The organism is Pseudomonas sp. 21 (assembly GCF_000955805.1).
Lineage (GTDB): Bacteria > Pseudomonadota > Gammaproteobacteria > Pseudomonadales > Pseudomonadaceae > Pseudomonas.
The window spans coordinates 565,573-621,188 of the sequence record NZ_JYOA01000003.1; the positions used below are offsets into that span (position 1 = coordinate 565,573).

The window sequence follows — 55,616 nt, forward strand, 5'->3', positions numbered from 1 at the left end:
TCGCGCCCATGGGGCGCTCCTACAGGGGCGCCGGGCCAAAGAAAAGCCCCTTCTCACTCCCGCAAGAAGGGGCCTGCGCCGGGCGGCGAAAGATCAGGCGGTCAGGCGAAGGCCTGCAGCGCGCCCATCTTTCCGCGGCAGTAAATCATCGGGGTGATCTGCTGGTCCGGCACGATCAGGTTCTTCACCGCACCGACCAGGATGGCGTGGTCACCGCCTTCGTATTCGCGCCACAGCTCGCACTCGATGATGGCGGTGGCATTTTCCAGCAGCGGGTTGCCGCGCTCGCTCAGGGTCCACTCGATGCCCTGGGCCTTGTCCTTGCCTTTGCTGGCGAAGGCGTAGGCCTCGCCTTTCTGGTCGGCGGACAGCAGGTGGATGGCGAAGTGCTTGCGGCGGATCAGCACCGGGTAGGAATCGGAGCTGTAGTTGGGGCAGAACAGCACCAGCGCCGGGTCCATCGACAGGGAGCTGAAGGCGCTCGCGGTGAGGCCGACCACCTGGCCATCGTCGTCCATCGTGGTGATGACGGTGACGCCGGACGGGAAGGAGCCCATGACTTGTTTGTAGGCAGCGTGGTCGATCATTGCGAGTACCTGTCTGGTGAGCCGGCCATCGGGGGTGGTCGTTTCGTCTGATGGTATACCGTAATACTTCTAAAGCAAGTCCTTTCTTTTCCCGATGGATGGCCGGAGCGATCCCGGTCGTCAGCTGGAGGCTGCGTAATACGTGGCTTTCGCCGATAAGCCGAGTCTCCGGCAGAGAGGCCGGTGGCGGCCATTCGACCAACGGTTACGTAGAAAACTCTTGCTTGGTATTTGGAATACCATAATATTTCTGCCGTCACCGTAGCGCCGTTTCTGCCCGATCCAGGGCGCCGGATGACCCGACCTTACAAAGACAATAAGCAAGGCAAAAACGATGTCCGATACTCCGCTGATCGAGAACCATACCGTCGATTACGTGCCGCCGGCCGAGCGTCATGGCCGCCCCCGCGACCTGTTCACGCTGTGGTTCAGCACCAACATCGCACCGCTGCCGGTGGTCACTGGCGCAATGGCGGTCCAGGTATTCCATCTCGACCTGCTCTGGGGGTTGATCGCCATTGTCCTGGGCCACATGTTCGGCGGCGTGTTCCTCGCCCTGGCCTCGGCGCAGGGCCCGCAGATGGGCATCCCGCAGATGGTCCAGAGCCGGGGCCAGTTCGGCCGTTACGGCGCCTTGCTGATCGTGTTCTTCACCGCGCTGATCTACATCGGCTTCTTCATTTCCAACATCGTCCTGGCCGGTAAGTCGATCCAGGGCCTGGTGCCGGCGACGCCGACGCCTGTGGCGATCATCCTCGGCGCCCTCAGCGCCACGGCCATCGGCGTGATCGGCTACCGCTTCATCCATACCCTCAACCGCATCGGCACCTGGGTGATGGGCGGCGCGCTGCTGCTGGGCTTCGTCATCATGCTGGGCGGCGACCTGCCGGCGAACTTCCTCTCCCGCGGCGCCTTCAACCTGTCCGGCTTCCTGGCCACCCTGTGCCTGGGCATCATCTGGCAGATCAGCTTCGCGCCCTACACCTCGGACTACTCGCGCTACCTGCCGGCCAGCGTCGGCATCGGCAAGCCGTTCCTGGCCACCTTCGCCGGCGCGGTGGCGGGTACCAGCCTGTCGTTCAGCTTCGGCGCTGTCGCCGTTCTGGCCACCCCGGAAGGCACCGATGCGATGGTCGCGGTCAAGCAGGCCACCGGTCTGTTCGGCCCGGTGCTGATGCTGCTGTTCCTGCTCAACATCATCAGCCATAACGCGCTGAACCTTTATGGCGCGGTGCTCTCCATCGTCACCTCGATCCAGACCTTCGCCGGCAACTGGACGCCCAGCGTGCGAGTGCGTGTGGTGCTGTCCTCGGTGGTGCTGGCGGGCAGCTGCCTGATGGCGCTGGGCGCCTCGGCCAATTTCATCTCGCAGTTCATCGGCCTGATCCTGGCGATGCTGATCGTGCTGGTGCCCTGGGCCTCGATCAACCTGATCGACTTCTACCTGATCAAGCGTGGCCGCTACGACATCCACTCGATCTTCCGCCGTGATGGCGGCGTGTACGGGCGCTTCAACCCGCATGCGATCGTGGCGTACTTCATCGGCATCATCGTGCAACTGCCGTTCGCCAACACGTCGTTGTTCGTCGGTCCGTACGCCAACTACATCGACGGGGTGGACCTGTCCTGGCTGGTCGGCCTGCTGGTGACCGTTCCGCTGTACTACTGCCTGGCCACCCGCGGCCAGGCCCGCGAAGTTGGCCAGCCGGTGGCGCTGGGGATCGCGGAGTAAGGTTTTCGACCTGGGTTTTACACTCTCTGCCCCGCCGGGTTTCGGCGGGGCTTTTTTTTGCCTGTGCGGCGCAGAGCATTAGCTTGTAGTTGCTTGGGAAATGGAGTTCCCGCGCCGCTGATGTGTGTGCCGAGAGAGCAGGTTTCGCCCCCTCGGGCGAGTCCCTTTTGTCAAACGTCGGATAGCCGCCCTCACAAAAGGAACCAAAAAGTCTTGCCCCGGACATCCGGTTTTTCGCTTAGGCGAAAAATGCCCTCGTTGAAGCGAAGTTTCAGGGGCCCGCGCTGACGGGCCATCCTTGGCCCGACAGCGCTCTCGCGGCATCCATGCCGCTCAACCCCTGAAACTCCGCTTCAACGAGGCCTCCTGAACGGGGCGTTCGGAGTACGCGGGTCTTTCTCTGGAAGTCATCAAAGGAGCCAGAGCTGTGGGGCGCCCATAGCAGGAGCGAGCTTGCTCGCGAATCGCATGGCACAGCTCGCTGTAGGAGCGGGCCATGCCCGCGATCCGTCGCCAGGGCCGACGGCTCCTGTCCGGGTCTTACCCTTCGAATCCCTCGACGATGACGATATCCGCCTTCGCCACGCCCTGCCGGTGCGCGCAGGCCTCCTGGTATTCCGCCGAGCGGTAGCAGGCCACCGCCTGCTCATAGGAATCGAACTCGATCACCACGCTACGCTGAGGGGTAGGGCGCCCCTCCAGTGCCTCGGAGCGTCCGCCGCGGGCGAGGAACCTGCCGCCATACCTGGCGAAAGCCGCCGGCGCGCGCCGGGTGTATTCGCCGTATTGCTCCGGGTCGGTGATGTCGACGTGAGCGATCCAGTAAGCCTTCATGTTCACCTCTGCTTGCTGCGGTTTCGGATAAGAAATGTATTATGGTATACCAGATTTTTTCATCCACGATCCAGCCGGGTACCGCACCATGCCGTTCGACCGCATCGAAGACATCATCGAAGACTACCGCCAGGGCAAGATGGTGCTCCTGGTCGACGACGAAGACCGTGAAAACGAAGGCGACCTGCTGCTCGCCGCCGAGCGCTGCACGCCCGAGGCGATCAACTTCATGGCCCGCGAGGCGCGCGGGCTGATCTGCCTGACGCTGACCGACGAGCACTGCGCCCGCCTGGGCCTGGAGCAGATGGTGCCGGCCAACGGCAGTGCCTATTCCACTGCCTTCACCGTGTCCATCGAGGCGGCCACCGGGGTGTCCACCGGCATCTCGGCCGCGGATCGCTCGCACACCGTGATCACCGCCGTGAAGCCGGGCGCCCGTGCCGAGGACCTGGTGCAGCCCGGCCACATCTTCCCCCTGCGCGCCCGCGAAGGCGGCGTGCTGACCCGCGCCGGCCACACCGAGGCGGGCTGTGATCTCGCGCGCCTGGCTGGGCTTACGCCCGCCTCGGTGATCGTCGAGGTGATGAACGACGACGGCAGCATGGCCCGCCGGCCGGACCTGGAAGCCTTCGCCAAGCGCCACGGCATCCGCATCGGCACCATCGCCGACCTGATCCACTATCGCCTGAGCAACGAACACACTGTCGCGCGCATCGGCGAGAGCGAACTGCCCACGGTGCACGGCACCTTCCGCCTGGTCACCTACGAGGACCGCATCGAAGGTGGCGTACACATGGCCATGGTCATGGGCGACATCAAGCGTGACGAGCCGACCCTGGTGCGCGTGCATGTGATCGACCCGCTGCGCGACCTGGTCGGCGCTGAGTACACCGGGCCGAAGAACTGGACCCTCTGGGCCGCGCTGCAGAAGGTGGCGGAAGTGGGCCACGGTGTGGTCGTGGTGCTGGCCAACAACGAATCCTCCCAGGCGCTGCTGGCCCGCGTGCCGCAGCTGACGCAGGCGCCGCGGCAGTTCACCCGCTCGCAGTCGCGCATCTATTCGGAGGTCGGCACTGGCGCGCAGATCCTCCAGGACATCGGCGTCGGCAAGATTCGCCACCTCGGTGCGCCGCTGAAGTATGCCGGTCTCACCGGCTACGACCTGGAAGTGGTCGAGACACTGCCCTTCGAAGGTTGATCCGTTCGTCCGCTCGCCGTGCTGGCGTTTCGCCAGAAATTTTCAGCACGGCCGCGGCACCAGAAGAACTCCTTTTCAATCAATTACCTGCGCAACACGAGGAACGACGGGGACTCCACGCAAGCTCCGCCGCGACGATGGCCGGTGTCGCCGAGGACTTGCGGAAAGTTTGGAATACCATAATATGACATTCCGTAGGCCTTATCTTTTCTGCCCGTCAGCGTGCCACTCCATCGGAACCTGACGACGCTACGGCCACCTGCTCCAGACAGGCGATCCACGAAGGTCGCCGTGAACAATCACAACAACGAGGGCAAGCAAGATGGTGTTCAAGAAACGTGCAGTCGCGGTCCTGGCCGCAGCATTCCTCGGCGCAACCGGCACCGCTGCCTTCGGCGCCGACAGCCTCAGCTTCGTCAGCTGGGGTGGCACCACCCAGGATGCGCAGAAGCAGGCCTGGGCCGAACCCTTCAGCCAGGCCACCGGTATCCCCGTGGTGCAGGACGGCCCCACCGACTACGGCAAGCTCAAGGCCATGGTGGAAAGCGGCAACGTCCAGTGGGACGTGGTCGACGTCGAGGCCGACTTCGCCCTGCGCGCCGCCGCCGAAGGGCTGCTGGAGCCCCTGGACTTCAACACCATCAAGCGCGACCGCATCGACCCGCGTTTCGTCTCCGACCACGGCGTCGGCTCGTTCTACTTCTCCTTCGTCCTGGGCTACAACCAGGGCAAGGTCGGCGGCAAGCAGCCGCAGGACTGGACCGCGCTGTTCGACACCGCCACCTACCCGGGCAAGCGTGCGCTGTACAAATGGCCGAGCCCCGGCGTACTGGAACTGGCCCTGCTGGCCGACGGCGTGGCCAAGGACAAGCTTTACCCGCTGGACCTGGACCGCGCCTTCAAGAAGCTCGACACCATCAAGAAGGACATCGTCTGGTGGGGTGGCGGCGCGCAGTCGCAGCAACTGCTGGCCTCCGGCGAAGCGACCCTCGGCCAGTTCTGGAACGGCCGCATCTACGCCCTGCAGCAGGACGGCGCGCCGGTGGGCGTGAGCTGGAAGCAGAACCTGGTCATGGCCGATTTCCTCGTGGTGCCCAAGGGCGCCAAGAACAAGGACGCGGCGATGAAGTTCCTGGCCAACTCCAGCAGTGCCAAGGGCCAGGCGGATTTCGCCAACCTCACCGCCTACGCCCCGGTGAACCTGGACAGCGTCGGCCAGCTCAAGCCTGACCTGGCGCCGAACCTGCCCACCGCCTACGCGCAGGAACAGATCACCCTCGACTACGCCTACTGGGCGAAGAACGGCCCGGCGATCGCCGCACGGTGGAACGAATGGCTGGTCAAGTGAAAATGGCTGTGATGCAGCCGGGCCAGGCCGCCGGAGGCGCACCCCGCGCCGCCGGCTCGCAGGCCCCGAAGGCAGAACCCATGCGACAGGATGAAATGCTCACCCACCGCTGGCGCGGCTTCCGCAACCTGCTGCCGGCGCTGCTGTTCCTCGGCCTGTTCTTCCTCGCCCCGCTGATCGGGCTGCTTCTGCGCGGTGTGCTGGAACCGACCCCGGGCCTGGACAACTACGCCCAGCTGTTCGCCAACTCGGCTTACTCGCGGGTGCTGTTCAACACCTTCGCGGTCGGCGCGCTGGTCACCGTGATCAGCCTGCTGCTGGGCTTCCCGCTGGCCTGGGCGATCACCCTGGTGCCGCGCGGCTGGGGACGCATGCTGCTGAACATCGTGCTGCTGTCGATGTGGACCAGCCTGCTGGCGCGTACCTACTCCTGGCTGGTGCTGCTGCAGGCCTCGGGGGTGATCAACAAGACCCTGATGGCGCTGGGCATCATCGACCAGCCGCTGGAGCTGGTGCACAACCTCACCGGCGTGGTGATCGGCATGAGCTACATCATGATCCCGTTCATCGTGTTGCCGCTGCAGGCGACCATGGCGGCCATCGACCCGATGGTGCTGCAGGCCGGCTCGATCTGCGGCGCCAGCCCCTGGACCAACTTCTTCCGGGTGTTCATCCCGCTATGCCGGCCAGGGTTGTTCTCCGGCGGCCTGATGGTCTTCGTCATGTCCCTGGGCTACTACGTCACCCCGGCGCTGCTGGGCGGGGCGCAGAACATGATGCTGCCGGAGTTCATCGTCCAGCAGGTGCAATCCTTCCTCAACTGGGGCCTGGCCAGCGCCGCCGCCGCGCTGCTGATCGCCATCACCCTGGTGCTGTTCTACCTCTACCTGAAGCTGCAGCCGGAGTCCCCGGTGGCTTCCAGTAGCGCGAGGTAAGCCATGCTGCTCTCACCCAATGCCATGAGCCGGCGCATGCGTGTCGGCCTCTACCTCACGACCGGCACCATCGCGGCCTTCCTGCTGCTACCCATCGTGTTCATCGTGCTGCTGTCCTTCGGCTCCTCCCAGTGGCTGGTGTTCCCGCCGCCGGGCTGGACGCTGAAGTGGTACGGCCAGTTCTTCTCCAACCCCGAATGGATGAGCGCCGCGCTGGCCAGCCTGAAAGTGGCGATCCTCACCACGATCTGCTCCGTCGCCCTGGGCCTGCCCACCGCGTTCGCCCTGGTGCGCGGCAAGTTCCCCGGCCGCGAGCTGCTCTACGGGCTGTTCACCCTGCCGATGATCGTGCCGCTGGTGATCATCGCGGTGGCGGTCTACGCGCTGTTCCTCAAGCTCGGCTACACCGGCACGCTGTTCTCCTTCGTGGTCAGCCATGTGATCGTCGCGCTGCCGTTCACCATCATCTCGATCATCAACTCGCTGAAGCTGTTCGACCAGTCCATCGAGGACGCCGCGGTGATCTGCGGCGCATCGCGCCTGCAGGCGGTGATGAAGGTGACCTTCCCGGCGATCCGCCCCGGCATGGTCGCCGGCGCGCTGTTCGCCTTCCTGGTCTCCTGGGATGAGGTGGTGCTGAGCGTGATGATGGCCAGCCCGACCCTGCAGACCCTGCCCGTGAAAATGTGGACCACCCTGCGCCAGGACCTGACCCCGGTGATCGCCGTCGCCTCGACGCTGCTGATCGGCCTGTCCGTGCTGGTAATGGTGATCGCCGCCGCCCTGCGCCGGCGCAACGAAATCCGCGCCTGAGCGCCGAGGTAAATGCCATGAGTGCCGTGATCCAAGAATCCCGCGAGCAGAAGACCCTGGTCAGCCTGCGCAACCTGAACAAGTTCTATGGCGACTTCACCGCCGTGGACAACATTTCCCTCGACATCCAGGACGGCGAATTCCTCACCTTCCTGGGCTCCAGCGGCTCGGGCAAGAGCACCACGCTGTCCATGCTGGCCGGCTTCGAGACGCCCAGCAGCGGCGAGATCCTGGTCGGAGGCCAGTCGCTGGTGAACGTGCCGCCGCACAAGCGCGATATCGGCATGGTGTTCCAGCGCTACTCGCTGTTCCCGCACCTGTCGGTGCGCGACAACATCGGTTTCCCGCTGGACATCCGCAAGCAGAAGGGCGCCGAGCGTGACCGTCGTGTCGACGCCATGCTCAAGCTGGTGCAGCTGGACAAGTTCGCCCACCGCCGCCCGGCGCAGCTCTCCGGCGGCCAGCAGCAGCGCGTCGCCATCGCCCGCGCGCTGGTCTACGAACCGCGCATCCTGCTGATGGACGAGCCCCTCGGCGCGCTGGACAAGAAACTGCGCGAAGACCTGCAGGACGAGCTGCGTCACCTGCACCGTCGCCTGGGCATCACCATCGTCTACGTCACCCATGACCAGGAAGAAGCCATGCGCCTGTCCCAGCGCATCGCCATCTTCAGCCACGGCAAGATCGTCGGCCTGGGCAGTGGCTACAACCTCTACCAGAACCCGCCGAATGCCTTCGTGGCCTCCTTCCTCGGCAACTCCAACTTCCTCCGCGCCCGTGCCCACGGCAACGCTGCGGCGGAGTTCGAAGGCCGAGCGCTGGCCATCCGCCCGACCGCGCACCTGCGCGAAGGCCAGGACATCCTGCTGATGGTGCGCCCGGAGAAGGCCCAGGTGCTGAGCCCGACCCAGGCCGCCGCCACGCCGCTGGCCGCGGGTTGGAACGAGATTCCGGCGAAGGTGGCCGAGACCGTGTTCCTCGGCGAGAGCCTGACCTGCAGTGTGGTCACCGCCAGCGGCGCTCAGCTGACCCTCAAGGAGCTCTCCGGCAACACTCAGCCGCTGGCCCCCGGCAGCGAAGTCCGCGTGCGCTGGGCCGCCGCCGATGCCTGCGTGTACGACCAGTGGAACGAGAGCGACCTGACCAAGGGCGCGCACTGATCTGATTCATCCCTTGAACCCCCGGTCTCCCGCGTGGAACCGGGGGATTTTTTGCCTGGCGCTTTTGCGGGTAACGATGGCGTCCGGATTGACCGCCGGCCCTGCCGACGGATCGCGTGCATGGCACGCTCCTACAAGTTGGCGTTGAAGCTTTTGTAGGAGCGGGCCACGCCCGCGAACCGCGCGGGTGCGCGCGGTCAGCTTCCGGATGCTGTTCCAGCAGGAGCGAATAGCCAGACGCTTCATCCGTTTTGGCGGGAGTTATGACATTCGGAGCAACCCCGGCCCTGCCGACGGATCGCGTGCATGGCACGCTCCTTCAGGTTGGCGTTGAAGCTTTTGTAGGAGCGGGCCATGCCCGCGAACCGCGCGGGTGCGCGCGGTCAGCTTCCGGATGCTGTTCCAGCAGGAGTGAATAGCCAGGCGCTTCACCCGTTTTGGCGGGAGTTATGACACTCGGAGCAACCACCGGCCCTGCCGACGGATCGCGTGCACGCACGCTCCTACAGGTTGGCGTTGAAGCTTTTGTAGGAGCGGGCCACGCCCGCGAACCGCGCGGGTGCGCGCGGTTAGATCCAGATGGCGTTCCAGAAGGGATAATCGCCCACTCGCGTTGCCAGTCCCGCACGAAGCGGGTTCGCCACCAGATACCGAGCCGCCTTGCGCAGATCATCTTCATGACGCAGGGCCCGATCATGGAAACCTGCTGTCCATAATGCGCCGCGCCTGCCCGTCGCTCGGTTGGCCAGGCGTGCGCTGGCAGACTTGAGGCGGTTCACCGTGGCTTCCAGGTTGGGCTCAGTCCCAAGTTGGAGAAGCCAGTGCGCATGATCAGGCATCAGCACCCAGGCCAGCATGCTGCAGCCGTGCAGCAGCGCTCGATCTTCGAAGCAACGAGCCGCCGCGCAGCCGGCCGCGAAGTGAGTGAAGATCGGTTGGCGTCGCAGCGTCGTGGTGGTGATCAGATAGATGGCGTGGGGCAGGGCGACACGACCTTTGCGCAACGCAACGCGGCCGGGAGAGGTAAGGGCCATGGTCGATCCTCTTTGTGAGTGGATCGACTATCAAGTTCACTGCTGCTCTCGACGAGAGGAAATACCCGGAAGCCATCCGGTTGATTCGGTGTCCCCTGTAGGAGCGGGCCATGCCCGCGACCGCGCGAATACGCGCGGTCAACCCCGGATGGCATTCCAGACAGGGAATCGCCAACGCGCTTACCCGTTTTGGCGGGGCACAGCGTCTGGATCAACCGCCGGCCCTGCCGACGGATCGCGTGCATGGCACGCTCCTACATGGAAGCGTTGAGCTAGCGGATGAAGTGCACCTTCCCGGTGTCGTCATTGCCCATGTAGATGCCATACACGCCGGCCTGGCGTTCCTCGATGTAGCGCTCGAGGATCTGTCGGATCGCCGGGTAGTAGATGCAGTCCCAGGGGATCTCCTCCGGCGCGAAGAACTTCACCTGCAGCGTCTCGGGGCCGTGCTCGCCGGTTTCCTCGATCACGCTGGCGCGGAAGATGATGTAGACCTCGCTGATGATCGGCACGCTGAAGATGGAGTAGGGCGAGACGATGTCGGCGCGCACACCGGTTTCTTCCCAGACTTCGCGCAGGGCCGCCTGCTCGGTAGTCTCGCCGTTCTCCATGAAGCCGGCCGGCAGCGTCCAGGTGCCGGGGCGCGGCGGGATGCCGCGCTGGCAGAGCAGGTACTTGCCGTCGCGCTCGATGATGCAGCCGGCAATGACCTTGGGGTTCTCGTAGTGGATGTAGCCGCAGCCCGCGCAGGTGAGGCGCTCATGGGTGTCCCCCGGCGGGCACTGGCGGCTGAGGCCGCCACTGCCGCAAGCGGGGCAGAAGCGCGGGGCGGGCATGGCGTCAGCGGCCTATGCGCGGCTCTTTGAGCGCGATGGGGGTGGCGATGTCGCGCACGCTGCCGGCGCCATCCTGCTTGGAGCGCAGGTAGTCCAGGGCGACCTTGGCGGCGGCGCGCACGTGATCGACCGAGGCCTGGTGAGCCGCGACCGGGTCGCCGCTCTTGATCGCCTCGACCATGCGTTCCATCTCCTGGTTGCTGGCGGCGCGGCGGTTCTCCTGGGACACGGAGGTGGCCCGCAGGTAGCTGATGCGTGCCTGCAGCTGGCGCAACTGGGTGGCGGCGGTGCGGTTGCCCGAGCCTTCGAGCAGCACGTCGTAGAAGCCCTGTACCGATTCGATCACCTGCTGCAGCTCGCCGTCCTCCAGCGCCTGGCGGTTTTCTTCCAGCGCACGCTCCAGGTTGCGGATGTCGCGGGCCTTGGCGTTGAGGGTGAAGAGCTGGACGATCAGGCCTTCGAGCACGCAGCGCAGCTCGTAGATGTCGACCGCGTCTTCCAGGGTGATGATGGCAACGCGCGGACCCTTGGCATCGGCGAACTCCACCAGGCCCTCGGACTCCAGGTGGCGCAGCGCCTCGCGCACGGAGGTGCGGCTGACGCCCAGGCGATCGCACAGATCGCGCTCCACCAGGCGGTCGCCCGGCAGCAGCTGGAAGTTGAGGATGGCGCCGCGCAGCTTGTCGAGGACGATTTCGCGCAGGGTGACGGGGTTGCGATTGACCTTGAAGCTATCGTCGAGTGGCAAGCGTTTCATGGGGTCCGCTCTGTGTTCTGGCTGTCCATAGGAAGAACGATGGAGCACCCTTGAGTGCTCCATCGTCAAGTCGGGCCAGCAATCAACCACGTTCCTCGGCGTCGGCCTCGGCGAAGGCTTCGCGGGCGAGGCGGAAACTGTCCACCGCCGCGGGAACCCCGCAATAGATGCCGACCTGCAGGAGGATCTCGCGGATCTGCTCGCGGGATAACCCGTTACGCAGAGCACCGCGCACGTGCAGCTTGAGTTCGTGGGGGCGGTTGAGTGCCGAAATCATCGCCAAGTTTATCATGCTGCGTTCCTTGAGCGATAAGCCGTCCCGGCCCCAGACGTGGCCCCAGCAGTACTCGGTGACCATCTCCTGGAGCGGGCGGGTGAAGTCGTCGGCGTTCTGGATCGACTTGTTCACGTAGGCCTCGCCCAGCACCTGGGTGCGGATGGCCAGGCCCTTTTCGTATTTCTCGTTGCTCATCTCATGCTCCTCGCTTTCCCTGTAGGAGCGGGCCATGCGCGCGATCGCGGGNNNGGCCCGCTCCTACAAGGTGCAATCCCGTCCGCCGGCGGGGGCGGATAAATAAAAAAGGCCGCTGCCGAGGGTGATGGCGAGCGGCCCTGGAAAGCTTCAGCCGGCTATCTCGGGCAGCGCGCCGAGCTTGCCGCGGTGGTAGACCATTGGGGTGACCTCCTGCTCCGGCAGGATCAGGTTCTTCACCGCGCCGACGATGATCGCGTGGTCGCCGCCGTCGTATTCGCGCCACAGCTCGCATTCGATGATCGCGGTGGCCTTGGTCAGCAGCGGGTTGCCCAGCTCGCTCAGGCGCCACTCGATGCCCTTGGCCTTCTCCTTGCCCTTCTTGGCGAAGGCGTAGGCCTCCGCCTGCTGGTCGGAGCACAGCAGGTGGATGGCGAACTGCTTGCTGTCCCGCAGGATCGGGTAGGTGTCCGAGCCGTAGTTGGGGCAGAACAGCACCAGCGCCGGGTCGATGGACAGCGCGCTGAACGCGCTGGCGGTGATGCCGACGATCTCGCCATCGGCATCCAGGGTGGTGACCACGGTGACGCCGGACGGGAAGGAGCCCATCACTTCTTTGTAGATGCCAGGTTCGATCATCTCGTCGCTCCTCTCAGCGCATCACGAAGGGATCGGGCATGGGCGCCTGCGAGAGGTTGATCCACACCGTCTTCAGCTCGGTGTAGGCCAGCACCGAATCGATGCCGCTCTCGCGGCCGTAGCCGCTGTTGTGGAAACCGCCGATGGGCGCCATGGCGGACACCGCGCGGTAGGTGTTGACCCAGATGATCCCGCTGCGAATGCCCCGGGCCATGCGGTGGGCGCGACCCAGGTCGCGGGTCCAGATGCCGGCGGCGAGGCCGAACTGGGAGTCGTTGGCCATCGCCAGCGCTTCGGCCTCGTCCTTGAAACGAATGACCGAGGCGACGGGACCGAAGACTTCTTCCTGCATGATCTTCATCGAGTGGCTGTCGCACTCGAACAGGGTCGGCTCGTAGAACCAGCCCTCGGAGTCGATCGACGGACGCTTGCCCCCCAGGCGCAGGCGGGCGCCTTCGGCGAGGGCGTCGGCGACCAGGCCTTCGACCACGGCGAGCTGCTGAGCGGTGGCCATGGGGCCCATCTCGCTCTGCTCGTCCTGCGGGTTGCCGATGCGGATGCGCTGGGCGCGCTCCACCAGGCGGGCGACGAACTCGTCGTAGATCTCGTCCTGTACCAGCAGGCGCGAGCCGGCGACGCAGCTCTGCCCGGAGGCGGCGTAGATGCCGGCCACGGCGCCGTTGATGGCGCTGTCCAGGTCGGCGTCGGCGAAGATGATGTTGGGCGACTTGCCGCCCAGTTCCAGCGACAGCTTGGCGAAGTTCTCCGCGCTGCTGCGCACCACGTGGCGCGCGGTGGCGGCGCCGCCGGTGAAGGCGATCTTGCGCACCAGTGGGTGGCGGGTCAGCGCCGCGCCGGTGCTCGGGCCGAAGCCGGTGACCACGTTGACCACGCCGGCCGGGAAGCCCGCCTCGGTGGCCAGGCGGGCCAGCTCCAGAATGGTCGCCGAGGCGTGTTCCGACGGCTTGAGGACGATGGTGTTGCCGGCGGCGAGGGCCGGGGCCAGCTTGATCGCGGTCAGGTACAGCGGGCTGTTCCACGGGATGATCCCGGCGACCACGCCCAGCGGTTCGTGCACGGTGTAGGCGAACAGGTCGGGCTTATCCAGCGGCAGGGTCCCGCCTTCGAGCTTGTCGGCAAGGCCGGCCGTGTAATGGAAGAACTCCGGCAGGTAGCCGACCTGGCCGCGGGTCTCGCGGATCAGCTTGCCGTTGTCGCGGCTTTCCAGCTGCGCCAGGTGTTCCTTGTTCTCGGCGATCAGGTCGCCCAGGCGACGCAGCAGCTTGCCCCGCGCGGTGGCGGTGAGGCCGCGCCACGCCGGGTCGTGGAAGGCTCGTTGTGCCGCTTGTACGGCGCGCTCGACATCGGCTTCGTCGGCATCGGGCAGCTCGGCCCAGGCTTGCGCACGGGCGGGGTCGAGGCTCTCGAAGGTCTTGCCGGAGACGGCGTCGACCCACTGGCCATCGATGAACATCTGGAAGCGTGCGAGGGTCATGCGACATTCCCCTGTACGTGATTCTTGGAAACCTGCGCCTGTTGCAGGAAGTCGAGCAGCATCTGGTTGACCAGCCGCGGCGACTCCACCGGCATCATGTGGCGCTGCTCGTCGAGCACCGTCACCCTGGCACCCGGAATGCGTTCGGCCAGTTCCGTGGCCATCTTCGGCGTCGAGCCCGGGTCCAGCTCGCCGGTGGCGACCAGGGTCGGCACCTTGATGCTGCCCAGGTCGTCGACCCGGTACATGTCCTGCGTGGCGAACAGCGTGTAAGTAGTCAGATAGCCCTGCGGATCGTTGCTGGCAAGGGTCTGGCGGATCGCGGCGATCTGCGCCGGGTTGGCGGCCTGGTACTCGCGGCTGAACCAGCGCGACAGGGCGGCCTCGGCGTTGGCGTCCGGGCCGTGCTCGGCGGCCTGGCGGGTCCGCTCGATCACGCCGGCGCGCTGTTCGGCGCTGCGGTTGAACACGCTGTTCAATACCACAAGGCCGTCCAGGCGCTCGGGGTAGTGCAGGGCGAAGGCCCGCGCCACCAGACCGCCCATGGAGAAACCGATGACCATCGCGCTGGTCACGCCCAGGTGGTCGAGCAGCTCGCGCAACTGGTCGGCATAACCGACCAGCCCACAGTCCGGCTGCGGCAGCTGACTCGCGCCATGGCCCAGCATGTCATAGGCGATGACCTGGAAATGCGGGGCCAGACCGACGATCTGGCCGCCCCACATTTCCTTGTTCAGGCCGACGCCGTGGATCAGTACCACGGGGTGGCCCTGGCCGGTCGCCAGGTAACTGGTGCCGGCCGGTGTGCGTTCAGCGGTGAGCCGAATCATGGAGCGCTCCTGCACGGTGTGGATCACTGAGCCTGTTCGGCGGCCAGTTCTTCCAGGTCGATGTAACGGTTGCCGATGCGCGGGTGCAGACGGCCACCGTCGGCGGCGCCCAGGACCACGACGATCTCGTCGGCACGCGGGGCGTCTTCGATCTGCATTTCCAGGGTGATGTAGTGCGAACGCAGGCCTTCGTCGTCCTTGTGCATCATCGGGATCTGGATCGAGGTGCCGGGGCCGCCGCGCTTGTTGGTGAAGCTCAGGTAGCTCTTGGCGTCGACCGCCTTGCGGTAGTGGTTGCCGAAACGCAGGGTGTGGATGACCGCGGAAGCGTGCTCGATCTCGCCATCGGCGCCGACCACGGCGGCCTTGCCGTAGGCCTGGATCTTGTCAGCGCCACCGATGGCGGCAGTCAGGCGCTCGACCATCAGCGCGCCCAGCTCGGAGCAGTGGGCCTTGATCTCGGGCTTGAGGTCTTCGACGAAGCCGCGACCGGCCCACGGGTTCTTGATCACCACGGCCAGGCCGACCATGGTCACCGGCGTGTCGGTGGCCTTGCCGGCTTCGATGAAGGTCTGCTCGCTGTAGGTGACGATCTTGCGAATCTCGAAACTCATGGGTCGCTCCAGTTGTGACTTCGGCTGGGTGGGGGAAGGGATTCGGTATCATGGTATACCATAATACAGTTTGCGCAAGGCGTATTTGCCGTCGGGCCGGAGCGCCCGGAGCCAGCAGTGGCGGGGGGTGTGTGGGAGTGCGGGGAGGACAGGCGACAGGCGGTCGCGGGGAAAAACCGTCGTTTCGGCGGCTTCGGTAGCGCGGTATCCTTGCTGCCATCAGCCGGCGCGCTTGGCGCCGGAGCCTTGTTGGAGAGTCTTCGAGCATGAAACAGGAAATCGCCACCGTGACCGTCAGCGCCGAGCACTGGGGGCGCGAGGCCGAAGCGGTGGATAACGCCCGCGTGACGGTGACCCTCAGCGCGCCGGAGGAGGGTGTGATCGAGGTCAGTTTCAAGGGCCAGCTGGACGCGCCGGAGGAGCCGACCCACGTCTGTGTGACGCTGGAGAACGGGCTTTCCTATTACGGTGAGATCCAGGGCGGCGAGGCGAGCGAGGAGGGTGGGTCGATTCGCTTCGAGGGCGAGTTGATCGATCTGGAAGGGTTCTGAGCCCTTCGTCTACCCGCTCAGCGCGGACGCTCGGCTCATTGTAGGAGCGGGCCATGCCCGCGATCCGTCGGCAGGGGCGACGTCTGTGTCGACTCCTACAATGCAGGTTCTTGCTGCTTCTGCGTGGGATTATTCTGCGTCGCTTCGGCGTGCGCGCCGACCTCTGGTTTCGCCCCCTCGGGCGAGTCCCTTTTGTCAAACGTCGGATAGCCGCCCTCACAAAAGGAACCAAAAAGTCTTGCCCCGGACATCCGGTTTTTCGCTTAGGCGAAAAATTCTCTCCTGAACGGGGCGGCTCGGAGTGCGCGGATGTTTCGCTGGAAATCTTTTTAGCACCAACTCCAGTTCCAAGGCTGCAGTGACCGAATACTTGTTGCGTTATCCGAGCACTCAATAAAAAACCGGCCCCCTGGGCCGGTTTTTCATTGCCTGTGCATAACCTTCACTGCTGCTGCGGGACCATTCCCTCGATGCGCTTGGCGAAGGCATTGGCCAGCGGGCCATCGGCGAGCAGCAGCAGGTAGTCGTGCTCGGACTTGGCCGCCGGGGCGATCTGGTATTTCAGGGTGCCCGAGGCCACCTGGCCGACCACCGGTACGGTCAGGGTGCCGACGCACTCCAGCACGCCGCTGTCCGGGTCCTTGTCGATGATGGCCACGTCCTTCAACTCGGCCTTGCTCAGCGCGTCGGACTGGGCGGAAAGTGCGCCGGACAGGAAGATCTTCACCAGCTGGTTCTTCACGTCGTCCGAGCCGCAGACCTTGGCCTCGTTGCCTCCGCAGGCGCTCAGCAGCGCGGCGGCGGCCAGGACGGCCGACAATTTCAATACGTTCATCTATCCACCCTGTGGCGTTCCATGATGGCCATTGGATAGGAAAAGGCAGGAAAAATTCCCTGCCGCACCATCCCGTTTCGCTACCCAGTTGGCGAAACGGGAGAGGGACTGCCGGTCTTCAGACCACGAAGCGCGCCACCATCCCGTTCAGGTCCACGGCCAGGCGCGACAGTTCCTGGCTCGCCGCGCTGGTCTGGGTGGCGCCGGCCGAGGTCTGGGTTGCCAGGTCGCGGATGTTCAGCAGGTTGCGGTCCACCTCGCGGGCGACCTGGGCCTGTTCCTCGGTGGCGCTGGCGATCACCAGGTTGCGCTCGTTGATCAGCGACATGCGCTCCAGGATCACCTGCAACGAGGCGCCTGCCTCGCCGGTGCGGCTGACGGTGCGCTCGGCGTGGGCGGTGCTGCTGAGCAGGGCGGCGACGGTGCGATCGCTGCCGTTCTGGATGGCCGACACCAGCTCCTCGATCTCGCGGGTCGAGCTCTGGGTGCGTTGGGCCAGCGAGCGCACCTCGTCGGCGACCACTGCGAAGCCGCGGCCGGCCTCGCCGGCGCGAGCGGCTTCGATGGCCGCGTTGAGCGCCAGCAGGTTGGTCTGCTCGGCGACGCTGCGGATCACCTCCAGCACCTTGCCGATGTCCTGCGCCTGGTTCGCCAGCGCTTCTGCCTGCTGCGACGCCTGGCCTACTTCGCCGGCCAGGGTGCCGATGGCGTTGGAGGTTTCGTCCACCCGCTCGCTGCCGCTGCGGGCGGCGTCGATGGCCTCGCGGGAGGCGGCGGAAGTGGACGCCGCGTTGCTGGCCACTTCTTCCACTGCGCTGGTCATCTGGTTGACGGCGGTGGCGGCCATTTCGATCTGGTCGCTCTGCTGCTGCAGCGCGCGGCTGCTTTCCTCCATCACGCTATGCATCTCCTCGGCGGCGGAAGCCAGCTGGCTGGCCGAGTTGCCGATGCCGCGAATGGTCTCGCGCAGGCTGTTCTGCATGTCCGCCAGGGCATTGAGCAACTGCGCCGGCTCGTCACGACCCTCGACCGTGAAGCGCTGGCTGAGGTCGCCACTGGCGATGGTCCGGGCCACGCGCACCGCCTGGTTGAGTGGCACGACGATGCTGCGGGTGAGTTGCCAGGCGAGCAGCAGGGTCAGGCCGACGCTCAGCAACAGCACCGTGCCGACCACCAGCCGGCCACCCTGGTATTGCTCCACTGCGCGGTCGGCGGCAGCGGCGGCACCGTTGCGGTTGAGGTCGATCAGGGCGGTCAGGCGCTTGTTCAGCTCCGCGCCCTGCTGGGCGATGTTGCCGTTGAGGATGTGCAGCGCGCCTTCGTTGTCATCCTGGCGGATCTTCTCCAGCAACTGGTCGACGTACCCGAGGTAGCCGTCCAGCGCCTGGCGCAGCTCATCGGTGCGCTGTTGCTCCTCGGCGCTGAGGATCAGTCGGCGGTAGTCGGCGAGCACCTTGTCCTTGTCCTGCCGCGCCTCGGCGATCAGGCCCAGGCTGCGCTCGCGGGCGGCGCTGTCGTGGTTGACCAGCAGGCGCATGGATTCCAGGCGGATGCGGGCGATGTCGCCCGACAGCTGGTTCATCTGGTTGATGCTCAGCAGCCAGTTGCTGTCGATTTCTTCGGAAGCGCCGCGCAGGGTCGAGAGCTTGTACAGCGAGAACAGCCCAAGGAACACCAGGAGCAGGCCCATGACGGCGAAACCCAGGGACGCGCGGCGGCCAATTGTCATGCTTCTGAACATCGTGAATTTCCCTTTTCTTCATCCATTGTGTTGGGGCCTGTGGCCCTGCCATGCACGGTGATGGCGCAGTGATATTACTGGGCGCCATTTTTTCGCAGCAGTGGCAAAACAGGACTAGCAGACGAAAAACCTGTCCGCTTTGGGGAGGGGATCATTCAGACGAGCGTGATCCAGGCCAGCACGGCGTAGCGCCCGACCTTGGCGACGGTGACCAGCAGCAGGAAGCGCCACAAGGGTTCGCGCATGACGCCGGCGATCAGCGTCAGCGGGTCGCCAATCACCGGCGCCCAGCTCAGCAGCAACGACCAACTGCCGAAGCGCCGGTAGTGGCGCTGGGCTTTTGCCAGCGCCGCATCGCTCACCGGAAACCAGCGGCTGCCGTGCCAGCGCTCTATTCCACGCCCTAGCAACCAGTTCACCAGGGAACCGAGCACGTTGCCCAGGCTCGCCGCCAGCAGCAGCGACCACAGGGGGTACTGACCGCCCAGCAGCAGGCCGACCAGCACGGCCTCCGATTGCAGCGGCAGCAGGGTGGCGGCGACGAAGGCGGAGAGGAAGAGACCGGCGTGGGCGGCGAGGGCTAGGCTGAACATCGGCTGAGGGGGAAAGGCAACAGTGGGCGGTCAGAATGACAGGAACCGTCGTACTAAAAATTTGGAATAAAGAGACGAGCTTCGGGCGTCTCCAGATACTATATGTCCTATCTTGCTGAGGACTTGGTAGGAATTTACATTCGCGCGATGCTGCGCCCGAATGAAATGTCCGTCGGCATGCCACACATCTTCTGGGGAACGCTGTGAAGAACTGGACTCTACGCCAACGCATCCTGGCCAGCTTTGCCGTCGTCATCGCGATCATGCTGTTGATGGTGGTGATTTCCTACACCCGCCTGCTGCGCGTCGAGGCCAGCACCAAACGGGTCAATGAAGATGCCATGCCTGGCACCTATGCCCTGACCCAGGTGCGTTCGACCTGGACCGACAGCATCCTGATGACCCAGGTGCTGGTCGGCCTCTCCGATGGCCAGACGCTGGACGAGAAGCATCGCCAGGAGTTCAGCGCCAACCACGACACCCTGCTGGAGCGCATCGGCCAGTACGAGCGCACGGTAAGCGATCCGCGCGACAAGGAGATGCTCGGCCACTTCAAGCAGCAGGTCAGCCAGTACGATGCCCTGCTTGCCCAGGTGCTGCAGCTGTCTTCCACCGACAGGGAAGGGGCACGCAAGCTGCTGCTGGATCGCCTGGAGCCGCTGTGGGAAGACGGTCGCAAGACGCTCACCCAGCTCATCACCCTGAACAAGGAAATTGCCGATGCGGCAGCGTCGACCATCGTCGATGAGGTCGCCACCGCCAAGGCGATCATGCTCATCTCGCTGCTGCTGGCCATCGCCGCCGCAGCGGTGTGCGGGCTGCTGCTGATGCGCGCCATCACCGAACCGGTGCGCCAGGTAGTAAAAGGCCTGCAAGTGATGGGCAGCGGTGACTTCACCACGCGCCTGGCCATGGAGCGCAACGACGAATTCGCGGTGATCGAGACCGGCTTCAACGGCATGGCCGAGGAGCTCAAGGGCCTGGTATCGCAGGCGCAGCGCTCGGCCATCCAGGTGACCACCTCGGTGACCGAGATCGCCGCCACCTCCAAGCAGCAACAGGCCACCGCCACCGAAACCGCCGCCACCACCACCGAGATCGGCGCCACCTCGCGGGAAATCGCCGCTACCTCCCGCGACCTGGTGCGCACCATGACCGAGGTGTCCTCGGCCGCCGAGCAGACTTCCACCCTGGCCGGCTCCGGCCAGCTCGGCCTGGCGCGCATGGAAGAGACCATGCACCACGTGATGGGCGCCGCCGAGCTGGTCAACGCCAAGCTGGCGATCCTCAACGAGCGCGCCGGCAACATCAACCAGGTGGTCACCACCATCGTCAAGGTGGCCGACCAGACCAACCTGTTGTCGCTCAACGCCGCCATCGAGGCAGAGAAGGCCGGCGAGTACGGCCGCGGCTTCGCCGTGGTCGCCACCGAGGTGCGCCGCCTGGCCGACCAGACTGCCGTGGCCACCTACGACATCGAGCAGATGGTCCGCGAGATCCAGTCCGCCGTGTCCGCCGGCGTGATGGGCATGGACAAGTTCTCCGAGGAAGTGCGGCGCGGCATTTCCGAAGTCGGCCAGGTCGGCGAGCAGCTCTCGCAGATCATCCAGCAAGTGCAGGCGCTGGCGCCGCGCGTGCAGATGGTCAACGAAGGCATGCAGGCCCAGGCCACCGGCGCCGAGCAGATCAACCAGGCGCTGGTGCAGCTCGGCGAGGCCACCGGGCAGACGGTGGAATCCCTGCGCCAGGCCAGCTTCGCCATCGACGAGCTGAACCTCGTGGCCAACGGACTGCGCAATGGCGTCTCCCGCTTCAAGGTCTGACACCGCCGCGGCGGGCAGGCTGTACCTGCAGTTCCGCCTGGGTGCGGACCGCTATGCGCTGGACGTCCACGACGTCATCGAGGTGCTGCCCGTGCCGGCGCTCAAGCGTGTGCCGGAAGCGCCGGCCTGGGTTGCCGGGCTGTTCCCTCACCGTGGCGAGCTGCTGCCGGTGCTGGACATGAGCCAGCTGGCCTTCGGGCACAGCGCGCCGCGCCGTACCAGCACGCGCCTGGTGCTGGTGCGTTACCGCGCCGCAGACGAGGGCCCGGAGCAGCGGCTCGGGCTGATCCTCGAACAGGCCACCCACACCCTGCGCCGCGATCCCGGGGCGTTCCGCGACTACCCGCTGGACAACGGCAACGCCCGCTACCTCGGCCCCGTGCTGGAGGATGAGCAAGGCCTGCTGCAGCGGGTGGGCGTCGATCAACTGCTCAGCGACGAAGCTCGCGCGCGCCTGCTCTGCGATTCAGGGGGCGCGCCGGCATGACCGATCCGCGCTTCGCCCAGTTGCTCAAGGAACGCATCGGCCTGGATGCCGAGTCGGTCGGCGACGCCGTGATCGAGCGCGCCGTGCGCCAGCGCTGCAACAAGGTCAGCGGCGGCAACGCCGAGCATTATTGGATGCTGCTGCAAGGCTCCGCCGAGGAAGTGCAGGCGCTGATCGAGGCGGTGATAGTCCCGGAAACCTGGTTCTTCCGTTACCCCGAATCCTTCGGCGCGCTGGGGGACCTCGCCTCCCGTCGCGTGCTGGAACTGGCCGGCACCCGGCCGCTGCGTATCCTCAGCCTGCCGTGCTCCACCGGCGAGGAACCGTACTCCATCGTCATGGCCCTGCTGGACGCGGGACTCGCGCCGGCCGCCTTCCAGGTCGAAGCGCTGGACGTCAGTCGCGCGGTGCTGGAGCGGGCGGAGGAGGGGCGCTACGGGCGCAACTCATTCCGTGGCTCTGACCTGGCATTCCGCGACCGTTATTTCAGCGCCGACGGCAACGACTACCAACTGGCCGAGGCGGTGCGGCGCAAGGTCCGCTTCCGTGTCGGCAACCTGCTCGCAGCGGGCCTGCTGGCCGGCGAAGCGCCCTATGACTACGTGTTCTGCCGTAACCTGCTGATCTATTTCGACCGCCCGACCCAGGAGCAGGTGGTGGACGTGCTGCGCCGGCTGGCGCGGCCCGACGGTGTGCTGTTCATCGGCCCGGCCGAGGCCAGCCTGATGTCGCGTATCGGCCTGCGTCCGCTGGGTGTGCCGCAGTCCTTCGCCTTCCCATTGCAGGATGCCGAGCCGGCGCCTCGCGCGGCGCCGTTGAACTGGACGGCGCCCCCGCCGATTCCCCGCCCGGCTCCGCCCAAGCCCGCGCCGGCACGCCCGCGGCTGATAGCCAGGCCTGAGCAAACGCTGGCCGCGCCCGCCGATGACGCGCTGGCGGAGATCGCCCGGCTGGCCAATTCCGGCCAGGCCGATTCGGCGCGCCAGCGCTGCGAGGCGCTGTTGGCCAGTCAGGGGCCGAACGCTGAAGCCTTCTACTGGCTCGGCCTGCTGGCCGACGCCCAGGGGCAGGGCAGCGAAGCCCAGGCGTACTACCGCAAGGCCCTGTATCTGAAACCCGATCACCAGGAAAGCCTGCAACACCTGGCCGCGCTGCTTGCGGCCCAGGGGGATGCAGCCGGCGCCCGCCGTTTGCAGGAGCGCGCCGCGCGAGGAGTGAAGCGCAATGGTTGAACGCAACTCTTCATCCATCGGCAGCTCCGTCTTCGACAGTGACCTGCCGACGGTGGACGATTGCTGGAACCGCATCGGCGTGCGCGGCGACCGCAGCTGCCCGAAGCTGGCCGAGTACATCCATTGCCGCAATTGCCCGGTGCACGCCGCCGCTGCCATCAGCTTGCTGGACCGCTACGCGCTGGGCAGCGAGGACGCGGAACTGGCTCCTGTCGAAGCCGCCGAAGCGGCAGTCGAGGAAGGCCGCCCGCACCTGATCTTCCGCCTGGGCGAGGAATGGCTGGGCTTGCCCACCCGCGCCCTGGCCGAGGTCGCTCCGGCCTGCGTGGTGCATTCCCTGCCGCACCAGCGCTCGCCTGCGCTGCTGGGCGTGGCCAACGTGCGCGGCACGCTGGTGGCGTGCATTTCCCTGGGCGAACTGCTCGGCCTCGATAGCCGCGCGGCCGCCCGTGATGAGGCCCGCATCGTGCCGCGCATGCTGATCCTCGCGGCGGTCGGCGGGCCGATCATCTCGCCGGTGGACGAAGTCGACGGCATCCATGAGCTGGACGAGCACGCCATTGTCGAAGCCTTGTCCCAGAGCCACGCCGCCAACGATCGGTTCACCCGTGGGGTGATGCAGTGGCGCCAACGCAGCATTCGCCTGCTCGACCAGGAAGCCCTGCTCGACGCCGCCACCCGGAGCCTTGCATGACCCCGGACCAGATGAAGGACGCGTCGATGCTGGAGCTGTTCCGCCTGGAGGCGGAAGCCCAGACGCAGGTGCTGGTGCACGGGCTGATGGCGCTGGAGCGCAACCCGACCCAGGCCGATCAGCTCGAAGCCTGCATGCGCGCCGCGCACTCGCTCAAGGGCGCCGCGCGCATCGTCGGCCTCGATGCCGGCGTGCAGGTCGCCCACGTGATGGAGGACTGCCTGGTCGGCGCCCAGGAGGGCCGCCTGCTGCTGACCTCCGGGCATATCGACGCGCTGCTGGCCGGCACCGATATCCTCCTGCACATCGCCGACGCCCAGCCCGAGCGCGCCGAACAGGCCCAGCAGGGCGTGCCGGCCATGGTCGAGCGCCTGCAGGCGCTGGTGTCCGGAAAGACCCCGGCGCAGCCGGCTCCGCCTGCTCCAGCGCCCACTGAACCCGCTCCGGTAGCTGGAGAAGCGCCCGCGCCGGCTCCCGCCGTTCCCGCTGAGCGGCCACAGCGTCGTCGTTCCAGCGACAGCGATGAAGCGGGCGAGCGCGTGCTGCGGGTGACCGCCGAGCGTCTGAACCAGCTGCTCGACTACTCCAGCAAGTCGCTGGTGGAGTCCCAGCGCCTGAAGCCGCTGCTCGATTCGCTGCAGCGCCTCAAGCGCATCCAGGCCAGCGCCAGCCGTGTCCTCGACGGCGCCCGCGATGCCGCCAGCACGGCCAACCTCGACGCCGAGGCGCAGGCCTATCTGGCCGACGCGCGGCGACTGGTCGGTGAGTGCCAGCAACTGCTCAGCGAGCAGATCGCCGAGCTGGACGAATTCAGTTTCAAGGCCGGCCAGCGCGCCCAGTCGCTCTACGACACCGCGCTGTCCTGCCGAATGCGGCCGTTCTCCGACGTGCTCTCCGGGCAGGCGCGGATGGTCCGCGACCTCGGCCGCTCGCTGGGCAAGACCGTGCGCCTGGACATCCAGGGCGCCACCACCCAGGTCGACCGCGACGTGCTGGAGAAGCTCGAAGCACCGCTCACCCACCTGCTGCGCAACGCCGTCGACCACGGTATCGAATCCGCCGAAGTGCGCGCCCGTAACGGCAAGCCGGAGGAGGGGAGGATCCAGCTGCTGGCCCGCCATCACGCCGGCATGCTGGTGCTGGAGCTGCAGGATGACGGCGGCGGCGTCGATCTCGACCGCCTGCGCTCGGCCATCGTGCGCCGCCAGCTGTCCACCGAGGAAACCGTGGCGCGCCTCACCGAGGAGGAGCTGCTGAGCTTCCTGTTCCTGCCCGGCTTCAGCATGCGCGAGCAGGTCACCGAGGTGTCCGGCCGTGGTGTTGGCCTGGACGCCGTGCAGCACATGGTGCGCCAGCTGCGCGGCGGCATCCGCATGGAACAGGTCAGCGGGCAGGGTGCGCGTTTCCACCTGGAAGTGCCGCTGACGCTGTCCGTGGTGCGCAGCCTGGTCGTCAGCATCGGCGGTGAGGCCTACGCCTTCCCGCTGGCGCACATCGAGCGCATGCGCCGCCTGGCGCCGGACGAGATCGTCCAACTGGAAGGCCGCCAGCAGTTCTGGCACGAGGGCCGGCATGTCGGCCTGGTGTCCGCCAGCCAGCTGTTGCAGCGGCCCGACGGCGAAGCCACGCCGGACGAGATTCCGGTGGTGGTGATCCGCGATCGGGAAAGCGCCTACGGCGTGGCGGTGGAGAAATTCATCGGCGAGCGCACCCTGGTGGTGGTGCCGCTGGATGCCCGGCTGGGCAAGGTGCAGGACGTCTCCGCCGGCGCGCTGCTGGACGACGGCACGCCGGTGCTGATCCTCGACGTCGAGGACATGCTGCGCTCGGTGGAGAAGCTCCTGGCCACCGGCCGCCTGGAACGCATCGACCCCACCGGCCGCCTCTCCGGTCCGGCGCGCAAGCGCGTGCTGGTGGTGGACGACTCGCTCACCGTGCGCGAGCTGGAGCGCAAGCTGCTGCTCGGGCGCGGCTACGACGTCGCCGTGGCGGTGGATGGCATGGACGGCTGGAATGCGCTGCGCTCGGAGCATTTCGACCTGGTCATCACCGATATCGACATGCCGCGCATGGACGGCATCGAACTGGTCACCCTGATCCGCCGCGACACCCGCCTGCAGTCGCTGCCGGTGATGGTGGTGTCCTACAAGGATCGCGAAGAAGACCGGCGGCGCGGGCTCGATGCCGGCGCCGACTATTATCTGGCCAAGGCCAGCTTCCATGACGAGGCCCTGCTGGATGCGGTGGTCGACCTGATCGGAGGAGCCCACGGGTGAAGATAGGGATAGTCAACGACATGCCCCTGGCGGTGGAGGCGATGCGTCGGGCGCTGGCCTTTGAGCCGGCGCACCGCATCGTCTGGGTCGCCGCCAATGGCGCCGAAGCGCTGGAGATGTGCGCGGCGCACAAGCCCGACGTGATCCTCATGGACCTGCTGATGCCGGTGATGGATGGCGTCGAGGCGACGCGCCGGATCATGGCCCAGAGCCCCTGCGCGATCATCGTCGTCACGGTGGACCTGGAGCGCAACATGAGCCGCGTGTTCGACGCCATGGGCAATGGCGCGGTGGACGCGGTGAATACACCGGTGATGGGCGCCGGCGACCCCGCCGAAGCGGCCCGCCCGCTGCTGCGCAAACTGCAGAACCTGGCCTGGCTCAATGCCCCGCGGGACAGCCGGCCAGCCATCAGCGCAGTGCCGGCGCGCAAGGGCAGCGGCGCGCGCAAGCTGGTTGCCATCGGCTCCTCGGCCGGCGGCCCGGCGGCGCTGGCCGATCTGTTCGCCCGCCTGCCGGCGGACTTCCCCGCCGCCATCGTGGTCGTCCAGCACGTCGACGAAGTCTTCGCCGCCGGCATGGCCGAATGGCTCTCGACCCAATCCAGGATTCCCGTGCGCCTGGCGCGCAACGGCGAGCCGCCGCAGCCGGGCTGCGTGCTGCTGGCCGGCACCAACCACCACATCCGCCTGCTCAAGGGCGGCGAGCTGGCCTATACCGCCGAGCCCAGCAGCCACATTTACCGGCCTTCCATCGACGTGTTCTTCGACAGCGTGGTCGAGTACTGGGTCGGCGATGCCGTTGGCGTGCTGCTCACCGGCATGGGCCGGGACGGCGCCGAGGGCCTCAAACACATGCGCGAACGAGGTTACCTGACCCTGGCTCAGGATCAGGAAAGCAGTGCCGTGTACGGCATGCCCAAGGCCGCCGCGGCCATCGGCGCCGCGGTGGAGATTCGCGCACTGGGCGACATCGCCCGACGACTCGCTGAGGTCTGCGCCTGAGCGCAGCCTACGGAGCAGATTGCATGAACCCTTTGACGAGTGACTACCCCGTGAACACCCCAGGCGATACCGCAGTGATGGTGCTGCTGGTGGACGACCAGCCAATGATCGGTGAAGCCGTGCGCCGCGCGCTGGCGGACGACCCCAGCATCGACTTCCACTTCTGCTCCGATCCGCACCAGGCCATCGCCCTGGCGATCCAGATCAAGCCCACGGTGATCCTCCAGGACCTGGTGATGCCCGGCGCCGACGGCCTCTCGCTGGTGCGCGACTACCGCGCCAACCCGGCGACCCGCGACCTGCCGATCATCGTCCTGTCGACCAAGGAAGACCCGGCGGTGAAGAGCGCGGCGTTCAGCGCCGGCGCCAACGATTACCTGGTCAAGTTGCCCGACGCCATCGAGCTGATCGCGCGGGTGCGCTACCACTCGCGCTCCTACCTCGCCCTGCAGCAGCGCGACGAGGCCTACCGAGCCCTGCGCGAGAGCCAGCAGCAGTTGCTGGAAACCAACCTGGTGCTGCAGCGGCTGATGAATTCCGACGGCCTTACCGGGCTGTCCAACCGCCGGCACTTCGACGAATACCTGGAAATGGAGTGGCGCCGCGCCCTGCGCGAGCAGACCCAGCTGTCGATCCTGCTGATCGACGTGGATCACTTCAAGGCCTACAACGATACCTTCGGCCACGTGCAGGGCGACGAGGCGCTGCGCCAGGTGGCCGGGGCGATCCGCGCCAGCGCCAGCCGCCCCTCGGACCTGCCGGCGCGCTATGGCGGCGAGGAGTTCGTCATGGTCCTGCCCAACACCTCGCCCGGCGGCGCGCGCCTGCTGGCGGAGAAGCTGCGGCGCCTGGTGCAGGACCTGAACATCCGCCACGAGCTGCCCACGCCGGGAGCGTCGCTGACCATCAGCATCGGCGTGGCGACCCTGATTCCCCAGGCCGGGCAGGCCTGCCGCCAGCTCATCGAACTGGCCGACCAGGCGCTCTACAACGCCAAGCACGGCGGGCGCAACCAGGTGGCCATCGCCGGCTGAGTGGGCGGGGAGGGCGCGGAAACGGTGGGCGTGCTTTGTCGTAAAGCCTGAAAAGGCGGCGAAAATTCACGTATACTTGCCGGCTTTTCTACGCCCTTTACCCGTGAGAGATGCCCGCCATGGAAATCCAACCGATCCTCAACAGCATCAAGGACCTCTCCGACCGTACCCATTCGATTCGGGGGTATCTTTGACTACGATCTGAAACATGATCGTCTGATCGAAGTTAACCGCGAGCTGGAAGACCCGGCGGTCTGGAACAAGCCCGAATACGCCCAGAACCTGGGCCGCGAGCGCGCCATGCTGGCGCAGATCGTCGAGACCCTCGACGAGCTCACCGGCGGTCTGGCCGACTCCCGCGACCTGCTCGACATGGCGGTCGAGGAGAACGACGAAGGTGCCGTCGGCGACGTTGAAGCCGAAGTCCAGCGCCTGCGCGAAATCCTCGAGAAGCTCGAGTTCCGCCGCATGTTCAGCGGCGAGATGGACCCCAACAACGCCTACCTGGACATCCAGGCCGGCTCCGGCGGCACCGAAGCCCAGGACTGGGCCAACATGCTGCTGCGCATGTACCTGCGCTGGGCGGACAAGAACGGCTTCAGCGCCGAGATCGTCGAGCTGTCCGAAGGCGAAGTCGCCGGCATCAAGGGCGCCACCGTGCACATCAAGGGCGAGTACGCCTTTGGTTGGCTGCGCACCGAGATCGGCGTGCACCGCCTGGTGCGCAAGAGCCCGTTCGACTCCGGCAACCGTCGCCACACCTCGTTCACCGCGGTGTTCGTGTCGCCGGAAATCGACGACAACATCGAGATCGAGATCAACCCGGCCGACCTGCGCATCGACACCTACCGCTCCTCCGGCGCCGGCGGTCAGCACGTGAACACCACCGACTCCGCGGTGCGTATCACCCACGTGCCGACCAACACCGTGGTGGCGTGCCAGAACGAACGCTCCCAGCACGCCAACAAGGACACCGCCATGAAGATGCTGCGGGCCCGGTTGTACGAGCAGGAGATGCAGAAGCGCACCGCCGCCTCGCAGGCACTGGAAGACACCAAGTCCGACATCGGCTGGGGTCACCAGATCCGCTCCTACGTGCTCGACCAGTCGCGCATCAAGGACCTGCGGACCGGCGTGGAACGCAGTGATTGCGACAAGGTGCTCGACGGCGATCTCAACGAGTACCTCGAGGCCAGCCTCAAGCAAGGGCTCTGACGCAGAGCTCTACTGTAGGAGCGAGCTTGCTCGCGAACCAGCCAGCCGCTCCTGCACAAGTAACCCATTTGATCTAGACGCCAGGCAGATAGACGACCATGAGCGACCAACAACTCGACGCTACCGAACTGCAACAGGAAGAAAACAAGCTGATCGCCCAGCGCAAGGAAAAGCTTGCCGCCGTGCGTGAGGCCAAGGCCATCGCCTTCCCCAATGACTTCCGCCGCGAGAACTACTTCGCGGACCTGCAGAAACAGTACGAAACCGCGACCAAGGAAGAGCTGGAAGCAGCCGCCATCCCGGTCAAGGTTGCCGGTCGCATCATGCTCAACCGCGGCTCCTTCATCGTCCTGCAGGACAGCAGCGGCCGCCTGCAGGCCTACGTGAACCGCAAGACGCTGCCCGAAGAGACCCTGGCCGAGATCAAGACCTGGGACCTGGGCGACATCATCGGCGCCGAAGGCACCCTGGCCCGTTCCGGCAAGGGCGACCTGTACGTCGAGATGACCAGCGTGCGCCTGCTGACCAAGTCGCTGCGCCCGCTGCCGGACAAGCACCACGGCCTCACCGACACCGAGCAGCGCTACCGCCAGCGCTACGTGGACCTGATCGTCAACGAGGAAACCCGCCACACGTTCCGCGTGCGTTCCCAGGTCATCGCCCACATCCGTCGCTTCCTGTCCGATCGCGGCTTCCTCGAAGTGGAAACCCCGATGCTGCAGACCATCCCCGGCGGCGCGGCGGCCAAGCCCTTCGAAACCCACCACAACGCGCTGGACATGGCCATGTTCCTGCGTATCGCCCCGGAGCTGTACCTCAAGCGCCTGGTGGTCGGTGGCTTCGAGAAGGTCTTCGAGATCAACCGCAACTTCCGTAACGAAGGCGTCTCGACCCGGCACAACCCCGAGTTCACCATGCTCGAGTTCTACCAGGCCTACGCCGACTACGAAGACAACATGGACCTGACCGAAGAGCTGTTCCGCGAGCTGGCCCAGGCCGTGCTCGGCAGCACCGACGTGCCCTACGGCGACAAGGTCTTCCACTTCGGCGAGCCGTTCGCCCGCCTGTCCGTGTTCGACGCCATCCTCAAGTACAACCCGGAACTCACCGCGGCCGACCTGACCGACCTCGAGAAGGCCCGCGCCATCGCCAAGAAGGCCGGCGCCAAGGTCCTCGGCCACGAAGGCCTGGGCAAGCTGCAGGTGATGATTTTCGAAGAGCTGGTCGAGCACAAGCTGGAGCAGCCGCACTTCATCACCCAGTACCCGTTCGAAGTGTCCCCGCTGGCCCGCCGCAACGACAACGATCCGAGCGTCACCGACCGCTTCGAGCTGTTCATCGGTGGCCGCGAGATCGCCAACGCCTACTCCGAGCTCAACGACGCCGAAGACCAGGCCGAGCGCTTCATGCTGCAGGTCAAGGAGAAGGACGCCGGTGACGACGAGGCGATGCACTACGACGCCGACTTCGTCAACGCGCTGGAATACGGCATGCCGCCCACCGCCGGTGAAGGCATCGGCATCGACCGCCTGGTGATGCTGCTGACCAACTCGCCGTCGATCCGCGACGTCATCCTCTTCCCGCACATGCGCCCGCAGGCGTAAGCGCAGGAACAGGAGAAGAAGGCCGCCCTCGGGCGGCCTTTTTCGTTTCCGTAGCTCTTCGTAGGAGCGAGCTTGCTCGCGAACGGTTTCCCCGGAAACATCTGAGCGGAGCGGTTCGCGAGCAAGCTCGCTCCTACACAGACATCGGAATCTGGCGGTATACCATCCGACGAAATGCACCCGCTTGCCGTGGCTCGGCCACTCGGTGGCACGTCTCACTCCCAGGCCTGATTCCCAGCCGCCTGCTCTGCCTCGCGGCCCGCTTCGTGCGCCGGTGTCGCAGCTGCAAGGCGGCAATTGTTTTCCCACAGAAAAGCTCGAACAATGCGCCATCAGGCCGCGCCGCCGGAGGTAATGCCAGTGACCCAAGTGTCCCCGCGAGACAGCGCAGCGCAAGTCGCCAGCGCCATCGCAGAAAGTGTCAAATACCAGGGCCGCAAGGCCAGCCGCCAGGGCAGCGAGCAGCGCCGCCAGGCGATCCTCGACGCCGCCCTGCGGATCATCGTGCGCGACGGCGTCCGCGCCGTGCGCCACCGCGCCGTGGCCGCGGAGGCCGGTGTGCCGCTATCGGCCACCACCTACTACTTCAAGGACATCCAGGATCTCATCACCGACACCTTCGCGCTCTTCGTCGAACGCAGCGCCGAGGCCCTGTCCACCTTCTGGACCAGCGTCGAAGGCGACCTCCAGGCCATGGCCGCCGGCCTCGGCCAGGACGACCCGCAGGCGCGCCGCGAGCTGACCGCCAATATCGTCGAGCTGGCGATCCAGTACGTCATGGTCCAGCTCAACGAGCGCCGCGAGCATCTGCTGGCCGAGCAGGCGTTCCGCCAGGAGGCGCTGCTCAACCCCAGCCTCAGTGATCTGGCACAGCGTCACCGGCGGATTCTGTCTCAGGGCGTAGTGCATTTCTTCGAAGTGCTCGGCTCCAGACAGCCCGAGCAGGATGCCCGGGTGTTGACGGCCATCATCCTGCAGATGGAGTATCAGGGCCTGCTGGACGGGGCCGACCGCCTGCAGATCGAGGAAATGCGTGCCATCCTTAGCCGCTATCTCGATCTGGTGATGGGCCTGTAGCCCCGGCTGCTGAATTCCAACCCCGCCATCCGGCGGGGTTTTTCGCTCCGGACGCCTTTGCCCATCGCATGCAAAGGCATCCGGACCTAAGGAGGGCGTGATGAAAGTCTGGCGTGCACTGCTGCTGTTGAGCATCTGCCTGCTCAGTGGCTGTCTGGTGACGTTCAAGGACCCGATTCCGGCCAACGAGCCCGCGCCGGCTCACCTGCTGGGCCAATGGTCGCGTGTGGACGAGTACGGCGAGGAGCAGTTCCTCGAGGTCACCCGTTCCGGCTCCAACCTCTACCGCGCTCTCAGTTACGTCGACAGCAAGGACAACACCGACAGCGTCGAGGACTTCGGCTTCACCGTCGCCCACCACGGCAAGCGCTGGTACCTGTCGGCCGGTTTGCCGAAAAGCATGGGTGGCAACTTCGCCCTGGCCGGCTTCGAGATCACCGACAAGGACGAACTGGTGATCTATAACCTGGATGTCGAGCACATCCTGCAGGACATGACGGAAGGCGCGCTCAAGGGCGAGAAGGTCGATACCGAACAGGGTGCCGGAGCCCTGGTGACCAGCCAGTTGCCCCAGGTGATCGCCTACCTCAACGATCCGGCCAACTCCGATGTATTCGTCGAAGCGCTGCGCTTTTCGCGCGTGACCCCGGGAGAACAGCAATGACCCCACGGCGCAAGAAGTCCACGGCCAGCGAATACCAGCAGATCATCCGTGGCCTGTCCGACCGCATCGTCGAGGCACAGACGCCGATCCGCGTGCTCGACGCCATCAAGTGGGACGACGGCATCCGCGACGACTTCCTCAAGGGCCGTGGCAAGCACGCGCCCAAGGTCGACCGCGCCTACTACGACAGCCGCCCGTTGTCTTTCGACAGCAGCGCGAAGAAGCAGGAATTCCAGAACATCGAGCGCGACATCACCCGGCACCTGGGGCAGTTCAACCCGGTCGGGCAGATCATGCGGCGCATGTGCAAGGAATACCGCATGGTCATCCGCATGCTCGAAGCGCGCGGCACCCAGGACTTCGGCCTGATCTCCCAGGAGCTCTACGGCTCGGCCTCCGATGCCTTCCATGCCGGCGACCCGACCCTGGCGGACCTCGGCCTGATGCTCTCGGACTACCTGAACAACATCGCCGACCGTGGCGACCTCAAGGACGAACCCAAGACCCTCACCGCCAGCGACGCGGTGAAGATGCTGCAGGAACGCCTGAACCAGGTGTTCGACGGCAAGGAAGACACCATCCGCGTCTTCGAGTCCGACGGCATCGTCGCCGACGCCGCGGCCGGCGCCGATTACATCAAGGTGCGCGCCGACGCCATGTTCAACGAGCGCGACGTGCGCGCGCTGGAAGTCCATGAAGGCCTGGTGCACGTCGGCACCACGCTCAACGGCCTCAACCAGCCGATCTGCACCTTCCTCGCCAAGGGCCCGCCGTCCTCCACCGTGACCCAGGAAGGCCTGGCGATCCTGATGGAAGTGATCGCCTTCGCCTCCTACCCGACGCGCCTGCGCAAACTCACCAACCGCACTCGCGCCATCCACATGGCCGAAGAGGGCGCGGATTTCCTCGAGGTGTTCCACTTCTACCGCGAGCAGAACTACAGCGTGGAGAGCAGCTACCAGAACGCCAGCCGGGTGTTCCGTGGCTCGACCCCGAGCGGCCTGCCGTTCACCAAGGACCTGTCGTACCTCAAGGGCTTCATCCTGATCTACAACTACATCCAGCTCGCCGTGCGCAAGGGCAAACTGGAGCAGATCCCGCTGCTGTTCTGCGGCAAGGCCACCCTGGAAGACATGCGCACCCTGCGCCAACTGGTGGACGAGGGCCTGGTGGTGCCGCCCAAGTACCTGCCGCCGCAGTTCCGCGATCTCAACGCACTGTCGGCGTGGATGTGCTTCTCGAACTTCCTCAACCACCTCAGCCTCGACCGCATCGAGGCGGATTACGCCAATATCCTCTGACCAGCAGGTCTCCCTGTAGGAGCGGGCCGTGCCCGCGATCGCGCGCATGGCGCGCTCCTACAGGTCAGCTCCCAAGGATGACCCGTCGATGATCCGTTGCATCAAGGCCGCCAGCCTCACACTGCTCCTCACCCTCGGCGGCTGCAGTTCGCTGCTGTTCTACCCCAGCGACGACGTCGCCATCACCCCGGCCCGCGCCAAGCTCGACTACCGCGACGTGACGCTGAGCACCGCCGACGGCGTAAAGCTCGCCGGCTGGTGGCTGCCGGTGAAGGCAGGCGTACCGGTCAAGGGCACCGTGCTGCACCTGCACGGCAATGGCGGCAACATGGCCTGGCACCTGGGCGGCGCCTACTGGCTGCCGGAGCAGGGCTACCAGGTGCTGATGGTGGATTACCGCGGCTACGGACACTCCGAGGGCGAGCCGAGCCTGCCGGCGATCTACCAGGACATCGACGCCGCCTTCGCCTGGCTGGACAAGGCGCCCGAAGTGCAGGGCAAGCCGGTGATCCTGCTCGGCCAGAGCCTGGGCGGCGCCATGGCCGTGCACTACCTGGGCCTGCACCCGGAGCGGCAGAAGCAATTGCACGCGGTGGTGCTCGATGGCGTGCCGGCCAGTTACCGCGACGTGGCGCGATACACCCTCTCCACCAGTTGGCTGACCTGGCCGCTACAGGTCCCGCTGTCCTGGCTGGTGCCCGATGGCGACAGCGCGATCCGCTCCATGCCGCGACTTTCTGGCGCACCCGTGCTGCTCTTCCACAGCATCGACGATACCATTGTGCCCCTGGACAACGGCCTGAGCCTCTACAAGGCCAAGCAGCCGCCGAAGGTCTTCCAGCTGACGCGCGGCAACCATGTGGAAACCTTCGGCGAACCCGTGTGGCGCGAAGTGATGCTGCGCTTCCTCGACGACCCGCAGCACTTCACCGGTCTGCGTCGCCTGGCTGAAGTCCCGAACTATCCCTCTCCGGCGAAGCCACAGGAATCGCAGGCGGACCCGAAACAACAAGGCAACCCATGAACGAGCGCAACCCGATCTCCTACATCCTCACCGTCATCGCCACCATCTTCGTCTCGGTCGGCACGCTCTGGTACTACGGCTACCTGCACTTCGCCAAACCCGAGGACGCGCTGGAACTGACCCAGTTCACCATGCTGAAGAGCATCCCCGGCCAGGACACCAAGCTCTCCCTGGACCCGGCCGACCAGCAGGCGCAGTGCATCGACGGCGTGCTGGTGATGTTCGACATGACCCAGAAGGGCCTGACCGGCGTGCTGGTCGATGGTCGCAAGCGCGCCGTGCGCTGCATGGGCGAGCAGACCCCGCAAGAGGTCAAGTGACGGCGAGCCCGCCGTCGCAGGGCAAGGGAGCAAGCAACATGGGCCATCCCGAAATCCGTGTCTGGCAGGGCGATATCACCCGTCTCGACGTCGATGCCATCGTCAACGCCGCCAACAGCTCGCTGCTGGGCGGCGGTGGCGTCGACGGCGCCATCCACCGGGCCGCCGGCCCGGACCTGGTCCACGCCTGCCGCCCGCTGGGTGGCTGCAAGACCGGCCAGGCGAAGATCACCCCCGGCTTCCGCCTGCCGGCGCACTACGTCATCCACACCGTCGGGCCCGTCTGGCGCGGCGGTGAGCACGGCGAGCCCGAGCTGCTCGCCCAGTGCTACCGCAACAGCCTGCAACTGGCCGAAGACAACGGCCTCGCCAGCATCGCCTTTCCCGCCATCAGTACCGGTATCTACGGTTATCCCGTCGAAGCCGCGGCGCAGGTCGCCGTGGACGAACTGCGTCGTCCGCGCGGTGAAGGCAGTTCGCTGAAGGAAGTGGTGCTGGTTCCGTTCTCGGTGGAGATGGCGGAGCTCTATCGGCGCCTGTTGGGCTGATCGCCCAGCGGCCTCCTGTAGGAGCGAGCTTGCTCGCGAACCCAGGTTCGCCTCCGCGCCGCCGCCATCCCCTCGCCGCCGCCCTCTCCCTTTGATGGAGGGTGAGGGGCTTGGTGCGTCAATCTGTTCGCGAGCAAGCTCGCTCCTACGAAGAGCCGCTCCCCAGGAGCGAGCTGTCACGAACCGGTCAGTCGGTCGCGCTCATCGCCGAGCGCGGCTGCACCGGGTTGGCGTCATTGGAAATGGTCACCTCGACGCGACGGTTCATGGCGCGGCCGGCCGGGGTCGCGTTGCTCGACACCGGGTACTCCTTGCCGTAACCGCGAGAAACGACGCGATCGGACGTGACGCCCTGGCTCAGCAGTGCCAGGCGAATGGCGTCGGCGCGGCGCTCGGAAAGCCCCTGGTTGTAGGAGGACGAGCCGCTGCTGTCGGTGTAGCCCTCGACAATGACCTTGCGCTCGGGATTCTGCTGCAGGTAGCCGGCGAGGTTTTGCACATTGCTCATGGCGCCGGGCTTCAACTCGGCGCGGTCGAGATCGAACAACACGTCACCGAAGGACACCATGGTCCCGCGCGAGGTCTGCTTGGCGTTCAGCTCGCCCTTGAGCTTGTTCAGCTGTGCGGTGCGCGCATCCAGGCGGGCCTGGGCGCGCTGGGCCGAGGTGTTCTTCATCTGGTCCTCGGCGTTGCGCAGCGCCACCGTCTGATTGGCCAGCTCGATGCGTTGCTGGGTCAGGTAGGCCATCTGGTCGACGTCCTTCTGGTCGGCGCCGTCGCGGTAGGCCTTGTCGGTCTTGGCCAGCCAGTCACCGGCGTCCTTGGTTTCCAGCGCGGCCTGCTGGGTGGCCTGGGGTTCGGCCTGCAAGGCCTGGAAGTCGCCACGGGCTTTCTCCAGGTTGGCGTTGGGCGGCGTCGAGCACGCGGCCAGGGCCAGGGCGAGGGTCGAGATGGCGGGCAGTACGATGAGCTTGTTCATGTCGGAATTCCTTATATGGCCGGACGTAGGGGCGGGATCACTGGGCCTGCTGCAGGCCTTCCTGACGCAACTCCATCACGCCTTGCTGGGCGTCCTTGACGTTGTTCTGCGCCTTCACGGCCTGCGACTTGCGTTCGGCCACGCGGGCGTCCCATTCGGCCTGCTGCGCCAGGCGCTTGGCCTGGTCGTATTCCTTGTCGTTCAGGGCGATGCGCGCCTGGGCGAGTTTGTCCTGGGCATTCTTGGTTTCGACCGGGGCGAATTCCGGTCCACCGGAGCTGACGGCGGCGTTCACTGCCGACTCGGTGACGGCCATCTGTTCGCTGGGCGGGTTGCCGGCGCAACCGGCCAGCAGCACGGCGCCGCCAAGGGCGAGCAGGCTGAGGCGCAGGGAGGCGCGGGTGGAGACGGTTCGAGCGCTCTGAGATTTCAGTTCCATTGGGTGAATCCTCTGACGTTTGGTAAGGGGTTCCCTCGGCGATTCGAGTGCCGGTGGATGCCTGCCACGTGGGTCTGCGGCTTCGTGGGCATCTGATTAGGGGACTAAGGGTCTTGTCAGGGGGTTCAAAAAAAATGCCCGCCGTAGTGGCGGGCATCGGTGGCGATCCACTGGGATCAGCCGCGATGACGCAGCAATCTCAGGCCGTTGAATACCACCAGCAGGCTGGCGCCCATGTCGGCGAAGACCGCCATCCACAGGGTCCCTTCGCCGGCCAGGGTGAGGGCGAGGAACACCGCCTTGATGCCCAGCGCGAGGGTGATGTTCTGGATCAGTACGCGGTGGGTCTGGCGCGACAGGCGAATGAAGGACGGCAGCTTGCGCAGGTCGTCGTCCATCAGCGCGACACCGGCGGTTTCGATGGCCGTGTCGGTACCCGCCGCGCCCATGGCGAAGCCGATGTCGGCGCGGGCCAGGGCCGGGGCGTCGTTGATGCCGTCGCCGACCATGCCGACCCGCTTGCCGCCTTCCTGGCGTTGCTTGACCTCGCGCAGCTTGTCTTCGGGCAGCAGGTTGCCCAGCGCCTGGTCGATGCCCACCTGGGCGCCGATGGCGTTGGCGGTGTGCGGGTTGTCACCGGTCAGCATCAGCGTCTTCACGCCCAGTTCGTGCAACTGGGCGACCGCTTCACGGCTGGTTTCCTTGACGCCATCGGCCACGGCGAAGAGTGCCAGCGGGCCTTGGGCATCGAGCAGCACGATGACCGTCTTGCCCTGTTGTTCGAGGGCGTCGAGGCGGGCCTCCAGCTCTTTCGAGCACAGCTCCAGTTCCTCCACCAGGCGGTGGTTGCCCAGGTGGTAGGTTTGCCCGTCTATTTCGCCTTTCACGCCGCGGCCGGGCAGGGCGGTCAGTTCACCGACGCTGTACAGCGCGATGTTGTCCGCCTCGGCGGCCCGGGCCACGGCGTGCGAGACCGGGTGATCCGAACGCGCCGCGAGGCTGGCGGCGAGTGCGCGCACATCGCCGGCGGCGGTTTCCCGCAGGGCGGTGAAGTCGGTCTGGCGCGGGCGGCCTTCGGTGAGGGTGCCGGTCTTGTCCAGGGCGATCCACTCCAGCGAGCGGCCCATCTCCAGGAACACCCCGCCCTTGATCAGGATGCCCAGGCGTGCCGCTGCCGACAGTCCGCTGACGATGGTCACCGGCGTGGAGATCACCAGGGCGCAGGGGCAGGCGATCACCAGCAGCACCAGCGCGCGATAGACCCAGTCCAGCCAGGCGCCGCCGAAGAACAGCGGTGGCAGCAGCGCGGTGGCGATGGCGATGAGAAACACCGCCGGGGTGTAGAGGCGCGAGAACTGGTCGACGAAGCGCTGGGTCGGCGCGCGCGATCCCTGGGCCTCTTCCACGGCGTGGATGATGCGCGCCAGGGTGCTGTCGTCGGCCGCGCGGGTGACGCGGTATTCCAGCGCGCTTTCACCGTTGATGGTGCCGGCGAACAGGGTGTCGCCCACCTGCTTTTCCACCGGCAGGCTCTCGCCGGTGATGGGCGCCTGGTTGACGCTGGAGCGGCCGTCGAGCACCTCGCCGTCCAGGGCGATGCGCTCGCCGGGGCGCACCCGCACCCGCGCGCCGAGGGCAACGGATTTGGCGGAGACTTCCTGCCACTGACCGTCCACCTGCACCGTGGCCTGCTCCGGAGCCAGTTGCAGCAGCCCGCGAATGGCGTTGCGCGCGCGATCCAGCGACTTGGCCTCGATCAGCTCGGCGATGGCGAACAGCACGGCGACCATGGCCGCTTCCGGCCACTGGCCGATCAGCATGGCGCCGGTCACGGCGATGCTCATCAGGGCGTTGATGTTGAGGTTGCGGTTCTTCAGGGCGATCCAGCCCTTGCGGTAGGTCGGCAGGCCCGCGCCAAGGATGGCGGCAATGGCCAGCGCCGCCACCAGCCACTGCGGGCCGATGGCGAACCACTCGAAGAACTCCGCACCTGCCGCCGCGACACCGGCCAGCGCCAGCGGCCACCAGGGCTTCTGCTGGGCGGGTTGTGCGGACGCGGGGGCGTTTTCGTCCACGGGCTCGGCCTGCATGCCGAGGGACGCCACCAGCTTCTGCAGCGGTTCGATGCTGTCGAAGCGGTGCTGCACGCGCAGCAGACGCTGCATCAGGTTGAAGTCCAGGTCTTCCACCGCTGGCACGCGGCCCAGTGCATCGCGCAGCAGGCGTTCCTCGGTGGGGCAATCCATGGCTTCGATGCGCAGGCTGGTCCAGCGCAATTCGCCGGCCGCGGCGCCTGCCACGGCGCTTGCCGCTTGTGCGGGGTCGATGGGCTCATGCTGATGATCGTGATCGTGATCGTGATCGTGATCGTGGGCATGGCCGTGATCATGCGGAGCAGGTCCGGCGGCCGGGGCGCGCAGCAGCGCGCCTTTGTCGCAGCCGCAGCAGCCGGCGGCTTCCTGTTCGCGGTGCTGATCCTGGATTGGAGCGGGGCCGTGGATGATCGGGCCCTGGCGATTGGCAGTCATGTCGTCCGTTCCTGTTTGACGAGTTGCCGCTGATTGCACACCCTGTAGCAACTACAGAGTCAAGCGTCCGTTGGCGAGGAGTCGCACATGAAGATCGGTGAACTGGCAAAACTGACCGGCTGCCCGGTGGAAACCATCCGCTACTACGAGCGCGAAGGCCTGCTGCCCGCGCCGTCGCGCAGCGAAGGCAACTACCGGCAGTACGACGCCAGCCATGTCGAGCGGCTGTCGTTCATTCGCCATTGCCGTTCGCTGGACATGACCCAGGAGGAAATCCGCATCCTCCTCGGCCTGCGCGACCGTCCCGAATCCGACTGCGGTACTGCCAACCGGCTGATCGACGAGCATCTGCACCACGTCGAGGTGCGCATCGCCGAACTGCAGTCCCTCAGCCAGCAATTGCGCGACCTGCGCGCGCAGTGCCAGGGCGAGGGCAGCAGCGTGGATTGCGGCATCCTGCGCGAGCTGGAGCAGCCGGCGGAGCCTTCGGTGATTCCCGATGCGTGCGCCGAGGCGGGGCATTTGCATGTGCCCGGCGTCCATGGGCGGCATTGACCGCACCCTGTAGGAGCGTCCCATGGGCGCGATCGCGGGCATGGCCCGCTCCTGCTTGAGGTCTGGTGCGAGGATCTGCCCTCTCCCTAACCCTCTCCCTGAAGGGAGAGGGGACTAGTTGGGTGCAGGTTGAAACCCCTGCGTCAGCCGGCACAAGCGGCTCCCTCTCCCTTCAGGGAGAGGGCGGGGGAGAGGGAAGCCCCGGGCACGGCTTTTCAGAAGAACACAGCCGCCCTGCAGTTGAAATGAAGTTCCCCGGCATCTGCCGGGGCATGCTGGGTTTCAGGAGTGCTCCGCCTCCGTCAGCTCATGCAGGTACTTGCGCGACAGTGCCAGGAAACGCGGCGTCGGGCCGGTGTCCTCATAGATCGGGTCGCCCTGTTCGTCGTGGGCCACCACCTTGTTGCCCTGCACGTAGGGGAAGCTCGCCTCCAGCTCCTCCAGCGCCGCATTGACCAGTTCCCCCAGCAGCTCCTCGACGCTGCGCTTGGGGTACATGTCGTGCAGCGCGGCCAGACGCGCGGCGGTCTCGATGTCCAGCGGAATGCTGTACTGGTGGTTGGTCATGCGCCCCCTGGCGTTCTTTTCCCAATGGCGTACCAGCTCGCGGATTTTCATGTTCACCTCTAGGGTCGTTACGTGGCGGTCGGCCCTCGTGAGGTCGCCGCAGGTTTTCCCGTCGATGGGGATAACTTTCAGCCTAGACGTTGTCCGAGCAGGATTGCGGGCGTTCGTCGCGCCCTTGCCAGCCAGCGCACCGGGCGGCACTGTGAAGCGCCAAGCGACGCCTTTTTCAATCAAGGACTCTCATACCAAGGAGACCGCGATGCCGGATATCGATGCGCGCCTGCGCGAGGACGTTCACCTGCTCGGCGAGTTGCTCGGGCAGACCATCCGCGCCCAGTACGGGCAGGGCTTCCTCGACAAGATCGAACTGATCCGCACCGGCGCCAAGGCCGCCCGGCGCGGCTCCGCCGAAGGCGCCAAGCAGCTCACCGCGACCCTCGATGGCCTGGGCGAGGACGAACTGCTGCCGGTGGCGCGCGCCTTCAACCAGTTCCTCAACCTGGCCAACATCGCCGAGCAGTACCACCGCATCCGCCGGCGCACGGCCAAGGAGCCGGAGCCCTTCGAGGGCCGCGTGCTGGCCGAACTGCTGGGGCGCCTGCGCAACGCCGGCCTGGGCGCCGAGGGGCTGGCGCGCCAGGTGGCGGACCTGGAAATCGAACTGGTGCTCACCGCGCACCCCACCGAGGTGGCGCGCCGCACGCTGATCCAGAAATACGACGCCATCGCTGCGCAACTGGCCGCCGGTGACCACACCGACCTGCTGCCCGAGGAGCGCCGCGCGGTGCAGGAAAAACTCCAGCGCCTGATCGCCGAGGCCTGGCACACCGACGAGATCCGCCGTACCCGCCCGACCCCGGTGGACGAGGCGAAATGGGGCTTCGCGGTGATCGAACATTCCCTCTGGCATGCCTTGCCGGACTTCCTCCGCCACGTTGATCGCACCCTGCAGGAAACCCTTGGCGAGCGCCTGCCGCTGAGCGCCGCGCCGATCCGCTTCGCTTCCTGGATGGGGGGCGACCGCGACGGCAACCCCAACGTCACCGCCGCCATCACCCGCGAGGTGCTGCTGCTGGCGCGCTGGATGGCGGCCGATCTCTATCTGCGCGATGTGGACAGCCTGGCCGCCGAACTCTCCATGCAGCAGGCCAGCGACGAGCTGCGCGCTGAAGTCGGCGACCTCGCCGAGCCTTACCGCGCGCTGCTCAAGCAACTGCGTGAACGCCTGCGCGCCACCCGCGCCTGGGCCGAACGCGCCATCCATACCAGCGAGGAGCCGGGCGCCGAGGTATTGCAGGACAACCGCGAACTGCTGGAGCCGCTGCAGCTCTGCTATCGCTCGCTGCAGGCCTGCGGCATGGGCGTGATCGCCGATGGCGACCTGCTCGACACCCTGCGTCGCGCCGCCACTTTCGGGCTGTTCCTGGCGCGGCTGGATGTGCGCCAGGACTCCACGCGCCACGCCAACGCCATGGCCGAGATCACCGAGTACCTGGGGCTGGGCGACTACTCCGAGTGGGACGAAAGCGTGCGCCAGGAATTCCTCCTGGAAGAACTCGGCAGTCGCCGCCCGCTGCTGCCGGCCAATTACCAGGCCTCGGCGGAGACCGCCGAAGTCCTCGCCACCTGCCGTGTGGTGGCGCAGGCGCCGGCTGCCTCGCTGGGCTCCTACGTCATCTCCATGGCCGGGCAGCCGTCCGACGTGCTCGCGGTCCAGTTGCTGCTCAAGGAATGCGGGCTGGAGCGGCCGATGCGCGTCGTGCCGCTGTTCGAGACCCTGGATGACCTGGACAACGCCGGCCCCTGCATCGACCGCCTGCTCAGCCTCGACAGCTACCGCACCCGCCTGACCGGGGCGCAGGAAGTGATGATCGGCTACTCCGACTCGGCCAAGGACGCCGGCACCCTGGCTGCCGCCTGGGCGCAGTACCGCGCGCAGGAGGCGCTGGTGGACATCTGCCGCAAGCATGGCGTCGAGCTGCTGCTGTTCCATGGCCGCGGCGGCACCGTGGGCCGCGGCGGTGGCCCGGCCCACGCAGCAATCCTCTCGCAGCCGCCGGGCTCGGTGGCCGGGCGTTTCCGCACCACCGAGCAGGGCGAGATGATCCGCTTCAAGTTCGGCCTGCCGGATATCGCCGAGCAGAACCTCAACCTCTATCTCGCCGCCGTGCTGGAGGCCACCCTGCAGCCGCCGCCGGTGCCCGAACCGGCCTGGCGCGAGGAGATGGACCGCCTGGCTGCCGATGGCGTGCTCGCCTACCGCGCGGTGGTGCGGGAGAACCCGCAGTTCGTCGACTACTTCCGCGAGGCCACGCCCGAGCAGGAGCTGGGCCGCCTGCCGCTGGGAAGCCGCCCGGCCAAGCGCCGCGAGGGCGGGGTGGAAAGCCTGCGGGCGATCCCCTGGATTTTCGCCTGGACCCAGACGCGCCTGATGCTGCCGGCCTGGCTGGGCTGGGAAGATGCCCTGTTCAAGGCCATCGAGCGCGGCGAAGGCGCACTGCTGGGGCGCATGCGCAAGGAGTGGCCGTTCTTCACCACCCGCATCGACATGCTGGAGATGGTGCTGGCCAAGGCCGACCGGGAAATCGCCCAACTCTACGACGAGCGCCTGGTGCAATCGGAACTGCGACCATTAGGTGCGCATTTACGCGACCTATTGTCGCAGTCGGTGCGCGTGGTGCTGGGTCTGACCGGGCAGTCCCAACTGCTCGCCCACGCCGCCGAGACGCGCGAATCCATTGGTGTGCGCAATACCTACCTGGACCCGCTGCACCTGCTCCAGGCCGAGCTGCTGGCCCGCTCGCGACGCTGTACCGGCGATGCCTGCGGCGGTCTGGAGCAGGCCATGCTGGTGACGGTCGCAGGGATCGCCGCGGGGCTGCGCAACACCGGTTGAGGGAGTATCACCCCCCACCAAAGGTGGATTGCCGAGCCGGCAAATGAGATTAATTTGAAGGCTGTTCCGGGCGCCATGAAACGCCCGGGACCGGCTCGCGCAGTCCCCATGGCCGGCTTGTCTGGCAGGGGACCGCTGTGTATCGTGAGCAACCTTTCGGCGCATGTCTGCGCCATTCCAGCACGATGAGATTGGCCCCAAGAGGCGGATCCGTGATTTCGCTTAACAAGTATTAAGGAGCATATCGATGCGTGTGATTCTGCTCGGGGCGCCCGGTGCCGGCAAAGGTACCCAGGCTCGCTTCATCACTGAGAAGTTTGGCATTCCGCAGATTTCCACCGGCGACATGCTGCGTGCAGCGGTCAAGGCTGGCACCGAGCTCGGCCTGCAGGCCAAGAGCGTAATGGACGCCGGCGGCCTGGTATCCGATGACCTGATCATCAACCTGGTCAAGGAACGTATCGCCCAGCCCGACTGCGCCAAGGGCTTCCTGTTCGACGGCTTCCCGCGCACCATTCCCCAGGCCGAGGCCATGAAGGAAGCGGGCGTCTCCATCGACCACGTGGTCGAGATCGCCGTGGACGACGAGGAAATCGTCGGCCGTATCGCCGGTCGTCGCGTTCACCCGGCCTCGGGCCGTGTCTACCACGTCGAGCACAACCCGCCGAAAGTGGCTGGCAAGGACGACGAGACCGGCGAAGAGCTGATCCAGCGCGAAGACGACAAGGAAGCCACCGTGCGTCACCGCCTGTCGGTCTACCACTCGCAGACCAAGCCGCTGGTCGACTTCTACCAGAAGCTGGCCGACGCCCAGGGCACTCCGAAGTACACCCGCGTCGAGGGTGTCGGTTCGGTCGAGCAGATCACCGCCAAGGTGCTCGGCGCTCTGAACTGATCCATCGCCGTATCAGCCAAAGGCCCGCACACGCGGGCCTTTGGCGTTTATAATGCCCGCCCGTTTTTTATCGCCCTGTTCTCAACGTCCTATGGAAAACACCATGCCCACGCTGCTGGCCCTGGATACCTCAACCGAAGCCTGTTCCGTCGCCCTGCTGCATGACGGCCGCCGGTTCGTACGCCACGAGGTGATCCCGCGCCTGCACGCCCAGCGGCTGCTGCCCATGGTGCAGGACATCCTCGGTGAGGCTGGCATCGCACTGTCCGCCGTCGATGCCATCGCCTTCGGTCGCGGCCCCGGCGCCTTCACCGGCGTGCGGATCGCCATTGGCGTCGTCCAGGGCCTGGCGTTCGCCCTGCAGAAGCCGGTGCTGCCGATCTCCGATCTGGCCGTGCTGGCCCAGCGCGCCTACCGCGAGCATGGCGCCAGCCAGGTGGCTGCGGCCATCGATGCGCGCATGGACGAGGTGTACTGGGGTTGCTATCGCCTGGAGCAGGGCGAGATGCGTCTGGCTGGCGCCGAGGCAGTGCTGCCGCCGGAGCGTGTCGAGCTGCCGCGTGACGCTCAGGGCGAGTGGTTCGGTTCCGGCACCGGCTGGGGCTTCGAAGAACGCCTGGCGGTGAAGGTTGCCGCCTGCGATGCCAGCCTGCTGCCGCACTCCGAAGACCTGCTGACCCTGGCTGAATTCGCCTGGGTCCGGGGTGATGCGGTTGACGCAGAGCAGGCCCAGCCGGTCTACCTGCGCGACAACGTGGCGACACCCAAGAAAGCCTGACCTGTGCCAATTGACCGCAGTCGCGCGCGGTCGCTAGAGTGATGGGCATTCCCACCGAGTTTTCGCCATGCGTATCGACGGTTTCACCTCCACACCCCAGACAACGGAGCGCAGTTCCCGCACGGGCACTGCTGTCACTCCGTATCGGGAAGTGCAGCGTGACGTCGAGACTCGCCGCGAGCAGCCCGCGCCGACCTCGGCCAGCCAGGGGCTCGACACGCAGTCGCAGACCCGCCGCGTGGAGTCCTCCAACGCCAGCAGCTACAACCTGCCGGCGACCCTGCGTGACAACCTCGACTACCAGCGCCCGCTGACCTCCCGCGCGGCCCAGGCGCTCGCCAGCTACACCAGCACTGCCAGCATGGTCAGCCAGTACGAAGGCCAGGAAGTCGTCGGTCTCGACCTCTACGCCTGATCGATGATTTTGCCGTACTACCTCGGTTGTCCTTCCTGGAACGAGGCTGCCTGGCGCGGCACTTTCTATCCTGCCGACCTGCGCCCCGCCGAAACGCTGTCCTTCTACTCGCAGGTGTTCAATGCCGTGGAAGGCAACACCACCTTCTACGCCCGCCCCAACGCCGACACACTCGCGCGCTGGGCGCAGACCATGCCGGAGACGTTCCGGTTCTGCGCCAAGCTGCCGCGCGACATCAGCCACGAGGGCGACCTGCGCGGCCAGTTGGAAAACACCCGGGACTTTCTCGACCTGCTGGCGCCGCTGGGCAAGCGCGCGGCGCCCCTGTGGCTGCAAGTCTCGGCCAGTTTCGGCCCGGATCGCCTGGGCGAGCTGGCGGCCTGGCTGGATGAGTTCTCCGAGCGGCGCATCGCCGTGGAAGTGCGCCACCCGGCGTTCTTCGCCAAGGGCGACGAGGAGCGCGCACTGAATCGCCTGCTGCTGGACCGTGGCGTCGAGCGCATCTGCCTGGATTCGCGGGCGCTGTTCGCCGTGCAGTCCGACGACCCGGCCGTGCTCCATGCCCAGTCGAAGAAGCCCAGGGTGCCAGTGCGCCCGGCGGCCTTCAGCGACAGCCCGCAGGTGCGCTTCATCGGCGGGCCGGACCTGGACGCCAACCTCGTCCACCTCACGCCCTGGATCGGCAAGGTCGCCGAGTGGATCGAGCAGGGCCTGACGCCCTATGTCTTCCTCCATACCCCGGACAACCACCGCGCCGCCGAACAGGCGCAGTGTTTCCATGCCTTGCTGCGCGAGCGCCTGCCAGGGCTGCCGCCGCTGTTTGAGCCCAAGCCGGAAGTGGAGCAACTCGGCCTGCTCTGACACCCCAACTGTGCATGGCGGCGAGCGGGCGAGGGGGCTAACCTGCTGCTTCCCGTTCGGCAAGGAGACAGCCATGACCCCTCAACAACAACGCGGCGAAGCCTTTCGCGCGCTGCACCAGCGCGACGGCCTGTTCGTCCTGGCCAACCCCTGGGATGCCGGCTCGGCGAAGATGCTCGCCCACCTGGGTTTCGAAGCCCTTGCGACCACCAGCGCGGGATTGGCCTTCGCCCTCGGTCGGCGCGATGCCGAAGGTGCGGTGAGCCGCGACGAGGCATTGGCCAATGCGCGCGAGATCGTCGAGGCAACGCCGCTACCGGTCGCCGCCGACCTGGAGAATGGCTACGGCGATACGCCCGACGATTGCGCCGAGACTATCCGCCTGGCCGCCGTCTGCGGGCTGGTCGGTGGCTCCATCGAAGACGCCACCGGCCGCCCGGACACACCCATCTACCCGCTGGAGCTGGCGGTCGAGCGCATCACCGCCGCTGTGCAGGCGGCCCGAGCCCTGCCTTTCACGTTCACCCTGGCGGCACGGGCGGAGAATTTCCTGCATGGCCGTGCCGACCTGGACGACACCATCCGCCGCCTGGTGGCCTTCGCCGAAGCGGGCGCCGACGTGCTCTACGCGCCGGGCCTGAAAACCCGCGAGGAAATTGCCGCTGTCGTCAGCGCCGTGGCGCCGCGCCCGGTCAATGTGCTGGTGGGTTCGCCGGCGCTGCAGCTTGGGCTGGAGGAGCTGGCCGAGCTGGGCGTGAAGCGCGTCAGCGTCGGCTCCTGCCTGGCGCGCGCAGCTTATGGGGCCTTCTTCAGTGCTTCGCAAGCGTTGGCCACCGGCGACCTGAACCCCCTGCACGGCGCCATGCCATTCGACCGGATCAACCAGCTGTTCCGCGGCTGAGGTCGAGCCCGTCGGCCATGTGCTGCGGTAGAATTGCGGTTTTTTCCAGGATCCCCCCGTCATGACCGAAGTCCTTGCTCCGCCGCGCATCGTCGTCCAGGCGCTGGCCCCTGCCTGGCAGGCTGCCGCCGAGCAATGGGCGCAGCGGCTCGGGCTGCCGATGGGCGAGGGCGATGCGGATTTCGCCCTGCAACTGGGCGACGAAGGTTTGCAGCTGCTGCAGCTGGGGCCGGACTCGCCCGGCCCGGTGCGGGTGGACTTTCTCGAAGGCGCTGCTGCGCACCGCCGGCAGTTCGGCGGCGGCGCCGGGCAGATGATCGCCAAGGCCGTCGGCATCCAGCAGGGCGTGCGTCCCCATGTGCTGGACGCCACCGCCGGGCTGGGCAAAGACGCCTTCGTACTGGCGACCCTGGGTTGCGAGATGGACCTCACCGAGCGCCAGCCGATCATCGCCGCGCTGCTTGAGGACGGGCTGGCGCGTGCGGCAGGGGATTTCGAGGTGGGCGCCATCGTAGCGCGCATGCGCCTGCTGCAGGGTAACGCCATCGAGCGCATGGCCGCGTGGGAAGGGGAGGCGCCGCAGGTGATCTACCTCGATCCGATGTTCCCGCACCGCGACAAGAGTGCGCTGGTGAAGAAGGAAATGCGCCTGTTCCGCCCGCTGGTGGGCGACGACCTGGACGCCCCGGCGCTGCTGCAAGCGGCGCTGAAGCTGGCCAGCCACCGCGTGGTGGTCAAGCGCCCGCGCAAGGCGCCGATCATCGAGGGCGGCAAGCCCAGCTACAGCCTGGAAGGCAAGTCCAGCCGCTATGACATCTATCCGCTCAAAAGCCTGAAGGGCTGAGCCTGCGCGCCTGTCGGCGCGCTTCGCGGGCATGGCCCGCTCCTACAACCGAAGCACCCTGTCCAGCCTGCCGGCGCGGTTCGCTCCCACAACCCACGCACCGTGATCAACCTGTAGGAGCGGGCCATGCCCGCGACCTGCCGGCTACGCCGATATCAGGGCCGGAACGCCTTGAGGAACAGCGCCACCACTTCTCGCGCGTGCGCCTCGGACTCCTCTTCGGTCGGCGGCTCCACGCAGCCGATCATCAGGCGGAAGTGCACGCAACCCTGCACCAGCATCAGGAAATGCTCGGCAGCCCGGCGCGGGCTGTCCATCGCCAGCTTGCCCTGCTGGCGCGCCTGTTCCAGCAGACGCTCCATCTGGTCCAGCACGCGCTGCGGGCCGGCGTCGAAGAACAGCTGGGACAAGTGGGGATTCTGTCCGCCCTGGGCAATCATCAGCCGGCTCAGCGCAATGGCTTCCGGGCTGTTGATCAACTGGTTGAAGCCGCGCGCCAGGTTCAGCAGCAGGCTTTCCAGCGGCGCATCGGCTGCTGGTTCGGCAAACAGCTCGGGGAGGTTTTCCGCGCACTTGGCCTGCACCGCCTCGACGAACAGCGTCTCCTTGTCCGTGAAGTGGCTGTACACGGTGAGCTTGGACACCCCGGCCTCGGCGGCGATGGCCTCCATGCTGCTGCCGTCGTAGCCATGGCGGACGAACAGCTCCTTGGCGGCTTCGAGAATGGCCTTGCGCTTGGCCGGGTCCTTGGGACGACCCGGTCCGTTCGATGAGTTCGTGGGTGACATGTCTTTACATTTCTAATACTGGACTGATGGGTTCTGTATTTTTACTATACCGGCGAGTATAAGAATTCCAACCGCGTTTTGCGAAAGGTCACACATCATGTTCCGCCATGCTCTGTCTGTCGCGCTGCCTGCTGCCTTCCTCCTTTCCCTTTCCGCCTGCGGTAATGGCGAACCGCCGAAGCCTGCGGTGCGTCCTGCCATCGTGGTGCAGCCCCTGCCGGCGCGGGATATCACCGAGGCCTATCCCGGTGAAGTGCACGCGCGCCATGAGCCGGAACTGGCTTTCCGCATCGGCGGGAAAGTCAGCAAGCGCCTGGTGGAAACCGGCGAACGGGTGAAGAAGGACCAGCCGCTGGCGGAGCTCGATCCCGAAGACGTTCGCCTGCAGCTGGAAGCCACGCGCGCCCAGGTGGCCGCCGCCGAGGCCAACCTGCAGACGGTGCGCTCCGAATACGCCCGCTACAAGACCCTGCTGGAGCGCCAGCTGGTCAGCCAGTCGCAGTTCGACAACATCGAGAACACCTACCGCGCCGGCGAGGCACGGGTGAAGCAGATTCGCGCCGAGTACGACGTGGCCAGCAACCAGGCCGGCTACGCAGTGCTGCGCTCGCCCCAGGATGGCGTGATCGCCACCCGTCGCGTGGAAGTCGGGCAAGTGGTCGCCGCCGGGCAGACCGTCTTCACTCTGGCCGCCGACGGCGACCGCGAAGTGCTGATCAGCTTCCCCGAACACGCCTTCGAACGCTTCCGCGTCGGTGAAGCGGTGAGTGTCGAGCTCTGGTCGCAGCGTGACAAACGTTTCAGCGGCAAGATTCGCGAGCTGTCGCCGGCGGCCGATCCGCAGTCGCGCACCTTCGCCGCGCGCGTGGCCTTCGACGACGCCAAGGTGCCGGCCGAGCTGGGCCAGAGCGCCCGCGTCTACATCCATGCCGAGGGTGCCGTGCCGCTGGCGGTGCCGCTTGCTGCATTGACTTCGGAGGCTGGCCAGCCCTTCGTCTGGGTGGTCGATCCGAAGACCTCCACCCTGCACCGTCGCCTGGTGCGCGTTGGCCCCTACGCCGAAGACCGCGTGCCGGTGCTCGAAGGCCTGAAGGATGGCGACTGGGTGGTGGCAGCGGGTGTGCAGGTGCTGCGTGAAGGGCAGGAGGTACGGCCTGTCGACCGGGAAAACCGGTCGGTCAAGCTGGTGGCGAAGGAGTAACGCCCGATGCAATTCAACCTTTCCGCCTGGGCGCTGCAGAACCGCTCCATCGTCCTGTACCTCATGCTCCTGCTGGGTATCGTCGGTACGCTGTCCTACTCGAAGCTTGGGCAGAGCGAGGACCCGCCGTTCACCTTCAAGGCCATGGTGGTGAAGACCAACTGGCCGGGCGCGACCGCCGAGGAAGTCTCGCGCCAGGTCACCGAGCGCATCGAGAAGAAGCTGATGGAGACCGGCGATTTCGATCGCATCATCTCCTTCTCCCGTCCCGGTGAGTCCCAGGTGACCTTCGTTGCCCGCGAGGACTTCCATTCCCGCGACATTCCCGAGCTCTGGTACCAGATCCGCAAGAAGGTCAACGACATCCGCTACACCCTGCCGCAGGGCATCCAGGGGCCATTCTTCAACGACGAGTTCGGCACCACCTTCGGCAACATCTATGCGCTGTCGGGCAAGGGCTTCGACTACGCGGTGCTCAAGGACTATGCCGACCGCCTGCAACTGCAACTGCAGCGGATCAAGGACGTCGGCAAGGTCGAGCTGGTCGGCCTGCAGGACGAGAAGATCTGGATCGACCTGTCCAACACCAAGCTCGCCACCCTCGGCCTGCCGCTGGCGGCTGTGCAGAAGGCGCTGGAAGAGCAGAACGCGGTGACCGCCACCGGCTTCTTCGAGACGGCGACCGACCGCGTGCAGCTGCGCGTGTCCGGACGTTTCGATTCGGTGGAGGACATTCGTTCCTTCCCGATCCGTATCGGCGACCGCACCTTCCGCATCGGCGATGTGGCCGAGGTGCACCGTGGCTTCAACGACCCGCCCGCGCCGCGCATGCGCTTCATGGGCGAGGACGCCATCGGCATCGCCGTGGCCATGAAGGACGGCGGCGACATCCTGGTGCTGGGCAAGAAGCTCGACGCCGAGTTCGAACGCCTGCAGCAGACGCTGCCGGCGGGCATGGAGCTGCGCAAGGTGTCCGACCAGCCGGCAGCCGTGCGCGAAGGCGTGGGCGAGTTCGTCCGCGTGCTGGCCGAGGCGCTGATCATCGTGCTGCTGGTGAGCTTCTTCTCCCTCGGCCTGCGCACCGGGCTGGTGGTGGCGCTGTCGATCCCGCTGGTGCTGGCGATGACCTTTGCCTGCATGTACTACTTCGGCATCGGCCTGCACAAGATTTCCCTCGGCGCGCTGGTGCTGGCGCTGGGGCTGCTGGTGGACGACGCGATCATCGCCGTGGAGATGATGGCGGTGAAGATGGAGCAGGGCTATGACCGGCTCAAGGCGGCGAGTTACGCCTGGACCAGCACGGCCTTCCCGATGCTCACCGGCACGCTGGTGACGGCCGCCGGCTTCCTGCCGATTGCCACCGCGCAGTCCGGCACCGGCGAATACACCCGCTCGCTGTTCCAGGTGGTGACCATCGCCTTGCTGGTGTCGTGGATCGCTGCCGTGGTCTTCGTGCCCTACCTGGGCGAGAAGCTGCTGCCCGATCTCGCCAAGCGCCACGCGGAAAAACACGGCGGCAGCGACAAGGGCCACGACCCGTATTCGACACCTTTCTACCAGCGCTTCCGCCGCGTGGTGGAATGGTGCGTGCGCTACCGCAAGACGGTGATCCTGCTGACCGTGGCGGCCTTCATCGGCTCGATCATGCTGTTCCGCCTGGTGCCGCAGCAGTTCTTCCCGCCGTCGGCGCGCCTGGAACTGCTGGTGGACCTGAAGCTGGCCGAGGGCGATTCGCTCACCGCCACCACCGAACAGGTCAATCGCCTGGAGAAGATGCTCGCCGAGCACCCGGGCATCGACAACTACGTGGCCTACGTCGGCACCGGCTCGCCGCGCTTCTACCTGCCGCTGGACCAGCAATTGCCGGCGGCGAGCTTCGCGCAGTTCGTGGTCCTGGCCAAGAGTCTCGAATCGCGCGAAGAAATTCGTCAGTGGCTGATCAAGCACATGAACGAGGACTTCCCGACCCTGCGTACGCGCATCAGCCGCCTGGAGAATGGCCCGCCGGTGGGGTACCCGGTGCAGTTCCGCGTCTCCGGCGAGCACATCCCGGAAGTCCGCGAGCTGGCGCGCAAGGTCGCCGACAAGATGCGCGAGAACCCCCACGTGGTGAACGTGCACCTGGACTGGGAGGAGCCGAGCAAGGCGATCTTCCTCGACATCGACCAGGAGCGCGCCCGCGCCCTGGGCGTGAGCACCTCGGACATCTCGCAGTTCCTGCAGAGCTCGCTGACCGGCTCCACCGTCAGCTACTACCGCGAGGACAACGAGCTGATCGAGATCCTCCTGCGCGGTGACGAGCGCGGCCGGCATGACCTGTCGCAGTTGCCCAGCCTGTCGATGCAGACCAGCAGCGGCCGCAGCGTGGCGCTGTCGCAGGTGGCGACGCTGGAGTACGGCTTCGAGGAAGGCATCATCTGGCGGCGAAACCGCCTGCCTACCGTGACCATCCGCGCCGACATCTACGATGACTCGCTGCCGGCGACCCTGGTGAAGCAGATCTCACCGACGCTGGACCCGATCCGTGCCGAGTTGCCTGACGGCTACCTGCTGGACGTCGGCGGCACCGTGGAGGATTCGGCCAAGGGGCAGAACTCGGTGAATGCCGGCGTGCCGCTGTTCATCGTGGTGGTGCTCAGCCTGCTGATGATCCAGCTGCGCAGCTTCTCGCGGATGATCATGGTGTTCCTCACCGCACCGCTGGGGCTGATCGGCGTGACGCTGTTCCTGCTGATCTTCCAGAAGCCCTTCGGCTTCGTGGCCATGCTCGGTACCATCGCGTTGGCGGGGATGATCATGCGCAACTCGGTGATCCTGGTGGACCAGATCGAGCAGGATCGAGCCCACGGCCTGGACACCTGGCACGCCATCATCGAGGCCACGGTGCGACGCTTCCGCCCCATCGTGCTGACCGCCCTGGCGGCGGTGCTGGCGATGATCCCGCTGTCGCGCAGCGTGTTCTTCGGACCGATGGCGGTGGCGATCATGGGCGGCCTGATCGTTGCCACGGCGCTGACGCTGCTGTTCCTGCCGGCGCTCTATGCGGCGTGGTTCAGGGTGAAGAACGAGGTCTAGTTCGCGCAGGTGAATACGCTGCGGAGATGAAAAAGCCCGGCAGATGCCGGGCTTTTTCATGGGCATTTCATCGAGCCTCAGAGCACCCCGAACACCTTCTTCGCCAGGCCTGTGGCCGCGGCAGTCGGGTTCTGGCGAATGGTTTGCTCCTGCTCGGCGATGAGCTTGAACAGGCCGTCCAGCGCTTCCTCGGTCACGTAGTTCTCGATGTTCGCGTTCTTCGCATCGACCACGCCGAAAGCAGCAGCCTGGCTGGCGAAGGCGTTGTACTGCTTGGCCACGCCGACCTGGTCGGTGGCCTGCTTGATGATTGGCAGGAACTTGGCGCGCAGTTGCTCGCGGCTGCTGCGGTTCAGGTAGTCGGTGGCGGAGTGCTCGCCGCCCTGGAGGATGCCCTTGGCGTCGGTCACGGTCATCTTCTTCACTGCATCCACCAGCAGCGCCTGGGCTTGCGGCATGGCGGCCTCGGCGGCCTTGTTCATGCTCGCTTCGAGCTGATCGACCTGGGCGCCCATGCCGAATTGCTTCATGGTTTTGGCAGCCTTGCCCAGCTTGCCGGGCAGCTCGATGCGCACGGCCGGGTCATTGCTGAACCCGCCGGGTTGGCTGAGCTGCTTCACGGCCACCTGCGCGCCCTGCGTCAGCGCATCCTTCAGGCCGCCAGTGGCGTCGCTCTGGCTGAGGTCGGAGAGGGACAGGGCGAAGGCATTGACGGACAGCAGGGCGCCGGCCAGCAGAACGGGGAATCGCAGCATCGGTACTTCCTTGGCGAAACCCGGCGGTTCGCGAACCGCCGAGGTGGAGAATGGAGGGGGGAGATTAACGGAGGATGGCCGCCGGGGAAAACCCGGCGGCGCGGTGAATCAGCGCACGGGGTCGACGCGGACGCGCAGCGGTTGCGGAGCGCTGCCATCGAGCTTGACGCTGTGGCGCTCGGTGGTGATGAACAGCAGGCGGCCGCTGTCCTCGATTCGCGCGCTGACAGCGTAGGTGTGGCCCGGCTTGACCTGGTGGCGGTCGTAATCCAGATGGAACGCCAGCGGCACCTGGCGGCCAGGCTCCAGTTGCTGCTGGGCCAGGTCGACGGCCGGGGCATCGGCCAGCGATACATCCTGCAGGCTGACAGTGACCAGGGCGGTCGGCGGCAGGGCGATGCGCTGCAGGTAGAAGACTTCGCCATCCAGCGACGCCTTGTCGCCGGAGGATGTGGCACTGCAGGCGGTGAGCAGGCCGGTCAGCAGTAGCAGGGGAAGGGTTTTCTTCATGGAGCTCTCCTTTGAACCAAGAGGCATCAGACCATTGTGGGTGACTTTGGTTTCCGCGCCATGATCTGGGATTGCGTCGAGTTATTTCACGATGCGTCCGAAGCGGTTCTGGAACATGACCTGATCGCGCCCATCGGTGAGGTCATACAGCGAGTAGTAGTGGCTGAGTCGTGCGCCACCGTCCCGGGTCAACGGGTCCCACGTCAGGTTGGCTAGGCGCATGGTGGAGCTGCTCATCAGCTCGTCGAAGGGGATCGAGACATAGATGCCCTTGTCGAAACTGCCTTCGCCGTAGGCTTCCTTATTGGCCGTGGTCAGCGTGACCCAGGCGCCGAAACGAACGCCGTTGCTGAACTGGCGGGACAGGTCGAGGGTACCGCCCCAGTCGCGCGCCAGGTAGCGGCCGGCGCTGGCGGTCGCCAGGATGTCCTGGAAACCGGTCTGCCAATAAAGGGTGACGAAGCCGGTCGCTACCTGGTAGTCGCGCAGGCCGAAGTGCTGGTCGAATTCGCGCTGGCGCACCAGGTCGAGATTGGCGCCGAGTGCCCAATCCTCATTCATCGGGCGGTACAACAGTTCGCCGCCTGCACCGGCGTACATGCTTTCCAGGTAGCCGCCGTAGACCATGCCGTAGAGATCCTGGTCCAGTCGCGCGGTCTTGTTCAGCTGGAAGGACTGCAGCATGACGTTGGAGGTTGTCATGTATTGTCGAATGTCGGTGCGCACGCGCGGCAGGTTGCTGGGAGCGTCGTAGGTGAAGTTGTCGAAGTTGTTGAACAGATTGACGCTGAGCAGGCCGTTCGCCCACAGGCTGGGCGTGAAGCGGTACTCGCTGTCGAGGTCGGCGGTGAACTGGTAGAGCAGGAAGTCATTCGGACCGCCGATGCTCTGGTTGTAGCCCAGGCCGACGTTGTAGCTGAACGGATCAGGCTTCTGCTGGTACAGCAACTTTTCCTGCTGCGGCAGTGGCGTGTTCTGCTCGGTGGTGCGGCGCAGGTCTTCCAGAGGCCGTTCCTGGTTGGCCACGTCCTCGAACATCCGGCGGGGTACGCTGGTTTCGACGATGGGCTGGCCGTAGCGCGTATCATGGCGACACCGTTGGTAAAGGTTGAGTGGCGATGAACCCGGCCAGTTCACGGCTCAGGTCTGGAGCAGTCGAGCCCACCGCCATGGCATCCAGGGGAATCAGCAGGATGGCACCCGGCGCTGGTGGCGCGGCATCCTGGCGATTCCACAGGGCAATGCCCAGGCGGGAGACCTGGCCGTCAGGCTGGATCAGATAGAGGTAGTCCGGATCGGCATCCGCCAGGGCCGGGCACTGC

At 66.3% G+C, this 55,616-nt stretch carries 54 protein-coding genes and 1 pseudogene (1 of these 55 running past the window's edge); 33 read left to right on the top strand and 22 right to left on the bottom strand.

What is annotated here, in order from left to right; genetic code table 11:
• Positions 1-101: 101 nt before the first annotated feature.
• Positions 102-587, bottom strand: coding sequence for a flavin reductase family protein (locus UB43_RS08200; protein ID WP_045209928.1), 486 nt, complete (start codon positions 585-587; stop codon positions 102-104).
• A 334-nt stretch (positions 588-921) separates the two neighbouring features.
• Between UB43_RS08200 and UB43_RS08205 the strand changes: the two genes are divergently transcribed.
• On the top strand, positions 922-2,319 hold the full coding sequence (locus UB43_RS08205) for a cytosine permease (protein WP_045209929.1): 1,398 nt from the start codon (positions 922-924) through the stop codon (positions 2,317-2,319).
• 540 nt (positions 2,320-2,859) lie between these two features.
• Here UB43_RS08205 and UB43_RS08210 read toward each other — a convergent pair.
• Entirely contained in the window at positions 2,860-3,153 is a 294-nt protein-coding gene (locus tag UB43_RS08210; RefSeq protein ID WP_045209930.1) for a DUF1330 domain-containing protein, read from the bottom strand.
• Positions 3,154-3,241: 88 nt separating this feature from the next.
• On the opposite strand from UB43_RS08210, the gene ribBA reads away from it, so the two are divergent.
• The 5 genes from ribBA (at position 3,242) to UB43_RS08235 (ending at position 8,607) form a co-directional block, all read left to right on the top strand.
• Positions 3,242-4,351 (top strand): bifunctional 3,4-dihydroxy-2-butanone-4-phosphate synthase/GTP cyclohydrolase II, encoded by a 1,110-nt coding sequence (gene ribBA / locus UB43_RS08215; protein ID WP_045209931.1) that lies wholly within the window; start codon positions 3,242-3,244, stop codon positions 4,349-4,351.
• A 322-nt stretch (positions 4,352-4,673) separates the two neighbouring features.
• On the top strand, positions 4,674-5,699 hold the full coding sequence (locus tag UB43_RS08220; protein ID WP_045209932.1) for a polyamine ABC transporter substrate-binding protein: 1,026 nt from the start codon (positions 4,674-4,676) through the stop codon (positions 5,697-5,699).
• On the top strand, positions 5,684-6,634 hold the full coding sequence (locus tag UB43_RS08225) for an ABC transporter permease (RefSeq protein ID WP_045209933.1): 951 nt from the start codon (positions 5,684-5,686) through the stop codon (positions 6,632-6,634). The genes UB43_RS08220 and UB43_RS08225 overlap by 16 nt, the downstream gene beginning before the upstream one ends.
• A 3-nt stretch (positions 6,635-6,637) precedes the next feature.
• Positions 6,638-7,447 carry an ABC transporter permease gene (locus UB43_RS08230; protein ID WP_045209934.1) on the top strand — a complete coding sequence of 270 codons (810 nt, stop codon included), beginning with the start codon at positions 6,638-6,640 and terminating at the stop codon, positions 7,445-7,447.
• 17 nt (positions 7,448-7,464) lie between these two features.
• Complete coding sequence (locus tag UB43_RS08235) at positions 7,465-8,607, top strand: ABC transporter ATP-binding protein (RefSeq protein WP_045209935.1); 1,143 nt, start codon at positions 7,465-7,467, stop codon at positions 8,605-8,607.
• A 569-nt stretch (positions 8,608-9,176) separates the two neighbouring features.
• On the opposite strand, the gene UB43_RS08240 is transcribed toward UB43_RS08235, so the two are convergent.
• The 8 genes from UB43_RS08240 to UB43_RS08275 form a co-directional block, all read right to left on the bottom strand.
• The gene (locus tag UB43_RS08240) at positions 9,177-9,641 is read right to left on the bottom strand and encodes a transposase (RefSeq protein ID WP_045209936.1); all 465 of its coding nucleotides are present in this window, start codon (positions 9,639-9,641) and stop codon (positions 9,177-9,179) included.
• Positions 9,642-9,913: 272 nt separating this feature from the next.
• A complete protein-coding gene (locus UB43_RS08245; RefSeq protein WP_045209937.1) occupies positions 9,914-10,477 on the bottom strand; it encodes an NUDIX hydrolase in 564 nt (187 codons plus the stop codon).
• A 4-nt stretch (positions 10,478-10,481) separates the two neighbouring features.
• Positions 10,482-11,234 carry a GntR family transcriptional regulator gene (locus tag UB43_RS08250; RefSeq protein WP_045209938.1) on the bottom strand — a complete coding sequence of 251 codons (753 nt, stop codon included), beginning with the start codon at positions 11,232-11,234 and terminating at the stop codon, positions 10,482-10,484.
• Positions 11,235-11,316: 82 nt separating this feature from the next.
• Complete coding sequence (locus UB43_RS08255) at positions 11,317-11,706, bottom strand: carboxymuconolactone decarboxylase family protein (protein WP_045209939.1); 390 nt, start codon at positions 11,704-11,706, stop codon at positions 11,317-11,319.
• Positions 11,707-11,856: 150 nt separating this feature from the next.
• A complete protein-coding gene (locus UB43_RS08260) occupies positions 11,857-12,345 on the bottom strand; it encodes a flavin reductase family protein (RefSeq protein WP_045209940.1) in 489 nt (162 codons plus the stop codon).
• 13 nt (positions 12,346-12,358) lie between these two features.
• Positions 12,359-13,840: an aldehyde dehydrogenase gene (locus tag UB43_RS08265; RefSeq protein ID WP_045209941.1), complete on the bottom strand. Its 1,482-nt coding sequence runs from the start codon at positions 13,838-13,840 to the stop codon at positions 12,359-12,361.
• Positions 13,837-14,670: an alpha/beta fold hydrolase gene (locus tag UB43_RS08270; protein WP_045209942.1), complete on the bottom strand. Its 834-nt coding sequence runs from the start codon at positions 14,668-14,670 to the stop codon at positions 13,837-13,839. The genes UB43_RS08265 and UB43_RS08270 overlap by 4 nt, the downstream gene beginning before the upstream one ends.
• A gap of 23 nt (positions 14,671-14,693) precedes the next feature.
• On the bottom strand, positions 14,694-15,284 hold the full coding sequence (locus UB43_RS08275; protein ID WP_045209943.1) for an amino acid synthesis family protein: 591 nt from the start codon (positions 15,282-15,284) through the stop codon (positions 14,694-14,696).
• A 266-nt stretch (positions 15,285-15,550) separates the two neighbouring features.
• Here UB43_RS08275 and UB43_RS08280 point away from each other — a divergent pair, with 266 nt between their 5' ends.
• Entirely contained in the window at positions 15,551-15,835 is a 285-nt protein-coding gene (locus UB43_RS08280) for a hypothetical protein (RefSeq protein ID WP_045209944.1), read from the top strand.
• Between the two features lie 442 nt (positions 15,836-16,277).
• Here the strand turns inward: UB43_RS08280 and UB43_RS08285 are convergent, their stop codons facing one another.
• From UB43_RS08285 to UB43_RS08295, 3 genes are all read right to left on the bottom strand, one after another.
• Positions 16,278-16,670, bottom strand: a complete 393-nt coding sequence (locus UB43_RS08285) for a hypothetical protein (RefSeq protein WP_045209945.1) — start codon at positions 16,668-16,670, stop codon at positions 16,278-16,280.
• 118 nt (positions 16,671-16,788) lie between these two features.
• A complete protein-coding gene (locus UB43_RS08290) occupies positions 16,789-18,411 on the bottom strand; it encodes a methyl-accepting chemotaxis protein (RefSeq protein ID WP_045209947.1) in 1,623 nt (540 codons plus the stop codon).
• Between the two features lie 155 nt (positions 18,412-18,566).
• The gene (locus UB43_RS08295; RefSeq protein ID WP_045209948.1) at positions 18,567-19,004 is read right to left on the bottom strand and encodes a YqaA family protein; all 438 of its coding nucleotides are present in this window, start codon (positions 19,002-19,004) and stop codon (positions 18,567-18,569) included.
• 203 nt (positions 19,005-19,207) lie between these two features.
• Here UB43_RS08295 and UB43_RS08300 point away from each other — a divergent pair, with 203 nt between their 5' ends.
• The 15 genes from UB43_RS08300 (at position 19,208) to UB43_RS08370 (ending at position 35,307) form a co-directional block, all read left to right on the top strand.
• Entirely contained in the window at positions 19,208-20,827 is a 1,620-nt protein-coding gene (locus UB43_RS08300; RefSeq protein WP_045209949.1) for a methyl-accepting chemotaxis protein, read from the top strand.
• Entirely contained in the window at positions 20,802-21,314 is a 513-nt protein-coding gene (locus UB43_RS08305) for a chemotaxis protein CheW (protein ID WP_045209951.1), read from the top strand. The genes UB43_RS08300 and UB43_RS08305 overlap by 26 nt, the downstream gene beginning before the upstream one ends.
• Entirely contained in the window at positions 21,311-22,546 is a 1,236-nt protein-coding gene (locus UB43_RS08310; protein ID WP_045209952.1) for a protein-glutamate O-methyltransferase CheR, read from the top strand. Before UB43_RS08305 ends, UB43_RS08310 begins: the two co-directional genes overlap by 4 nt.
• Entirely contained in the window at positions 22,539-23,240 is a 702-nt protein-coding gene (locus UB43_RS08315; protein WP_045209953.1) for a chemotaxis protein CheW, read from the top strand. Before UB43_RS08310 ends, UB43_RS08315 begins: the two co-directional genes overlap by 8 nt.
• Positions 23,237-25,516 (top strand): hybrid sensor histidine kinase/response regulator, encoded by a 2,280-nt coding sequence (locus UB43_RS08320; protein WP_045209954.1) that lies wholly within the window; start codon positions 23,237-23,239, stop codon positions 25,514-25,516. The genes UB43_RS08315 and UB43_RS08320 overlap by 4 nt, the downstream gene beginning before the upstream one ends.
• Positions 25,513-26,520, top strand: coding sequence for a chemotaxis response regulator protein-glutamate methylesterase (locus UB43_RS08325; protein ID WP_045209955.1), 1,008 nt, complete (start codon positions 25,513-25,515; stop codon positions 26,518-26,520). Before UB43_RS08320 ends, UB43_RS08325 begins: the two co-directional genes overlap by 4 nt.
• A 23-nt stretch (positions 26,521-26,543) precedes the next feature.
• Complete coding sequence (locus UB43_RS08330) at positions 26,544-27,554, top strand: PleD family two-component system response regulator (protein WP_045209956.1); 1,011 nt, start codon at positions 26,544-26,546, stop codon at positions 27,552-27,554.
• Between the two features lie 119 nt (positions 27,555-27,673).
• A protein-coding gene (gene prfB, locus UB43_RS08335; RefSeq protein WP_138212621.1) for a peptide chain release factor 2 occupies positions 27,674-28,769 on the top strand; the annotation gives its coding sequence in 2 pieces (ribosomal slippage) (positions 27,674-27,745 and positions 27,747-28,769; 1,095 coding nt in all).
• 98 nt (positions 28,770-28,867) lie between these two features.
• A complete protein-coding gene (lysS, locus tag UB43_RS08340; RefSeq protein WP_045209958.1) occupies positions 28,868-30,373 on the top strand; it encodes a lysine--tRNA ligase in 1,506 nt (501 codons plus the stop codon).
• A 360-nt stretch (positions 30,374-30,733) separates the two neighbouring features.
• Positions 30,734-31,450 (top strand): TetR/AcrR family transcriptional regulator, encoded by a 717-nt coding sequence (locus UB43_RS08345; RefSeq protein WP_045210244.1) that lies wholly within the window; start codon positions 30,734-30,736, stop codon positions 31,448-31,450.
• A 100-nt stretch (positions 31,451-31,550) separates the two neighbouring features.
• The gene (locus UB43_RS08350) at positions 31,551-32,114 is read left to right on the top strand and encodes a hypothetical protein (RefSeq protein WP_045209959.1); all 564 of its coding nucleotides are present in this window, start codon (positions 31,551-31,553) and stop codon (positions 32,112-32,114) included.
• A complete protein-coding gene (locus UB43_RS08355; RefSeq protein ID WP_045209960.1) occupies positions 32,111-33,415 on the top strand; it encodes a flavohemoglobin expression-modulating QEGLA motif protein in 1,305 nt (434 codons plus the stop codon). Before UB43_RS08350 ends, UB43_RS08355 begins: the two co-directional genes overlap by 4 nt.
• 88 nt (positions 33,416-33,503) lie before the next feature.
• Positions 33,504-34,439: an alpha/beta hydrolase gene (locus UB43_RS08360; protein WP_045209961.1), complete on the top strand. Its 936-nt coding sequence runs from the start codon at positions 33,504-33,506 to the stop codon at positions 34,437-34,439.
• The gene (locus tag UB43_RS08365; RefSeq protein ID WP_045209962.1) at positions 34,436-34,759 is read left to right on the top strand and encodes a hypothetical protein; all 324 of its coding nucleotides are present in this window, start codon (positions 34,436-34,438) and stop codon (positions 34,757-34,759) included. The genes UB43_RS08360 and UB43_RS08365 overlap by 4 nt, the downstream gene beginning before the upstream one ends.
• 38 nt (positions 34,760-34,797) lie before the next feature.
• On the top strand, positions 34,798-35,307 hold the full coding sequence (locus UB43_RS08370) for an O-acetyl-ADP-ribose deacetylase (RefSeq protein ID WP_045209963.1): 510 nt from the start codon (positions 34,798-34,800) through the stop codon (positions 35,305-35,307).
• A 187-nt stretch (positions 35,308-35,494) separates the two neighbouring features.
• Here UB43_RS08370 and UB43_RS08375 read toward each other — a convergent pair whose 3' ends face one another.
• From UB43_RS08375 to UB43_RS08385, 3 genes are all read right to left on the bottom strand, one after another.
• The gene (locus UB43_RS08375; RefSeq protein ID WP_045209964.1) at positions 35,495-36,286 is read right to left on the bottom strand and encodes an OmpA family protein; all 792 of its coding nucleotides are present in this window, start codon (positions 36,284-36,286) and stop codon (positions 35,495-35,497) included.
• Between the two features lie 37 nt (positions 36,287-36,323).
• Positions 36,324-36,725, bottom strand: coding sequence for a DUF4398 domain-containing protein (locus tag UB43_RS08380; protein WP_045209965.1), 402 nt, complete (start codon positions 36,723-36,725; stop codon positions 36,324-36,326).
• Between the two features lie 176 nt (positions 36,726-36,901).
• Positions 36,902-38,971, bottom strand: coding sequence for a heavy metal translocating P-type ATPase (locus UB43_RS08385; RefSeq protein ID WP_256205121.1), 2,070 nt, complete (start codon positions 38,969-38,971; stop codon positions 36,902-36,904).
• An 87-nt stretch (positions 38,972-39,058) separates the two neighbouring features.
• On the opposite strand from UB43_RS08385, the gene UB43_RS29810 reads away from it, so the two are divergent.
• Complete coding sequence (locus UB43_RS29810; RefSeq protein ID WP_177329776.1) at positions 39,059-39,286, top strand: hypothetical protein; 228 nt, start codon at positions 39,059-39,061, stop codon at positions 39,284-39,286.
• A 54-nt stretch (positions 39,287-39,340) separates the two neighbouring features.
• Positions 39,341-39,808: a Cd(II)/Pb(II)-responsive transcriptional regulator gene (gene cadR, locus UB43_RS08390; protein WP_024765664.1), complete on the top strand. Its 468-nt coding sequence runs from the start codon at positions 39,341-39,343 to the stop codon at positions 39,806-39,808.
• Positions 39,809-40,090: 282 nt separating this feature from the next.
• Here the strand turns inward: cadR and UB43_RS08395 are convergent, their stop codons facing one another.
• Positions 40,091-40,426, bottom strand: coding sequence for a hypothetical protein (locus UB43_RS08395; protein WP_045209966.1), 336 nt, complete (start codon positions 40,424-40,426; stop codon positions 40,091-40,093).
• 208 nt (positions 40,427-40,634) lie between these two features.
• On the opposite strand from UB43_RS08395, the gene ppc reads away from it, so the two are divergent.
• The 7 genes from ppc (at position 40,635) to UB43_RS08430 (ending at position 47,965) form a co-directional block, all read left to right on the top strand.
• Positions 40,635-43,271, top strand: a complete 2,637-nt coding sequence (ppc, locus tag UB43_RS08400; protein WP_045209967.1) for a phosphoenolpyruvate carboxylase — start codon at positions 40,635-40,637, stop codon at positions 43,269-43,271.
• Positions 43,272-43,518: 247 nt separating this feature from the next.
• Positions 43,519-44,166 carry an adenylate kinase gene (adk, locus tag UB43_RS08405; RefSeq protein WP_045209968.1) on the top strand — a complete coding sequence of 216 codons (648 nt, stop codon included), beginning with the start codon at positions 43,519-43,521 and terminating at the stop codon, positions 44,164-44,166.
• A gap of 103 nt (positions 44,167-44,269) precedes the next feature.
• Entirely contained in the window at positions 44,270-44,944 is a 675-nt protein-coding gene (tsaB, locus tag UB43_RS08410) for a tRNA (adenosine(37)-N6)-threonylcarbamoyltransferase complex dimerization subunit type 1 TsaB (protein WP_045209969.1), read from the top strand.
• Between the two features lie 67 nt (positions 44,945-45,011).
• Positions 45,012-45,359, top strand: a complete 348-nt coding sequence (locus UB43_RS08415) for a hypothetical protein (protein WP_045209970.1) — start codon at positions 45,012-45,014, stop codon at positions 45,357-45,359.
• Positions 45,360-45,362: 3 nt separating this feature from the next.
• Positions 45,363-46,220 (top strand): DUF72 domain-containing protein, encoded by an 858-nt coding sequence (locus UB43_RS08420; protein ID WP_156160371.1) that lies wholly within the window; start codon positions 45,363-45,365, stop codon positions 46,218-46,220.
• 73 nt (positions 46,221-46,293) lie between these two features.
• A complete protein-coding gene (locus UB43_RS08425) occupies positions 46,294-47,121 on the top strand; it encodes an oxaloacetate decarboxylase (RefSeq protein ID WP_045209971.1) in 828 nt (275 codons plus the stop codon).
• Between the two features lie 61 nt (positions 47,122-47,182).
• Positions 47,183-47,965, top strand: coding sequence for a class I SAM-dependent methyltransferase (locus UB43_RS08430; protein WP_045209972.1), 783 nt, complete (start codon positions 47,183-47,185; stop codon positions 47,963-47,965).
• A gap of 155 nt (positions 47,966-48,120) precedes the next feature.
• Here UB43_RS08430 and UB43_RS08435 read toward each other — a convergent pair whose 3' ends face one another.
• Positions 48,121-48,753, bottom strand: coding sequence for a TetR/AcrR family transcriptional regulator (locus UB43_RS08435; RefSeq protein WP_045209973.1), 633 nt, complete (start codon positions 48,751-48,753; stop codon positions 48,121-48,123).
• Positions 48,754-48,850: 97 nt separating this feature from the next.
• On the opposite strand from UB43_RS08435, the gene UB43_RS08440 reads away from it, so the two are divergent.
• Positions 48,851-49,954 carry an efflux RND transporter periplasmic adaptor subunit gene (locus UB43_RS08440; protein ID WP_045209974.1) on the top strand — a complete coding sequence of 368 codons (1,104 nt, stop codon included), beginning with the start codon at positions 48,851-48,853 and terminating at the stop codon, positions 49,952-49,954.
• A gap of 6 nt (positions 49,955-49,960) precedes the next feature.
• Positions 49,961-53,029 (top strand): efflux RND transporter permease subunit, encoded by a 3,069-nt coding sequence (locus UB43_RS08445; RefSeq protein ID WP_045209975.1) that lies wholly within the window; start codon positions 49,961-49,963, stop codon positions 53,027-53,029.
• A gap of 77 nt (positions 53,030-53,106) precedes the next feature.
• Here UB43_RS08445 and UB43_RS08450 read toward each other — a convergent pair whose 3' ends face one another.
• From UB43_RS08450 to UB43_RS08465, 4 genes and pseudogenes are all read right to left on the bottom strand, one after another.
• The gene (locus UB43_RS08450) at positions 53,107-53,784 is read right to left on the bottom strand and encodes a DUF4197 domain-containing protein (protein ID WP_045209977.1); all 678 of its coding nucleotides are present in this window, start codon (positions 53,782-53,784) and stop codon (positions 53,107-53,109) included.
• A gap of 108 nt (positions 53,785-53,892) precedes the next feature.
• A complete protein-coding gene (locus tag UB43_RS08455) occupies positions 53,893-54,294 on the bottom strand; it encodes a YbaY family lipoprotein (RefSeq protein WP_045209979.1) in 402 nt (133 codons plus the stop codon).
• Between the two features lie 81 nt (positions 54,295-54,375).
• Positions 54,376-55,374: pseudogene (locus UB43_RS08460) on the bottom strand (YjbH domain-containing protein); the annotation flags it as partial.
• Positions 55,375-55,378: 4 nt separating this feature from the next.
• Positions 55,379-55,616, bottom strand: partial view of a capsule biosynthesis GfcC family protein gene (locus UB43_RS08465; protein ID WP_052969521.1) — the 3' end only. It continues 536 nt past the right edge of the window; 238 of the gene's 774 nt are visible here — the last part of the coding sequence; its start codon lies beyond the right edge, outside the window — the gene reads right to left on this strand; it ends in the stop codon at positions 55,379-55,381.

Excerpts from the sequence above, each read along its gene's own strand:
- UB43_RS08285 (WP_045209945.1), bottom strand. The coding sequence starts at position 16,670 with ATGAACGTATTGAAATTGTCGGCCGTCCTGGCCGCCGCCGCGCTGCTG.
- UB43_RS08250 (WP_045209938.1), bottom strand. The coding sequence starts at position 11,234 with ATGAAACGCTTGCCACTCGACGATAGCTTCAAGGTCAATCGCAACCCC.
- UB43_RS08360 (WP_045209961.1), top strand. The coding sequence starts at position 33,504 with ATGATCCGTTGCATCAAGGCCGCCAGCCTCACACTGCTCCTCACCCTC.
- UB43_RS08265 (WP_045209941.1), bottom strand. The coding sequence starts at position 13,840 with ATGACCCTCGCACGCTTCCAGATGTTCATCGATGGCCAGTGGGTCGAC.
- UB43_RS08295 (WP_045209948.1), bottom strand. The coding sequence starts at position 19,004 with ATGTTCAGCCTAGCCCTCGCCGCCCACGCCGGTCTCTTCCTCTCCGCC.
- UB43_RS08365 (WP_045209962.1), top strand. The coding sequence starts at position 34,436 with ATGAACGAGCGCAACCCGATCTCCTACATCCTCACCGTCATCGCCACC.
- UB43_RS08280 (WP_045209944.1), top strand. The coding sequence starts at position 15,551 with ATGAAACAGGAAATCGCCACCGTGACCGTCAGCGCCGAGCACTGGGGG.
- UB43_RS08235 (WP_045209935.1), top strand. The coding sequence starts at position 7,465 with ATGAGTGCCGTGATCCAAGAATCCCGCGAGCAGAAGACCCTGGTCAGC.
- UB43_RS29810 (WP_177329776.1), top strand. The coding sequence starts at position 39,059 with ATGCTGATGATCGTGATCGTGATCGTGATCGTGATCGTGGGCATGGCC.
- UB43_RS08425 (WP_045209971.1), top strand. The coding sequence starts at position 46,294 with ATGACCCCTCAACAACAACGCGGCGAAGCCTTTCGCGCGCTGCACCAG.
- UB43_RS08375 (WP_045209964.1), bottom strand. The coding sequence starts at position 36,286 with ATGAACAAGCTCATCGTACTGCCCGCCATCTCGACCCTCGCCCTGGCC.
- UB43_RS08225 (WP_045209933.1), top strand. The coding sequence starts at position 5,684 with ATGGCTGGTCAAGTGAAAATGGCTGTGATGCAGCCGGGCCAGGCCGCC.
- ribBA (WP_045209931.1), top strand. The coding sequence starts at position 3,242 with ATGCCGTTCGACCGCATCGAAGACATCATCGAAGACTACCGCCAGGGC.
- UB43_RS08450 (WP_045209977.1), bottom strand. The coding sequence starts at position 53,784 with ATGCTGCGATTCCCCGTTCTGCTGGCCGGCGCCCTGCTGTCCGTCAAT.
- UB43_RS08385 (WP_256205121.1), bottom strand. The coding sequence starts at position 38,971 with ATGGATTGCCCCACCGAGGAACGCCTGCTGCGCGATGCACTGGGCCGC.
- UB43_RS08350 (WP_045209959.1), top strand. The coding sequence starts at position 31,551 with ATGAAAGTCTGGCGTGCACTGCTGCTGTTGAGCATCTGCCTGCTCAGT.
- UB43_RS08370 (WP_045209963.1), top strand. The coding sequence starts at position 34,798 with ATGGGCCATCCCGAAATCCGTGTCTGGCAGGGCGATATCACCCGTCTC.
- UB43_RS08315 (WP_045209953.1), top strand. The coding sequence starts at position 22,539 with ATGGTTGAACGCAACTCTTCATCCATCGGCAGCTCCGTCTTCGACAGT.
- UB43_RS08290 (WP_045209947.1), bottom strand. The coding sequence starts at position 18,411 with ATGTTCAGAAGCATGACAATTGGCCGCCGCGCGTCCCTGGGTTTCGCC.
- UB43_RS08205 (WP_045209929.1), top strand. The coding sequence starts at position 922 with ATGTCCGATACTCCGCTGATCGAGAACCATACCGTCGATTACGTGCCG.
- UB43_RS08330 (WP_045209956.1), top strand. The coding sequence starts at position 26,544 with ATGAACCCTTTGACGAGTGACTACCCCGTGAACACCCCAGGCGATACC.
- UB43_RS08320 (WP_045209954.1), top strand. The coding sequence starts at position 23,237 with ATGACCCCGGACCAGATGAAGGACGCGTCGATGCTGGAGCTGTTCCGC.
- UB43_RS08230 (WP_045209934.1), top strand. The coding sequence starts at position 6,638 with ATGCTGCTCTCACCCAATGCCATGAGCCGGCGCATGCGTGTCGGCCTC.
- UB43_RS08220 (WP_045209932.1), top strand. The coding sequence starts at position 4,674 with ATGGTGTTCAAGAAACGTGCAGTCGCGGTCCTGGCCGCAGCATTCCTC.
- UB43_RS08255 (WP_045209939.1), bottom strand. The coding sequence starts at position 11,706 with ATGAGCAACGAGAAATACGAAAAGGGCCTGGCCATCCGCACCCAGGTG.
- UB43_RS08240 (WP_045209936.1), bottom strand. The coding sequence starts at position 9,641 with ATGGCCCTTACCTCTCCCGGCCGCGTTGCGTTGCGCAAAGGTCGTGTC.
- UB43_RS08430 (WP_045209972.1), top strand. The coding sequence starts at position 47,183 with ATGACCGAAGTCCTTGCTCCGCCGCGCATCGTCGTCCAGGCGCTGGCC.
- UB43_RS08395 (WP_045209966.1), bottom strand. The coding sequence starts at position 40,426 with ATGAAAATCCGCGAGCTGGTACGCCATTGGGAAAAGAACGCCAGGGGG.
- UB43_RS08445 (WP_045209975.1), top strand. The coding sequence starts at position 49,961 with ATGCAATTCAACCTTTCCGCCTGGGCGCTGCAGAACCGCTCCATCGTC.
- UB43_RS08275 (WP_045209943.1), bottom strand. The coding sequence starts at position 15,284 with ATGAGTTTCGAGATTCGCAAGATCGTCACCTACAGCGAGCAGACCTTC.
- UB43_RS08270 (WP_045209942.1), bottom strand. The coding sequence starts at position 14,670 with ATGATTCGGCTCACCGCTGAACGCACACCGGCCGGCACCAGTTACCTG.
- lysS (WP_045209958.1), top strand. The coding sequence starts at position 28,868 with ATGAGCGACCAACAACTCGACGCTACCGAACTGCAACAGGAAGAAAAC.
- UB43_RS08455 (WP_045209979.1), bottom strand. The coding sequence starts at position 54,294 with ATGAAGAAAACCCTTCCCCTGCTACTGCTGACCGGCCTGCTCACCGCC.
- UB43_RS08420 (WP_156160371.1), top strand. The coding sequence starts at position 45,363 with ATGATTTTGCCGTACTACCTCGGTTGTCCTTCCTGGAACGAGGCTGCC.
- UB43_RS08440 (WP_045209974.1), top strand. The coding sequence starts at position 48,851 with ATGTTCCGCCATGCTCTGTCTGTCGCGCTGCCTGCTGCCTTCCTCCTT.
- UB43_RS08310 (WP_045209952.1), top strand. The coding sequence starts at position 21,311 with ATGACCGATCCGCGCTTCGCCCAGTTGCTCAAGGAACGCATCGGCCTG.
- ppc (WP_045209967.1), top strand. The coding sequence starts at position 40,635 with ATGCCGGATATCGATGCGCGCCTGCGCGAGGACGTTCACCTGCTCGGC.
- UB43_RS08245 (WP_045209937.1), bottom strand. The coding sequence starts at position 10,477 with ATGCCCGCCCCGCGCTTCTGCCCCGCTTGCGGCAGTGGCGGCCTCAGC.
- UB43_RS08260 (WP_045209940.1), bottom strand. The coding sequence starts at position 12,345 with ATGATCGAACCTGGCATCTACAAAGAAGTGATGGGCTCCTTCCCGTCC.
- UB43_RS08305 (WP_045209951.1), top strand. The coding sequence starts at position 20,802 with ATGGCGTCTCCCGCTTCAAGGTCTGACACCGCCGCGGCGGGCAGGCTG.
- UB43_RS08200 (WP_045209928.1), bottom strand. The coding sequence starts at position 587 with ATGATCGACCACGCTGCCTACAAACAAGTCATGGGCTCCTTCCCGTCC.
- UB43_RS08210 (WP_045209930.1), bottom strand. The coding sequence starts at position 3,153 with ATGAAGGCTTACTGGATCGCTCACGTCGACATCACCGACCCGGAGCAA.
- UB43_RS08380 (WP_045209965.1), bottom strand. The coding sequence starts at position 36,725 with ATGGAACTGAAATCTCAGAGCGCTCGAACCGTCTCCACCCGCGCCTCC.
- tsaB (WP_045209969.1), top strand. The coding sequence starts at position 44,270 with ATGCCCACGCTGCTGGCCCTGGATACCTCAACCGAAGCCTGTTCCGTC.
- adk (WP_045209968.1), top strand. The coding sequence starts at position 43,519 with ATGCGTGTGATTCTGCTCGGGGCGCCCGGTGCCGGCAAAGGTACCCAG.
- UB43_RS08435 (WP_045209973.1), bottom strand. The coding sequence starts at position 48,753 with ATGTCACCCACGAACTCATCGAACGGACCGGGTCGTCCCAAGGACCCG.
- cadR (WP_024765664.1), top strand. The coding sequence starts at position 39,341 with ATGAAGATCGGTGAACTGGCAAAACTGACCGGCTGCCCGGTGGAAACC.
- UB43_RS08415 (WP_045209970.1), top strand. The coding sequence starts at position 45,012 with ATGCGTATCGACGGTTTCACCTCCACACCCCAGACAACGGAGCGCAGT.
- UB43_RS08355 (WP_045209960.1), top strand. The coding sequence starts at position 32,111 with ATGACCCCACGGCGCAAGAAGTCCACGGCCAGCGAATACCAGCAGATC.